Origin of the sequence: Flavobacterium cauense R2A-7, from assembly GCF_000498475.1 — a bacterium.
Taxonomy (GTDB): Bacteria; Bacteroidota; Bacteroidia; order Flavobacteriales; family Flavobacteriaceae; genus Flavobacterium; species Flavobacterium cauense.
In genome coordinates, this window is the sequence record NZ_AVBI01000001.1 from 519,042 (window position 1) to 576,712 (window position 57,671).

At 40.2% G+C, this 57,671-nt stretch carries 51 protein-coding genes and 1 tRNA gene (1 of these 52 only partly in view); 30 read left to right on the forward strand and 22 right to left on the reverse strand.

Annotation, left to right across the window (positions count from 1 at the left end):
- Window positions 1–192, forward strand: partial view of a DUF1294 domain-containing protein gene (locus tag FCR2A7T_RS02380; protein WP_023569669.1) — the 3' portion only. It extends 72 nt beyond the left edge of the window; 192 of the gene's 264 nt are visible here — the last part of the coding sequence; its start codon lies off the left edge, out of view; the stop codon is at window positions 190–192.
- Between the two features lie 3 nt (window positions 193–195).
- Here FCR2A7T_RS02380 and FCR2A7T_RS02385 read toward each other — a convergent pair whose 3' ends face one another.
- The 5 genes from FCR2A7T_RS02385 to FCR2A7T_RS02405 form a co-directional block, all read right to left on the reverse strand.
- Entirely contained in the window at window positions 196–1,248 is a 1,053-nt protein-coding gene (locus FCR2A7T_RS02385) for a hypothetical protein (RefSeq protein ID WP_023569670.1), read from the reverse strand.
- A 36-nt stretch (window positions 1,249–1,284) separates the two neighbouring features.
- Window positions 1,285–4,728 carry a pyruvate carboxylase gene (locus FCR2A7T_RS02390; RefSeq protein ID WP_023569671.1) on the reverse strand — a complete coding sequence of 1,148 codons (3,444 nt, stop codon included), beginning with the start codon at window positions 4,726–4,728 and terminating at the stop codon, window positions 1,285–1,287.
- Window positions 4,729–5,085: 357 nt separating this feature from the next.
- A complete protein-coding gene (locus tag FCR2A7T_RS02395) occupies window positions 5,086–5,997 on the reverse strand; it encodes a cation diffusion facilitator family transporter (RefSeq protein ID WP_023569672.1) in 912 nt (303 codons plus the stop codon).
- A 64-nt stretch (window positions 5,998–6,061) separates the two neighbouring features.
- The gene (gene rpiB / locus FCR2A7T_RS02400; RefSeq protein ID WP_023569673.1) at window positions 6,062–6,493 is read right to left on the reverse strand and encodes a ribose 5-phosphate isomerase B; all 432 of its coding nucleotides are present in this window, start codon (window positions 6,491–6,493) and stop codon (window positions 6,062–6,064) included.
- Window positions 6,494–6,533: 40 nt separating this feature from the next.
- Complete coding sequence (locus tag FCR2A7T_RS02405) at window positions 6,534–6,773, reverse strand: putative signal transducing protein (protein ID WP_023569674.1); 240 nt, start codon at window positions 6,771–6,773, stop codon at window positions 6,534–6,536.
- 112 nt (window positions 6,774–6,885) lie between these two features.
- Between FCR2A7T_RS02405 and rnr the strand changes: the two genes are divergently transcribed.
- The 3 genes from rnr to FCR2A7T_RS02420 all read left to right on the forward strand — a co-directional run bounded on the left by rnr (window position 6,886) and on the right by FCR2A7T_RS02420 (window position 10,538).
- The gene (rnr, locus tag FCR2A7T_RS02410; protein WP_023569675.1) at window positions 6,886–9,063 is read left to right on the forward strand and encodes a ribonuclease R; all 2,178 of its coding nucleotides are present in this window, start codon (window positions 6,886–6,888) and stop codon (window positions 9,061–9,063) included.
- A gap of 10 nt (window positions 9,064–9,073) precedes the next feature.
- Window positions 9,074–9,766, forward strand: a complete 693-nt coding sequence (locus FCR2A7T_RS02415; RefSeq protein ID WP_023569676.1) for a head GIN domain-containing protein — start codon at window positions 9,074–9,076, stop codon at window positions 9,764–9,766.
- A gap of 85 nt (window positions 9,767–9,851) precedes the next feature.
- Window positions 9,852–10,538, forward strand: a complete 687-nt coding sequence (locus FCR2A7T_RS02420) for a LysE family translocator (RefSeq protein WP_023569677.1) — start codon at window positions 9,852–9,854, stop codon at window positions 10,536–10,538.
- A 336-nt stretch (window positions 10,539–10,874) separates the two neighbouring features.
- On the opposite strand, the gene FCR2A7T_RS02425 is transcribed toward FCR2A7T_RS02420, so the two are convergent.
- Both FCR2A7T_RS02425 and folB read right to left on the reverse strand, forming a co-directional pair.
- Window positions 10,875–10,945: transfer RNA gene (locus tag FCR2A7T_RS02425), tRNA-Cys, on the reverse strand.
- Between the two features lie 82 nt (window positions 10,946–11,027).
- A complete protein-coding gene (gene folB, locus FCR2A7T_RS02430; RefSeq protein ID WP_023569678.1) occupies window positions 11,028–11,387 on the reverse strand; it encodes a dihydroneopterin aldolase in 360 nt (119 codons plus the stop codon).
- Between the two features lie 150 nt (window positions 11,388–11,537).
- Between folB and FCR2A7T_RS02435 the strand changes: the two genes are divergently transcribed.
- The 4 genes from FCR2A7T_RS02435 (at window position 11,538) to FCR2A7T_RS02450 (ending at window position 14,863) form a co-directional block, all read left to right on the forward strand.
- Window positions 11,538–13,637, forward strand: a complete 2,100-nt coding sequence (locus tag FCR2A7T_RS02435; RefSeq protein WP_023569679.1) for a glutamine--tRNA ligase/YqeY domain fusion protein — start codon at window positions 11,538–11,540, stop codon at window positions 13,635–13,637.
- 299 nt (window positions 13,638–13,936) lie between these two features.
- On the forward strand, window positions 13,937–14,266 hold the full coding sequence (locus FCR2A7T_RS02440) for a YtxH domain-containing protein (protein ID WP_023569680.1): 330 nt from the start codon (window positions 13,937–13,939) through the stop codon (window positions 14,264–14,266).
- A gap of 2 nt (window positions 14,267–14,268) precedes the next feature.
- Window positions 14,269–14,619 (forward strand): hypothetical protein, encoded by a 351-nt coding sequence (locus FCR2A7T_RS02445; RefSeq protein ID WP_023569681.1) that lies wholly within the window; start codon window positions 14,269–14,271, stop codon window positions 14,617–14,619.
- A 7-nt stretch (window positions 14,620–14,626) separates the two neighbouring features.
- Window positions 14,627–14,863: a DUF6327 family protein gene (locus tag FCR2A7T_RS02450; protein ID WP_023569682.1), complete on the forward strand. Its 237-nt coding sequence runs from the start codon at window positions 14,627–14,629 to the stop codon at window positions 14,861–14,863.
- Window positions 14,864–14,910: 47 nt separating this feature from the next.
- Here the strand turns inward: FCR2A7T_RS02450 and FCR2A7T_RS02455 are convergent, their stop codons facing one another.
- Entirely contained in the window at window positions 14,911–15,873 is a 963-nt protein-coding gene (locus FCR2A7T_RS02455; protein ID WP_023569683.1) for an SPFH domain-containing protein, read from the reverse strand.
- 106 nt (window positions 15,874–15,979) lie between these two features.
- On the opposite strand from FCR2A7T_RS02455, the gene FCR2A7T_RS02460 reads away from it, so the two are divergent.
- Window positions 15,980–16,636 carry a hypothetical protein gene (locus tag FCR2A7T_RS02460; RefSeq protein ID WP_023569684.1) on the forward strand — a complete coding sequence of 219 codons (657 nt, stop codon included), beginning with the start codon at window positions 15,980–15,982 and terminating at the stop codon, window positions 16,634–16,636.
- Between the two features lie 56 nt (window positions 16,637–16,692).
- Here FCR2A7T_RS02460 and gltX read toward each other — a convergent pair whose 3' ends face one another.
- Complete coding sequence (gene gltX, locus FCR2A7T_RS02465) at window positions 16,693–18,204, reverse strand: glutamate--tRNA ligase (RefSeq protein ID WP_023569685.1); 1,512 nt, start codon at window positions 18,202–18,204, stop codon at window positions 16,693–16,695.
- An 844-nt stretch (window positions 18,205–19,048) separates the two neighbouring features.
- Between gltX and FCR2A7T_RS02470 the strand changes: the two genes are divergently transcribed.
- The 6 genes from FCR2A7T_RS02470 to FCR2A7T_RS02495 all read left to right on the forward strand — a co-directional run bounded on the left by FCR2A7T_RS02470 (window position 19,049) and on the right by FCR2A7T_RS02495 (window position 28,877).
- A complete protein-coding gene (locus FCR2A7T_RS02470; protein WP_035117036.1) occupies window positions 19,049–22,357 on the forward strand; it encodes a DUF4175 family protein in 3,309 nt (1,102 codons plus the stop codon).
- Window positions 22,350–22,769, forward strand: coding sequence for an rRNA maturation RNase YbeY (gene ybeY, locus FCR2A7T_RS02475; protein WP_023569687.1), 420 nt, complete (start codon window positions 22,350–22,352; stop codon window positions 22,767–22,769). Before FCR2A7T_RS02470 ends, ybeY begins: the two co-directional genes overlap by 8 nt.
- 49 nt (window positions 22,770–22,818) lie before the next feature.
- The gene (gene mnmG / locus FCR2A7T_RS02480) at window positions 22,819–24,696 is read left to right on the forward strand and encodes a tRNA uridine-5-carboxymethylaminomethyl(34) synthesis enzyme MnmG (protein ID WP_023569688.1); all 1,878 of its coding nucleotides are present in this window, start codon (window positions 22,819–22,821) and stop codon (window positions 24,694–24,696) included.
- A gap of 146 nt (window positions 24,697–24,842) precedes the next feature.
- Window positions 24,843–25,697: a class I SAM-dependent methyltransferase gene (locus FCR2A7T_RS02485; protein WP_023569689.1), complete on the forward strand. Its 855-nt coding sequence runs from the start codon at window positions 24,843–24,845 to the stop codon at window positions 25,695–25,697.
- Window positions 25,698–25,945: 248 nt separating this feature from the next.
- Window positions 25,946–26,518, forward strand: a complete 573-nt coding sequence (locus tag FCR2A7T_RS02490) for an OmpH family outer membrane protein (protein WP_035117038.1) — start codon at window positions 25,946–25,948, stop codon at window positions 26,516–26,518.
- Window positions 26,519–26,603: 85 nt separating this feature from the next.
- Window positions 26,604–28,877: a helix-turn-helix domain-containing protein gene (locus FCR2A7T_RS02495; protein WP_023569691.1), complete on the forward strand. Its 2,274-nt coding sequence runs from the start codon at window positions 26,604–26,606 to the stop codon at window positions 28,875–28,877.
- 54 nt (window positions 28,878–28,931) lie between these two features.
- Here the strand turns inward: FCR2A7T_RS02495 and FCR2A7T_RS02500 are convergent, their stop codons facing one another.
- Both FCR2A7T_RS02500 and FCR2A7T_RS02505 read right to left on the reverse strand, forming a co-directional pair.
- On the reverse strand, window positions 28,932–29,318 hold the full coding sequence (locus FCR2A7T_RS02500; protein ID WP_023569692.1) for a hypothetical protein: 387 nt from the start codon (window positions 29,316–29,318) through the stop codon (window positions 28,932–28,934).
- A gap of 7 nt (window positions 29,319–29,325) precedes the next feature.
- Entirely contained in the window at window positions 29,326–30,474 is a 1,149-nt protein-coding gene (locus FCR2A7T_RS02505) for a DNA polymerase III subunit (RefSeq protein WP_023569693.1), read from the reverse strand.
- Window positions 30,475–30,618: 144 nt separating this feature from the next.
- Here FCR2A7T_RS02505 and FCR2A7T_RS02510 point away from each other — a divergent pair, with 144 nt between their 5' ends.
- The 4 genes from FCR2A7T_RS02510 (at window position 30,619) to FCR2A7T_RS02525 (ending at window position 35,261) form a co-directional block, all read left to right on the forward strand.
- A complete protein-coding gene (locus FCR2A7T_RS02510) occupies window positions 30,619–31,806 on the forward strand; it encodes a phosphoglycerate kinase (protein WP_023569694.1) in 1,188 nt (395 codons plus the stop codon).
- A gap of 104 nt (window positions 31,807–31,910) precedes the next feature.
- Entirely contained in the window at window positions 31,911–33,791 is a 1,881-nt protein-coding gene (locus tag FCR2A7T_RS02515; RefSeq protein ID WP_023569695.1) for a LysM peptidoglycan-binding domain-containing protein, read from the forward strand.
- A 31-nt stretch (window positions 33,792–33,822) separates the two neighbouring features.
- Window positions 33,823–34,818 (forward strand): DUF4837 family protein, encoded by a 996-nt coding sequence (locus tag FCR2A7T_RS02520; protein ID WP_035116897.1) that lies wholly within the window; start codon window positions 33,823–33,825, stop codon window positions 34,816–34,818.
- The gene (locus FCR2A7T_RS02525; protein WP_023569696.1) at window positions 34,815–35,261 is read left to right on the forward strand and encodes a GNAT family N-acetyltransferase; all 447 of its coding nucleotides are present in this window, start codon (window positions 34,815–34,817) and stop codon (window positions 35,259–35,261) included. The genes FCR2A7T_RS02520 and FCR2A7T_RS02525 overlap by 4 nt, the downstream gene beginning before the upstream one ends.
- Here the strand turns inward: FCR2A7T_RS02525 and FCR2A7T_RS14630 are convergent.
- From FCR2A7T_RS14630 to rnpA, 6 genes are all read right to left on the reverse strand, one after another.
- A complete protein-coding gene (locus FCR2A7T_RS14630) occupies window positions 35,258–36,151 on the reverse strand; it encodes an OmpA family protein (protein WP_023569697.1) in 894 nt (297 codons plus the stop codon). The genes FCR2A7T_RS02525 and FCR2A7T_RS14630 overlap by 4 nt on opposite strands.
- A gap of 6 nt (window positions 36,152–36,157) precedes the next feature.
- Entirely contained in the window at window positions 36,158–36,970 is an 813-nt protein-coding gene (locus tag FCR2A7T_RS02535) for an OmpA family protein (RefSeq protein ID WP_023569698.1), read from the reverse strand.
- Between the two features lies 1 nt (window position 36,971).
- On the reverse strand, window positions 36,972–38,960 hold the full coding sequence (locus FCR2A7T_RS02540) for a KUP/HAK/KT family potassium transporter (RefSeq protein WP_023569699.1): 1,989 nt from the start codon (window positions 38,958–38,960) through the stop codon (window positions 36,972–36,974).
- Window positions 38,961–39,029: 69 nt separating this feature from the next.
- Window positions 39,030–40,670, reverse strand: coding sequence for a S41 family peptidase (locus FCR2A7T_RS02545; protein WP_023569700.1), 1,641 nt, complete (start codon window positions 40,668–40,670; stop codon window positions 39,030–39,032).
- 2 nt (window positions 40,671–40,672) lie between these two features.
- Window positions 40,673–41,551, reverse strand: coding sequence for a DUF4349 domain-containing protein (locus FCR2A7T_RS02550; RefSeq protein ID WP_023569701.1), 879 nt, complete (start codon window positions 41,549–41,551; stop codon window positions 40,673–40,675).
- 62 nt (window positions 41,552–41,613) lie between these two features.
- Window positions 41,614–41,997: a ribonuclease P protein component gene (rnpA, locus tag FCR2A7T_RS02555; RefSeq protein ID WP_035116899.1), complete on the reverse strand. Its 384-nt coding sequence runs from the start codon at window positions 41,995–41,997 to the stop codon at window positions 41,614–41,616.
- Between the two features lie 249 nt (window positions 41,998–42,246).
- Between rnpA and FCR2A7T_RS02560 the strand changes: the two genes are divergently transcribed.
- Window positions 42,247–42,663, forward strand: coding sequence for a hypothetical protein (locus FCR2A7T_RS02560; RefSeq protein ID WP_023569703.1), 417 nt, complete (start codon window positions 42,247–42,249; stop codon window positions 42,661–42,663).
- A 51-nt stretch (window positions 42,664–42,714) separates the two neighbouring features.
- Here FCR2A7T_RS02560 and FCR2A7T_RS02565 read toward each other — a convergent pair whose 3' ends face one another.
- The 4 genes from FCR2A7T_RS02565 to FCR2A7T_RS02580 form a co-directional block, all read right to left on the reverse strand.
- A complete protein-coding gene (locus tag FCR2A7T_RS02565; protein ID WP_023569704.1) occupies window positions 42,715–44,589 on the reverse strand; it encodes a M1 family metallopeptidase in 1,875 nt (624 codons plus the stop codon).
- A 60-nt stretch (window positions 44,590–44,649) separates the two neighbouring features.
- A complete protein-coding gene (locus FCR2A7T_RS02570) occupies window positions 44,650–46,251 on the reverse strand; it encodes a S8 family peptidase (protein WP_035116900.1) in 1,602 nt (533 codons plus the stop codon).
- A 247-nt stretch (window positions 46,252–46,498) separates the two neighbouring features.
- Window positions 46,499–46,927 (reverse strand): MarR family winged helix-turn-helix transcriptional regulator, encoded by a 429-nt coding sequence (locus tag FCR2A7T_RS02575; RefSeq protein ID WP_023569706.1) that lies wholly within the window; start codon window positions 46,925–46,927, stop codon window positions 46,499–46,501.
- A 114-nt stretch (window positions 46,928–47,041) separates the two neighbouring features.
- Window positions 47,042–47,902 carry an MBL fold metallo-hydrolase gene (locus tag FCR2A7T_RS02580; protein WP_023569707.1) on the reverse strand — a complete coding sequence of 287 codons (861 nt, stop codon included), beginning with the start codon at window positions 47,900–47,902 and terminating at the stop codon, window positions 47,042–47,044.
- Between the two features lie 175 nt (window positions 47,903–48,077).
- Between FCR2A7T_RS02580 and FCR2A7T_RS02585 the strand changes: the two genes are divergently transcribed.
- The 6 genes from FCR2A7T_RS02585 (at window position 48,078) to FCR2A7T_RS02610 (ending at window position 54,341) form a co-directional block, all read left to right on the forward strand.
- On the forward strand, window positions 48,078–48,407 hold the full coding sequence (locus FCR2A7T_RS02585; protein WP_023569708.1) for a HesB/IscA family protein: 330 nt from the start codon (window positions 48,078–48,080) through the stop codon (window positions 48,405–48,407).
- A 51-nt stretch (window positions 48,408–48,458) separates the two neighbouring features.
- A complete protein-coding gene (sufB, locus tag FCR2A7T_RS02590; protein WP_023569709.1) occupies window positions 48,459–49,907 on the forward strand; it encodes a Fe-S cluster assembly protein SufB in 1,449 nt (482 codons plus the stop codon).
- A 47-nt stretch (window positions 49,908–49,954) separates the two neighbouring features.
- Window positions 49,955–50,707: a Fe-S cluster assembly ATPase SufC gene (gene sufC / locus FCR2A7T_RS02595; protein WP_023569710.1), complete on the forward strand. Its 753-nt coding sequence runs from the start codon at window positions 49,955–49,957 to the stop codon at window positions 50,705–50,707.
- Between the two features lie 72 nt (window positions 50,708–50,779).
- Window positions 50,780–52,096: a Fe-S cluster assembly protein SufD gene (gene sufD / locus FCR2A7T_RS02600; protein ID WP_023569711.1), complete on the forward strand. Its 1,317-nt coding sequence runs from the start codon at window positions 50,780–50,782 to the stop codon at window positions 52,094–52,096.
- Between the two features lie 108 nt (window positions 52,097–52,204).
- A complete protein-coding gene (locus FCR2A7T_RS02605; protein WP_035116901.1) occupies window positions 52,205–53,200 on the forward strand; it encodes a DUF2157 domain-containing protein in 996 nt (331 codons plus the stop codon).
- 52 nt (window positions 53,201–53,252) lie between these two features.
- Entirely contained in the window at window positions 53,253–54,341 is a 1,089-nt protein-coding gene (locus FCR2A7T_RS02610; RefSeq protein ID WP_131473124.1) for a hypothetical protein, read from the forward strand.
- 2 nt (window positions 54,342–54,343) lie between these two features.
- On the opposite strand, the gene FCR2A7T_RS02615 is transcribed toward FCR2A7T_RS02610, so the two are convergent.
- Window positions 54,344–54,970 (reverse strand): carbonic anhydrase, encoded by a 627-nt coding sequence (locus FCR2A7T_RS02615; RefSeq protein WP_023569714.1) that lies wholly within the window; start codon window positions 54,968–54,970, stop codon window positions 54,344–54,346.
- Between the two features lie 201 nt (window positions 54,971–55,171).
- Here FCR2A7T_RS02615 and FCR2A7T_RS02620 point away from each other — a divergent pair, with 201 nt between their 5' ends.
- Genes FCR2A7T_RS02620 through FCR2A7T_RS02635 form a run of 4 tightly spaced genes read left to right on the forward strand, consistent with a single transcriptional unit; the run spans window position 55,172 to window position 57,647 of the window.
- Window positions 55,172–56,386 carry an aminotransferase class V-fold PLP-dependent enzyme gene (locus tag FCR2A7T_RS02620; RefSeq protein WP_023569715.1) on the forward strand — a complete coding sequence of 405 codons (1,215 nt, stop codon included), beginning with the start codon at window positions 55,172–55,174 and terminating at the stop codon, window positions 56,384–56,386.
- Window positions 56,387–56,399: 13 nt separating this feature from the next.
- Window positions 56,400–56,888, forward strand: a complete 489-nt coding sequence (locus tag FCR2A7T_RS02625) for a hypothetical protein (protein ID WP_131473123.1) — start codon at window positions 56,400–56,402, stop codon at window positions 56,886–56,888.
- 4 nt (window positions 56,889–56,892) lie between these two features.
- The gene (locus FCR2A7T_RS02630) at window positions 56,893–57,312 is read left to right on the forward strand and encodes a SufE family protein (RefSeq protein ID WP_023569717.1); all 420 of its coding nucleotides are present in this window, start codon (window positions 56,893–56,895) and stop codon (window positions 57,310–57,312) included.
- 11 nt (window positions 57,313–57,323) lie between these two features.
- Window positions 57,324–57,647 carry an SUF system Fe-S cluster assembly protein gene (locus FCR2A7T_RS02635; RefSeq protein WP_023569718.1) on the forward strand — a complete coding sequence of 108 codons (324 nt, stop codon included), beginning with the start codon at window positions 57,324–57,326 and terminating at the stop codon, window positions 57,645–57,647.
- Window positions 57,648–57,671: the final 24 nt, after the last annotated feature.

Genomic DNA, 57,671 nt, shown 5'->3' on the forward strand with positions numbered 1-57,671 from the left:
CTTGCCGTGCGTCAAAAATCGAGAATTTCAGAAAAAATGCTGTTGGGTTTGGCACTAACGGGCGGTTCCATCGGTAGTTTGACGGGAATGCTGCTTTTCCGGCACAAGATTTCCAAAGCTTCTTTTCTGTGGAAGTTTTTCGGTATCGTTATGCTACAACTTTTGTTCGTCTATTTCATTTGGAAAAGCTAAATACTATTCCATCGAATGGTGACTGTTGTAATTCCGTTTCATGAAATTAAGAGCGGCTTCCATAATTTCGCCCATGGATTTTGCATTTTTAAAATTCTTGTCCATGGTGACTTTATACGTTTCTTTTTTTAACCGTTCCAGATTTATCGTTGGGGAAAGTTCGTTGGCTTTCATCGCCTCGAGCAGCTCACTCAGCCGTTCTTCAAAACCGGCCAATCGTTTTACCAATATGGAACGTTCTTCGTTTTGATATTGTTCGATGGAACTCTTTTTCAGCTTGTCATTGACCAGTTTTGTAAAAAGAAAATTCTCTTTGAACAGATGCGGTTTGTACAACTTGAAATTGCCTTCGTAACACTGCTGATCAAAATCGATGGCTCGGATTTTAAACACAATATGGTCGTAATCATAAATGGGAATTACCACGAAATTATAAGAACGCATGTCGCCTAAAAGTCCTATCATACAGCGCTCGTTGAATTTGACGAACTCTTTGGCGATTTGCGCTTTCTCGGCTTCGGTACATTTGTCCAAATGATGTTTCAGGAAAACATCACCGGGAATCCCTACAATATGTTCTTCAATCAGTGTTTCCTTATAGACCAAAAAGTTAATACTGTTGGGTGACAGGATGTGTTCCAGTTCGAGTCCGAATATCCTTGACGCATCGGCAATTTTGACATAAAAATGCGTGTAATTGTCGTTTAAAAGATTACGGATTTTCACCCGAAACGGCTTCGAATTTCCGAAGGTGCAAAAATCAATATAATCGACCGTAAGGTTTTTGATGTTGCGCTCATCGCCATCGGAATGGAGCAACGTGTAAATCTTTTTCAGACTCAGATCGATTTCCTTTTTTTCGAATTCGTTGTAAAAAACCCTGACCCAAAGTGTGTCCTCATTGTTCTGGTCATACACCACCACCGAACCCTGAAAACGCAACAGATCCTGATAAAAAACCGTAGTTTTCACCACCCGTTTGTATTTTTCCAGATAATTGTACAACGGAGCACTGACGGGATAATATTGTTTCTTTAAAAGCTTTTCAGAGCTCATGGTGTCTGTATTAATTCGAAAATAAGTTCTTCAAAATTACTGAATCTGCATCACACAATCATTCTGCTCGATCATGGAATTCTGTTTCAGAATGATGGTGGTTACTTTTCCGTTTTTGGGAGCGCAAATCGTGGTTTCCATTTTCATCGCTTCAATCACGAAAAGCGGCGTGTCTTTTTCCACTTCCTCATTTTCTTTCACCAGAATTTTAACCAAACGACCCTGTAACGGCGCACCGATATCATCCGCTCCCGAAACTTTCGCATTCGCCTGTTTGACGGATTGAATCGAATTGTCTTTGATGACAATGTTTCGCGTCTGGCCGTTAATCTGAAAATACACTTCGCGGAAACCGTCTTCGTTGGGTTCGCTCATGTACCGGAAATTGATCAGCATGTTTTTACCCAAATCGAGATTCACAATCAGTTCTTCATTCGCCTTTAACGGATAATAAAAATAAGGCGTCGGAAGTTTTTCCACTTTTCCGAAATACTTCCGGAAGGTATAAAAATCTTCAAAAACCTTCGGGAACATGATGTACGACAATAAATCTTCCATGGTAAGTTTATCGTCGAATTTTTGATGCAGCAATTGCAATTCCAAATCGAAATCAATCGGTTTTAAATGCGCATTGGGTCTTTCGGTATAAGCGATTTCTTTTTTCAGAATCATTTGCTGTAACGCTTTCGGGAATCCACCATACGGCTGACCCAAATCGCCCCGGAACAACTGTTTGACCGATTCGGGAAACGCCAGCGTATCTCCTTTTTCCATCACATCAGCAGCGGTTAAATTATTGGACGTCATGAACAACGCCATATCACCCACCACTTTAGACGACGGCGTTACTTTTACGATATCGCCAAACAATTCGTTCACCACCACATAATTTTGTTTGATGATTTCAAATTTATCTTCCAATCCCAACGAACGAGCCTGAGGCAATAAATTGGAATATTGTCCGCCTGGAATTTCATGGTCGTACACCTCCGCGGTCCCGGCCTTTAACTCGCTTTCAAACGGATAATAATATTCGCGAACAACTTCAAAATAATTGGAGTATTCGTTCAGTTTTTTGAGGTTGATTGGATTTTCCCTTTCTGTCCCGTGCAAAATCGCTACCAATGAGTTGAAATTGGGTTGCGAGGTTAGTCCGCTCATCGAAGCCAAGGCTACATCCACAATGTCCACGCCCGCTTCAATCGCTTTTGCATACGTTGTGGATTGCACCGAAGACGTATCGTGCGTGTGCAGATGAATAGGAATGGAAATATTTTTCTTTAGTTCTTTGATTAAGATTTCGGCCGCATACGGTTTGAGCAATCCGGCCATGTCTTTAATGGCCAGCATGTGCGCTCCGGCGGCTTCCAATGCTTTCGCTAAATCAATGTAATACTGAAGATTGAACTTTTGTCGGTCCGGATTCATAAAATCGCCGGTATAACAGATGCAGGCTTCTGCAATGGCATTGGTTTTTTCGCGAACCGTTTTGATGCTGTGTGTCATGCCTTCCAACCAGTTGAGCGAATCGAAAATTCGGAAGACATCAATACCGTTTTCGGCACTTTTAATGATGAATTGCTCCAGTACATTGTCCGGATAGGCCGCATAGCCCACCGCATTACTGCCCCGAATAAGCATTTGGAGTAAAATATTCGGAACCGATTTCCGGATTAGGCGCAAACGTTCCCACGGGTCTTCGTGCAGAAACCGCATCGTTACGTCAAAAGTAGCGCCGCCCCAGACTTCCATCGAAAACAGTTGCGGAAAGTTTTTGGCAATGCCTTCGGTGACTTTCAGTATGTCGTAATTGCGCAAACGAGTGGCAAACAACGACTGATGCGCATCACGCAAAGTGGTATCGGTATAGAAAATTTTCTTTTCGTTTTTGATGTAATCGATAAAGGCTTCCCTTCCCATTTCGTTCAGTAAATCCTTGGTGCCTCGCGGGAATTCCTTTTGGGTAACTTCCGGAATAATCGGTGTTCTGAAAACCTTTTTAGGGTCGTATTTCGTCACATCCGGATGCCCGTTGACTTTCAGTTCGGCCAAATATTTCAGCATTTTGGTACCGCGGTCGTTAAAATATTCCGGATCGGGAATCGTCAGTTGCGGATTTTCCTGAATGAAATTTACGGTAGCTTCTCCGTTACGGAAAGTATCGTTCGTCAATACGTTCAATAAAAAAGGCATATTGGTTTTCACGCCTCGGATTCTGAACTCTTCCAACGTTCTTCGCAAACGGTCGGAAGCGCCTTTCAACGTTCGACCACTTGAAGACACTTTTACCAACATCGAATCGAAAAAAGGAGAAACCGTAACTCCCGAATAGCAATTTCCTTCATCCAGACGAATACCGTAACCTCCTGCATTGCGATAGGCGATGATGGTACCGTAATCGGGTTTGAAATCATGCTCGGTGTCTTCGGTGGTAATGCGGCATTGAATCGCCCAACCCTTGCACTGGATGGCTTCCTGACTCTGAATGAAAATCTGACGATGCGTCAACAGATATCCGGCAGCAATGATGATTTGGGAACGTACAATGTCGATTCCCGTAATTTCTTCGGTGATGGTATGTTCAACCTGAATGCGCGGATTGACCTCAATGAAATAAACGTTTTCGTCTTTATCGACTAAAAATTCCACCGTTCCGGCATTGTTATAATTGACGTATTTCGCAATTTTTAAAGCGTAATCGTATAACTTCTGTTTGGTTTCGTTTTTAAGAATAGAAGGCGCGATTTCAATCACTTTTTGAAATCTTCGTTGCACGGAACAGTCGCGCTCGTACAAATGGACAATGTTCCCGAAATTATCCCCCAGAATCTGAACCTCAACGTGTTTTGGGTTGTCGATGAATTTTTCTAAAAATACCGTGTCGTCGCCAAAGGCTTTTAACGCTTCACTTTTGGCGTTGTTAAAGGCCGTTTGCATTTCTTCCGCATTGCGCACCACACGCATGCCTCTTCCACCGCCGCCGGCTGCCGCTTTTAACATGACCGGGTAACCAATCGTTTGGGCTTCAGACAAGGCGTCTTCGACAGTATTTAAATCCTTTTTGGAATCGGTAATCACCGGAACACCAATGGTTGTGGCTACTTTTTTGGCCGCTACTTTGTCGCCCAACTGCAGCATCGCTTCTTTGCGCGGACCGACAAAAATGATGCCTTCCTCCTCGCATCGTCTGACAAAATCTACGTTTTCCGATAAAAATCCATAACCGGGATGAATCGCATCCACTCCATTTTCTTTCGCCACTTTTAGGATTGCCTCAATATCCAAATAGGGTTTCAGCGGTTCGGTTTCATCGCCAATCTGGAAACTCTGATCGGCTTTAAAACGGTGCAGGGAATAACGGTCTTCATACGTGAAAACCGCCACGGTATCGATTTTTAATTCGGAAGCGGCTCTTAACACCCGGATAGCAATTTCTCCGCGATTGGCCACTAATAGCTTGGTAATTGTAAATTTAGTCATTTTTTATTGTTGTGTTGTTTACGTTTTAACAAAAATGGTGAATTTTATTTTATTATGCATGCATAATAAAATAGTTTAACATAAAAAATTAAATCTCCGGGTTTTAAAACGCCATCCGAAGAACCTGAGTTCTGGAAATGAAAATAAAAAGTCTGAATCCTATGTAAAATAAGATTTGCCTTTATTTTCGTTTTTCGGTAAAGTGTGGTAGTTGTTAGTGGAAATTTTGAATCATTAGAAGCAATGCAAATCCTTCGAATTCAAAACTTTGGTTAAATTACTAAAAAAAAGTGTGCCTTCAAAAAATAATTGTTTTTTTTAAAGCACAGATTAAAAGTCGGAACAGGTAAAACTCTTTTAATCCTGAACAATAAAATTTTTAGAATCTTCTTTATAAAATTCGGGTTGGATGTTAACATGATTGATGCCGAACTTTTCGTGAAGCACTTCTTCCAGCTGATGCAAAATCACATTGAATTCGCTCATTTTAATATCTTCGGAACAATCCAGATGGGCTTCCAGATGCAATTCTTCTTCGTTTAGGTGCCACACATGGATATGGTGTAATTTTCGAACACCCGGAATTTTGTGCACTTCGCGAACCATCTCTTTGATATCAATATGTTCCGGGGTGAAAAGCATCAGCATTTTGGTGGATTTTTGCAATAAATCGGCACCCACGACAATCAAATAAATGGCGATGAGTAACGTCATTACACTGTCAATCCAGTAAATTTGGTAGTATTTCATCAGTAAACCGCCTACTAACACCGCTACAGAAGCCATCATGTCGGTCAGCAAATGCAGGTAAGCCGATTTCATGTTCAGATTGTGGTCGGCGTCTTTTTTAAGCAATAAAACCGAAGCACCGTTTACCACTATGCCCAGCAACGCGAGCCAGATTACCGTATCGGAAGCGATTTCGTGCGGATGAAAAAAACGGCTTATTGCTTCGTAAACCAGATACAACGCGACAAGAACCAAAGTAAATGCGTTAACAAATGCCGCGATTAATTCGGCCCGTTTTAAGCCAAACGTTTGGTTAATCGATGCTTTTCTTCGGGATAATTTGTGGGCTACATAACTGAATAAAAGCGAAAGTACATCGCTGAAATTGTGCAGCGCATCCGAAATCAGTGCCAAACTCCCTGAAAGAATTCCGCCCACCACTTGAGCCACGGTAATCACCACATTCAGTAAAATGGAATACACCAAGTTTTTACCTTCTACGTTGTGTTTGTGGATTTTATGGTTATGCTCGTGTTCCATTGTTTTTGATTGCTATCTAAAAAAAATCCGATTCTGTTCAAGAATCGGATTTTCATTATTTTAGTTACTGACAGGCAATTTTATTTACGCGTGTCGCGTGTCTTCCGCCTTCAAAATCGGTAGTTAAAAACGTTTCCACCATTTCCACGGCTTGTTGTACAGAAGTGTAACGCGCCGGAATGCTTATAATGTTCGCATCGTTGTGCTGACGGGCCAAAGCCGCAATCTCTTTCATCCAGCAAAGTGCCGCGCGAACGCCCTGGTGTTTGTTGGCTGTGATGGCAATCCCGTTACCGCTTCCGCAGATTACGATTCCGAAATCGGCATTCCCGTTTTGTACATCGTTGGCTACCGCATGACCGAAATCCGGATAATCCACACTGTCGAACGTATCGGTTCCGTGATTGATAACGGTGTGTCCTTTGGCTTCCAAATGTTGTACAATCGCTTTTTTGTAATCCGGTCCGGCGTGGTCGTTTCCGATAGAAATTTTCATTGTTGTGTTGTGTTTTGCAGTTATCTTGTACAAAGGTAAATCAAACAATTCTCAAATTCGAATCGTCTTCCAACTTTTTTAAAATGTCCCGAACCGCTTCCACATCATCGGGATGCACCTTCAGCCGGATACCGCCCAGCGCCTGCGAATACATTGGTACGATATTCATCATCGTTTCATTTTCAAAGAAATACTGAATTTCAAATTGCTCCAAAAGATGTTTCAGCACGGTAATTTCGTGCGGATACTCAAAAACGGCTACGGTTACAAAATCATTCATAAAAAAGCTTTCCCTAAAGATACAAAAGTTATATTTAGTATAAATATTGCGCTTTAACCTTAAAAATCTTAATAGTTATTCGTAATTTTCAGCATTATTAAGAAATGACACTATGAGTAAGAGACCTAAAAAATTAGGAAAAAAACAACAGGATTTTACGGCGCAGATATTCAAAATATTATCGAAAGAGCCGAGCAAATCCTTCAACTACAAACAAATTGCCGCTGCGTTAGAACTAACCGATACCAAAAGCCGAAATGAAATCATCCGGGATTTAAAAGTATTGAAAGCCCAGGATAAGATTCACGAAACCGAAATTGGGAAATACCAGATTATTTCCAAAGCCGAATATTACGAAGGAGTAGTCGATATGACCAGCCGAAAAACCGGTTATTTCGTGTGTCCGGAACTGGAACACGACGTCTTTATACCGGCCATCAACCTGAACCACGCGTTAGATGGTGATAAGGTGAGAGCCTACATTTACAACCGCAGAAGTTCCCGAAAACCCGAAGCGGAAATTCTGGAAATTCTGGAGCGTAAAAAAGAAGAATTTGTTGGGGTAATCGACATTCAGAAGAATTTTGCTTTTGTGACTACGGCCAATGCCAAAATGTACACCGATATTTTCATTCCGAAGAACAAAATAGGCGAGGCCCAACATGGCGACGTTGTTTTGGTGAAAATGGAAGACTGGCCCAAAAAAGCCGATTCTCCGTTTGGTTCGGTAATTAAAGTACTCGGAAAACCAGGCGAACACGACACGGAAATCCATGCGATTTTAGCCGAATACGGTTTGCCGTACGATTTCCCGCTGGAAGTGGAGGCTTATGCTAAACGCATCGATACGTCGATTACCGCCGAGGAAATAGCCAAACGCCGTGACATGCGTGACACCTTAACCTTCACCATCGACCCGAAAGACGCGAAAGATTTTGACGACGCGCTTTCGTTCAAGGTGTTGGACAACGGAAATTACGAAATCGGGATTCACATTGCCGATGTGTCGCATTACCTGCAGGAAGGAACGATTTTGGATGATGAAGCCTACAGCCGCGCCACCTCGGTGTATTTAGTAGATCGTGTGGTACCAATGCTTCCCGAAGTGTTGAGTAACTTCGCGTGTTCGTTGCGTCCGCACGAAGAAAAATACACGTTCTCGGCCGTTTTCGAACTGAACAACAAAGCCGAATTGGTCAACCAATGGTTTGGACGCACCGTGATTTATTCCGATCAGCGTTTTGCCTACGAAGAAGCCCAACACATTATTGAAACCAAAGGCGATAGCATTCCGAGCGAAATTTCCATCACCGGAAGCAGCTATAAAGTAGACGCTCCGATTGTGGAAGCTACTTTAAAAATGGACGAACTGGCTAAAATCTTACGTCGAAAACGTATGGCGGCCGGAGCAATTTCCTTTGACAAAGTGGAAGTGAAATTCAAATTGGATGAAAATGATGAACCGGTAGGCGTGTACTTCAAAGAAGCCAAAGATTCCAATCATCTGATTGAAGAATTCATGTTGCTGGCCAACCGAAAAGTGGCAGAATTCATCGGGAAACAAAAGAAAACGTTTGTGTATCGTGTACATGATGAACCGAATGAAGACAAGCTGATTAACATGCAAACCGTGATTTCTAAATTCGGTTATACGCTGGATTTGAAATCGAAACAAGGCATTTCCAAATCACTAAACAGCTTGCTGGAAAATGTTCAGGGAAAAAAAGAACAGAATTTAATCGACACCTTAGCCATCCGAAGCATGAGCAAGGCAAGTTATTCTACGGAAAATATCGGGCATTACGGACTGGCGTTTGATTATTATTCGCATTTTACGTCACCCATCCGTCGTTATCCCGATGTAATGGCACACCGTTTGTTACAGCATTATCTGGATGGCGGAAAAAGTGTAAACGAAGACGATTATGAAGAAAAATGCGTGCACTCGTCACAAATGGAAAGTCTGGCCGCCAATGCCGAACGCGACTCCGTGAAATACATGCAGGTGAAATATATGCAGGATCATAAAGATCAGGAATTTCTGGGCGTCATTTCCGGTGTGACCGAATGGGGTATCTATGTGGAAATCATCGAAAACAAATGCGAAGGTATGGTACGCATCCGTGAAATCCGTGACGATTATTACACGTTTGACGAAAAACAATATGCCTTGGTAGGCGAAGTTTCCAACAAGTTATTACAATTGGGCGACGAAATTTACGTTAAGGTAAAGAACGCCGATTTAGTTAAAAAACAATTGGATTTTCATTATATCAGAAAACAGGAATAAATTTTTAGTTATGAAAAAAATAGTTTTAGTGGCTTTGCTTTTTACAGCACAGTTGAGTTTTTCACAGGAAAAAATTACTAAAAATGTAGGTGATTTTTCTACCGTGAAAGTATTCGATAAAATATCCGTACAACTTGTGGAAGGTACAGAAACCAAAGTAGAACTTTCCGGAGAACGCAAGGAAGACGTGGAACTCATCAATAAAAACGGGGAGTTGAAAATTCGAATGTCATTAAAAAAATTGCTGAAAGGCGAAGAAATTACCGCCATCGTATACTTTAAAAAACTGGAAAGTGTGGAAGCCAGCGAAGGCGCTTATGTTTCGAGTCCTGCTACGTTCAGCGGTATTGATTTTAATATCAACGCCAAAGAAGGTGCCGAAATCAAACTGACACTGGATGTAAAAAGAGTGACGGTAAAATCCGGTTCGGGTGCGATGGTGCGTTTAACCGGAAAAGCACACAATCAGGATATTGTGGTTATGGGAGGCGGAACGGTTAAAGCAAGTGCGCTGGAAGGCGAACAAACCGTAGTGGTGGTAAATGCTGGTGGAGAAGCCGATGTAACCGCAACAGAATTGGTGGATGCCAAAACCCGAGCCGGCGGAAACATTACGATTTATGGAAATCCGCGCCAAATCAACCAAAAAACCGTTGCCGGCGGAACTATTCGTCAGCACAACCTGAATAAAATAAAGCAATAATAATTTTTTGAATTCCTACACTTGAGTGCTGAATTCTGAATTCTAAATTCTAAATTTATATCTTTGTAAGTATAACAGTTTTTGAATGATTGACGACATCCTAACCGGAATTCCTTTAGGGTTCTTTCTTAGTTTTATGATTGGACCCGTTTTTTTTGTGCTACTCGAAACCAGTATTACCAAAGGTTTTCGGGCAGCCATGTCGTTTGATTTCGGAGTGGTTTTGGCCGATATTTTCTTCATCGCCGTAGCGTATTTCAGTAGTTACCGACTGATTCAGAGCATTAAAGACGATCCGGCCTTGTTTATTTTTGGAGGCATCATCATGTTTACTTACGGACTGATTACCTTTTTAAAACTCCGCAAAGCACACAAGCTGATGGATCCCGATGAAGAAGTGATTGAAATCATCAAAAAAGACTACTTGAGCCTGTTCATCAAGGGATTTTTACTGAATTTCATCAACATTGGCGTTTTGGGATTTTGGCTGGCGATTATCATTACGTTCGGACCGAAATTTGACATGGAAGCCTCCCGAATGGGGATTTTCTTCTCGGCCGTCATCGGTTCCTATTTAATCACTGATATCGGAAAAGTCCTTTTAGCCAAACAGTTGCGCAGTAAATTAACCCCCACCAACATTATCAAAGTTAAAAAGGCGAGCAGTGTTTTACTGATAATTTTCGGATTGGTCCTGATGCTTCAGGGCTGGTTCCCAAAAGAAAAGGAATTCGTGAAAGATCAGCTGGAGAAAATGGAGCAGACGCATTAATCTTTTTTAAAGTTTAATAGTATAAAAGTCCTCGTTGTGAGGACTTTCTTTTTTAAAAACTCACATTAAACCTTTGGTGCAATTAGTTTTTATAATATTTATTTACAATAAAAATTTAATTCTATTTGTCATTCCGACGGAGGAGGAATCTCAAAAATTACCTTTTTAAGAATTTACACAGTAGATTATTAAACTTTGTTTTCCAACTCCTTGTTCCTTAAAAGTCTATTAAAGAACAAACCATCAAAAAGCTATCAGGAAAACCGCCACTTCTTTACCTAATTTTTCTTAAAATTTAAACACAAAAAAACCTCCAAGTTTCCTTGAAGGTTTTTGAGGCATCGAGCGGATTCGAACCGCTGTAGACGGTTTTGCAGACCGCTTCCTAGCCACTCGGACACGATGCCGTTGCTATTGGTGGGCAAATATAGAATATTTTTTTATTGTGACAAAGCCACAACACGGTAGAGTGTAAACTTTTTGAAAAAATTAACTGCGGTATTCCTCTATCTGTACAGTAACTGCTTCAACATCACCACCAATAGGCGGATTCAGTTTAGAAACCGCTACGATGATTCGGGAAACGGCAGGAATTTCATGGAAAACCCTGGCAATGATGCGTTGTGCCACGTGCTCCAGCAATTTGGAACGGATGGCCATTTCTTCGACCACAATTGTATTCAAATGGACATAATCCACAGTATCAGCAAGTTCATCCGAAAAAGACGATTTGCGTAAATCGGTTTTAATTTCCAGATCCACCGAATAATCGGAACCGATTTTACCTTCCTCCACCAAACAACCGTGGTACGAAAATGTTCGGATATTTTTTAATTTAATTACTCCCATTTTTAGTGTATTCGATAATTGGGTTATTCGTTTATTGGATAAAAGTACGAATTTTTGGAACTATTGCTGCATAAAACGACAAATATCCAAAAGAACGATGGGCCAAATAACCAACATTTTTTGATAACTTTGTTCTCTTAATACAACCTTATGTCAACGAAAGAAAAATCATTGAATTTTATAGAACAAATCATTGAAGACGATTTAAAAAATGGTTTGTCTCCCGATAAATTACGTTTCCGTTTTCCGCCGGAACCCAACGGCTATTTGCATTTGGGTCACGCGAGTGCCATTTGTCTGAATTTCGGTTTGGGTATCGATTATAAAGCACCCGTAAACCTTCGTTTTGACGATACCAATCCGGCCAAAGAAGAACAGGAATATGTAGATGCCATCAAACGTGATGTGCAGTGGCTGGGTTATGAATGGGCTGAGGAATGTTACGCGTCCGACTATTTCCAACAATTGTACGACTGGGCAGTGGAACTGATTAAAAAAGGAAAGGCGTATGTGGACAGCCAATCCTCGGAAGACATGGCCAAACAAAAAGGAACCCCTACACAACCGGGTGTTGACGGACCGTTCCGTAACCGTTCGGTAGCAGAAAACCTGGATTTATTCGAAAGAATGAAAAATGGTGAATTCGAGGAAGGAACGCATATTTTAAGAGCAAAAATCGACATGACATCCACCAACATGCTGATGCGCGATCCGATTATTTATAGAATATTACACAAACACCATCACCGAACCGGTGACAAATGGTGCGTTTACCCAATGTACGACTGGGCGCACGGCGAAAGTGATTATCTGGAACAAATTTCGCATTCGTTCTGTACACTGGAATTTTTACCGCACCGCGAATTGTACGATTGGTTCCTGGATCAGATTTATGATGCTACGAAAGTACGTCCGAAACAACGCGAATTTGCCCGAAGAAACCTGTCGCATACTGTGGTTTCCAAACGAAAATTACTGCAATTAGTTCAGGAAAATTTTGTGACCGGTTGGGACGATCCGAGAATGAGTACCATTTCTGGAATGCGCCGAAGAGGCTATACGCCGGCTTCAATCCGGAATTTTGCCGAAACCATCGGAATTGCTAAACGTGACAACTTAATCGATGTTTCGTTGTTAGAATTCTGCGTTCGCGAAGATCTGAACAAAATCGCACCGCGAGTAATGGCGGTAATCGATCCGGTAAAATTAATCATTACCAACTATCCGGAAGGAAAAGTGGAATGGCTGGAGGCAGAAAACAATCCGGAAGAAGCCGTGATGACGTACAGAAAAGTGCCGTTTTCCGGAGAAATTTACATCGAAAGAGAAGATTTTCAGGAAGAAGCCAGCGGTAAGTTTTTCCGTCTGACCTTAGGAAAAGAAGTGCGTTTAAAAAATGCCTATATCATTAAAGGCGAGCGCGTTGTAAAAGACGCGAACGGAACTATCACCGAAATTCATGCCACTTACGACGACGACAGCCGAAGCGGAAGTGGGAGTGAAGCCAGCAACCGTAAAGTTTCGGGAACCATTCACTGGGTTTCTGTGGAACATGCCGTGCCGGCGGAAATTCGTTTGTACGACCGTTTGTTTCTTGACGAATCACCGGACACGCACAAAGACAAAAATTTCCTTGATTTCGTGAATCCGAATTCCTTAAAAACCGTTACCGGTTATGTAGAACCGAGTTTGGCTACCGCTCAGGAAGGGGAGAGTTTCCAATTCCAGCGTATGGGATATTTCTGTGTAGACAGAGACAGTACCGCTGAAGCGTTGGTATTCAATAAAACCGTGGATCTGAAAGATTCCTGGGAAGAAAAAGGGAAAAAAGAAGAAAATACCATCAACAATTCGCTGAAGGAAATCAACCGTTATTTCAAAGTGGAAACCGTTGAAGAAAGAGCAGCCATTGAAAATGCGATTGGTGAAAATATCAAAACAGTTTCGAATTACAGTCTGCTGCAAAATACCTTGAAGAAAAACATCAACAACAATAAGAGTTCGTTATTGTTTTCCAATTTTGTGTTGAAATATTCCGAAAACCTAAAAGCTTCGGATGTTGATACCGAACTGTTACACAAATTGTATACGATGTCACTCAAAAGTGAATCACCGTTTGTACGTTACGAAAGTATCCAAAATCTGAAAAAAGACTGGGACGCATTTGAAAATTTCAAACCACAACTTTCCGAATTAAAATCGGCAGAGAAAAGTGAAATTGTTTTGCACCTGCTTTCCGAAATCGTATAAAAATTAATTATAGATTTTATAAATCAAAAACCCACTAATTTAGTGGGTTTTTTTATTATTATTAATATTTATGATTTTTATAAAAACGATTGAAAATATTTATTAAAAATAGCTTTCATAAATTTAACAGAATCCATTTAAAAAAAACAGCAAGGTGTTTCCCTTACAATATTCCGTTTATCCTCTCAAAAGCGCTTTAAATCGATTTTTGATTTTTTTACCTTACAATTAACGACCAATTAACAAAATATCTGTTTTCAATTGCTTAAATTTATAAGACTAACTAAAAAAACAGAATCATGTCTGACAACACAGGAAAAACAGTATTGGCTCTTTTAGCAGGAGCTGCTATCGGAGCAGGATTGGGAATTTTGTTTGCACCCGACAAAGGTTCCAATACCCGAAGAAAAATAAAAGACGGTTTTGAAGAAGGGAAAGAAAATTTGAAACATCGTTTTGAAGAAGTTACTGAAAATCTCAAATCAAAATTTTCAAAAGCCAAAGTAGATCTGGAAGCAGAGTTCGATCATCTGATTGCCGACAGTCATCATAAAAAAGAAGAAGTGATTGAAACCATGGAACGAAAATTGGCCGAATTAAAAAAACAGGCTGCAACTGCTAAAAATTAACTATGCCGTTTCAACATCTGAAAGAAAACGCCGAAGACATCCAGGAAAAATTAAAAAACCTGGTCGACAGCAATGTTGCTTATTACAAACTTTGGTTGTTCAAAGTCCTAATGAAATCAACAACATTGTTGCTCAAAGTGGTTTTAATGCTGCTGCTCTTTACGTTATTTCTCCTTTTCGCTTCCGTGGCTTTGGCACTATACTTGGGTGAATTATTGAATAGCAACGTTTTAGGGTTTCTGTCGGTTGGCGGAATATACATCGTCTTACTGTTGATTGTCTTTTTTATGAAAGACAAAATTGTGGAAGGCCGAGTTTTGGAAAAATTTTCAAAAGTGTTTTTTAACGAATAAAATCCGTATGGCTACCAAAGTATATTCTTCTTATCAGGAAATTGACCGCGATTTGGAAATTCTGAAACTCCAAAAGGAAATCGACACCCAGAAACTTTCACTGTCGGTAGAAAAAACGATTGATGAATTCACGCCGAGTGGAATGGTTCAAAATATCTTAGGCAATGCCGGTTCCTTTTTAACGAAATCCGGATTACTTAAAAACGTACTGCTTCCGTATCTGATTAACAGGTTTTTAAAATAAAAAAGAGGTCAAATGACCTCTTTTTTATTGCTGTTCGTTTCAGAAATTTACGCAGGATCGGAAGGATTAAAATCCAACGAGGTGTGATCGTCTTTTTTCTTGATACGCTTTGGTTGGTTTTTCATCGTTTCCCCAATTTGATTGCTGGCCGTGAACGACGCCACCATATTGTTTAACATATCGCTTCCGGCTTGCGGTGAATTCGGCAACAAAATTAAGTTTGAATTTGTATCCGCTCCGATGGCTTGCAACGTATCATAATGCTGGGTTACCACAATTAATGCCGAAGCTTCTTGTGAATTGATGCCCACATTGTTCAGCACTTCCACACTTTCCACCAAACCACGGGCGATTTCTCTACGCTGATCGGCAATACCCTGACCTTGTAAACGCTTGCTTTCCGCTTCCGCTTTGGCTTTGGCTACAATTCGGATACGTTGTGCTTCCGCTTCATATTCGGCAGCCGTTTTTTCACGATCGGCCGCGTTGATACGGTTCATCGCATTTTTTACCTGAATGTCCGGATCGATATCGGTTACTAATGTATTGATGATTTCATACCCATAGGTAGTCATCGCTTCGTTCAATTCGCGTTTTACGGCAATAGCGATATCGTCTTTTCTTTCAAAAACGTCATCCAAAATTAACTTCGGTACTTCGGCACGCACCACATCAAATACATACGAAGTAATCTGATCGTGCGGGTATTCCAATTTGTAAAAAGCATCGTATACTTTCTCTTGCAATACCTTAAACTGTACCGAAACTTTCATTTTTACGAATACGTTGTCTTTCGTTTTGGTTTCAATAATAACGTCCAACTGCTGGATTCTTAAATTAACGCGTCCCGCAATACGGTCGAAAACCGGAATTTTGATTTGCAAACCCGATTGACGGATGCTGTTGAATTTACCGAAACGCTCCACGATTACTGCTGATTGTTGCTTAACCGTAAAGAAAGAGGCCAACAACAAAAAGAAGCCAACAACTAAAAAAGGAATAATGACCATAATAAATAGTTTAGTGATTTTATAAGATTATACGGTCATACCTAATAAATGTTACAGTAATTACATAAATAAGTTTACATTTGCCAAAATTTTTTAATTTTCAACAATGAAAAAACTATACATACTTCTATTACTAACGGTAACTTTCACCGCTTTTGCGCAACACGGATACCGTGACGGAAACCGTATTGGTATTTACGGTGGCGTGAACCAAACCACTATGATTACGTCCGATTTCAATACCAAACCCGAATTGGGATGGGCTGCCGGAATGCAGGTACGCGGAAACTATTACAATAATTTCAGTATGATTTTCGGGATGCAGTTTTCTGAAAATAATTTTTCTGTGGAAACACTTTCTCCGTTACTTCAAAAACAAGATGTAAAATATAAAATAATGGGGGCTCAAATCCGACTTTTATTGAGCTATAACATCGTTAAAGATCACGTTTCTTTAGACTTCGGACCGGTTCTACAGGTAAATGACAAACTGAAAAGCGATAAGAAATACGAGGAAAACATTATTTCCGGAACTGCTTTGAATGCTAAAGACATTGCCGATATCACCAAAATAAACGGAAACCTCTATGTAGGTCTATCAGCCGGAAACCGAAGAGTGCGTTTTATTGCAAATTATCAGTTTGGTGCCAACAACATTCTGAACAATCTGAATAAAAAAGACGAAATAAAGGTTAAAAACAACAATCATTCTTTTAGTGGACACTTGGGGATTTTAAGTGGCCAGCTGTTGTTTAATTTATAAAAAAAAAGCCCCAACGATTTAAAATTCGTTGGGGCTTTTTTAGTAACGTAACTTTTTTATAATGTAGCAATTGCTTTCTGTAAACGAAGGATTGTTTCTTCTTTACCAATCATTTCCACAATATCAAACAGATGTGGACCTTTTAAAGCACCAACAAGACTCAAACGGAACGGCTGCATCACTTTGCCCATCCCAATTTCATTTTTCGTCATCCAGTCTTTTACAATCGTTTCAATGTTTACTGAGGTAAAATCGCCTATATTTTCTAAAACGGAAATCAATTCCTGCATCAAATGCGGGGTTTCTTCTTTCCAATTTTTCGACGCTTTTTCATCATACGATGTTGGCGCCACGAAGAAGAAATCGGATAACTCATATAAATCCGTAACAAACGTAGCGCGTTCTTTTACCGAAGCTACCACTTTAGTTACAAAATCAATGTTAGTTGCAATCCCTTTTTCGGTTAAAATCGGCAGGAACTTTTCCGCTAACGAAACATCCGATTGTAATTTCAAATAGTGTTGGTTGAACCATTTGTTTTTTTCCGGATCGAATTTTGCGCCCGCTTTGTGTACGCGATTCAAATCGAATTTCTGTACCAATTCCTCTAAAGAAAACAATTCCTGATCAGTTCCATCGTTCCAGCCCAACAAGGCTAAGAAGTTTACCACCGCTTCCGGGAAGAATCCTTTTTCTCGGTAACCGGATGATTTTTCTCCTGAAATTGGGTCGTTCCAATCCAACGGGAAAACCGGGAATCCTAATTTATCACCGTCACGTTTGGATAATTTTCCGTTGCCCACCGGTTTTAAAATTAATGGTAAATGCGCAAACTGTGGCGCTTCCCATCCGAAAGCCTTGTATAATAATTCGTGTAACGGCATCGATGGCAACCATTCTTCCCCACGAATTACATGGGACGTTTCCATTAAATGGTCGTCTACAATATTTGCCAGGTGATAGGTTGGCATCCCGTCGCTTTTGAACAGCACTTTATCGTCTAATAAATTCGTATCAAATTTAATATCGCCACGAATGATGTCTTTTAAATGAAGCGTTTCACCCACCGGCGTTTTGAATCGGATGACATATTCTTCACCATTGGCGATACGTTCCGCTACTTTATCCGCAGAATTCGTAATGGAATTGTCCAAATGTTCACGAACGGTATGATTGTAGATAAACGTATTTCCGGCTTCTTCGGCATTTTTACGCAACTGATCCAAATCGGCTGCCGAATCAAACGCATAATACGCCCAACCGCTGTTGATTAACTGATTGGCATATTGTTTGTACAACAGTTTACGTTCGCTCTGACGGTACGGTCCGAATTTTTCATTTTTACCCACGGTTTCATCCGGTGCAATACCTAACCATTCCAAAGCTTCCATAATGTATTGTTCGGCTCCGGGAACAAATCGGTTTTGGTCGGTATCTTCCACACGCAGGTAAAACGTTCCGCCGTGTTTTTTGGCAAATAAATAATTGAACAAGGCAGTTCGAACACCACCTATATGTAAAGGCCCAGTAGGGCTGGGTGCAAAACGCACTCTAACCGGTTTTGACATTTCAGTAAAATTTTAACGTTGTTTCGTTCGACTTTTTAGCCTCGCGTGTGCAAAGATACTTTATTAGTTTACAGTTTCCGATTTGCTGTTTAGAGTTTTTTCGGCTTACGTTTGAAATATCCACAATTGTTAATAACGCTAACTTTTCTACAACTCCTTTATTTTAAGGAATTTATAGAACTATTAGCAAAATTTACGATACCGAATTGTGAATAAAACCAATCAAAAAATAAGCAGCTTGTAATAATTTAACATCAAAATTTTACATTGTTAATGAATTTAGCCGAATCGTTGAATAACAAGGTTTTACCGATTAACAACTTATGTTGATAACTTTGAATAGAATCTGACAACAGTTTTTTGTTTGCATCGGAAATTTTTATAATCAAAAACCGGAATGAAAAATCCTAATGAAGTTTTTACTTTTTACTTTTTAGTTATCAAGATAGAAAGCAGAGTTATTAACAGAAATCAACACGGTTAATTATTAAGATTATCGGTAAAAAAATACATTTCAACGATTGTTAATAACCTAATACTTACAATTGATTTACAATATTTTAACACAAAAATACATTGTTGATAACCCGGTATAAAAAAGAATAACCCTTAAAAAAACCTTTTACAACTAAAGTTATTGCCACTATTAACAAGCTATAATAACAATCATTAATTTAAATTTTTAAAAAATATTTTTTTGTTGTTTTTAATGAATGTTCACAACTTCTGAAGTTTCAAATTGAATTTTTTAAAGTTGCTTTTCCCTTTTTCGGTTTAACGTATTTATTTGATTTTCGTTTGGATTAAAATTGTAATTTTATCGGTTATAAAGAAAGTGTTTACTTTGGAAAACAAGAATCTGATATTTCAAAAACTCGAAGCCTTCATTAAAAAGTTCTATACCAATGAGTTACTCAAAGGAAGCTTACTTTTTATTGGATTGGGACTGCTGTATTTTATGTTTACCCTTTTGGTGGAATATTTTTTATGGCTGTCTTCAACAGGAAGAACCTTTCTTTTCTGGTTGTTCATAAGTGTTGAACTTTTTCTTTTATTTCGCTTTATACTGTTTCCGGTGTTTAAATTGTTCAAACTGCAAAAAGGAATTGATTATACCGAAGCTTCAAAAATTATCGGAAATCATTTTTCGGAAGTCAGTGATAAATTAACCAATTTTCTTCAGTTGCATGATCAGTCCAATCCTTCCGAATTAGTATTGGCTTCGATTGATCAAAAAGCAAAGAATTTACATCCGATTCCTTTTGGTAACGCGATTAATTTTAAAAAGAACCTAAAATTTCTTCCGTATGCCATTGTTCCGTTATTGGTTTTACTTTTGTTTTTCATAAGTGGCAATTCGGCGATGATTACCCAAAGTCTGGATAGGGTAGTGCATTTTCAGAAACAATATGCACCGCCGGCACCTTTTGAATTTCAAATTCTCAATCCGACTTTGGTGTCGGAGCAAGGAAAAGATTTCTTACTTCAGGTGAAAACCAACGGAAAAGTCGTTCCTGAAAATGCGATGATTCTTATTGGTACTGAAAGTTATTATCTGGAAACCGTAAAACCCGGTGTTTTTCAATACAAATTTGAGAAACCTTTGGCTAACATTTCTTTTCAGCTGAAAGCCAATGCCGTAGCCTCGAATCCTTATGAACTGAATGTGGTTGCGGTTCCAACGATTGCAAACTTTGAAATGGAAGTACATTTTCCTTCCTATCTGAACAGAAAACCGGAAGTCATTCAAGGTACCGGAAATGCTTTGGTACCGGAAGGATCAAAAATTACCTGGAAGGTTAATGCATTAGCCACCAATGACGTGCAATGGAAGAGTGACGGACAAATTTTTTCTTTGCATCGCGATGCAACACATTTTAGTTTAGTTAAAAATATCAATCAAAATACTGAATATCAAATTTTTACATCTAATGCTAATGTAAAAAATCATGAAAAATTACAGTATCAGATTACGACAATCAAAGATCAGTTTCCAACCATTAATGTCCAGCAGGCTCCGGACAGTTTAAAACTGAAAAACGCGATGATTTTGGGTCAGGTTTCGGATGATTACGGACTCACAAAACTTCAGGTAGTGTTCTATCCTAAAGAAAAACCCAATGCGATTCGTCGTGGTAATCTTTCTGTTACCAAAAACACGTTTGATCAGTTTGTATATAATTTTCCTGCGGGATTAACTATTGATAAAGGCGTGGAGTATGATTATTATTTTGAAATTTTTGATAACGATGCCCTTCATAATTTTAAAAGTACGAAGTCGGCAGTCTTCAGTCATCGTGAGTTAACCGAATCGGAACAACAGGAAGAAATGTTGCAGAATCAGAATTCCAATATTAACAGTTTGGAAAAGTCGATTAAAAACCAGGACAAGCAATTATCGGAATTGGATAAATTGCAAAAGTTGGGTAAAGAAAAAACGAATCTTGATTTTAAAGACCAAAAAAAAATGAAGGATTTCATTAACCGTCAGCAACAACAAGACGAAATGATGAAAGAATTTTCGAAGAAACTGGAAGAAAATCTAGAGCAATTTCAACCCGAAAAAAAGGATGAATTCAAAGAAGAGTTGCTCAAACGTTTGGATAAAAACGAAAAGGAAATTGAGAAAAATGAAAAGCTTTTGAAAGAATTGGAAGAGTTGACCAATAAATTAAAAGAAGAAGAGCTTTTTGAAAAAGTAGATAAGTTAAAGCAGAACACGAAGGATCAGACTAAAAGTTTGGAGCAATTGGTGGAATTAACCAAACGCTTTTATGTGGAAAAAAAGGCTGAACAGATTGCCAACAAGTTGGAAGAATTATCTAAAAAAGAAGATAAATTATCGGACAGCAAAGAAAACGACGCGAAAGAACAGAATGATATCAATAAAGAATTTGATAAGATTCAGGAACAACTTAATGATTTAGAAAAAGAAAATAAGGAACTAAAAGCTCCGATGGATATTCCTAATGATAAAAAGGAACAACAAAATATTGAAGAAGATTTAAAGAAAGCATCGGAAGAACTGCAAAAGCAAAACCAGTCGAAAGCCAAACCAAAGCAAAAATCGGCGGCCAAAAAAATGCAGGAGATGAGTCAGAAAATGATGCAGTCGATGGATTTGGGCGGTATGGATCAATTGGAAGAAGATGTGAAAGTCTTGCGCCAGATATTGGACAATTTATTGGCTTTTTCTTTTTCTCAGGAAGACTTGATGCGTGATTTTAAATCCAATTCCACCCGTACACTTGGTTTTAATAAACTTTTAAAAAAGCAACAGGATTTAAAGAATCAGTTCAAACATGTAGACGACAGTTTGTTTTCACTTTCGTTACGCAATCCAAAAATTACCGAAATCATCACCAAAGAAGTGGGTAACGTACAGTACAATGTTGACAAGTCGATTGATAATTTAGTAGAAAACAATATTGGAAAAGGCGTTTCACACCAACAGTATACGGTGGCAGCAGCTAACAAACTTGCTGATTTTCTTAGTGATGCTATGAACCAAATGCAAATGCAGATGCAAATGGAAATGCAAGGTCAAGGTCATGGAAAAGGTAAACCCAAACCCGGTCAAGGTCAAGGTGGCATGCAATTAAAAGACATCATTCAAAAACAGGAAGGTTTGGCGCAGAAGATGCAGAAAGGGATGCAAAAAGGTCAAAAACCGGGAGAAGGAAAGCCGGATAAAAACGGTCAAAAAGGTGGATCTGAAGGTGAAGGAGGTCAGGATGGTGAAGGAAATGCCGGTGAAGTTTTAGAAATTTATAAAGAACAACAGCGTCTTCGCGAAGCATTGCAAAAAGCAATGGATAAAGAAGGTGTTGGTGGTATGGGTCAGAATGCGGCCAAAGAGATGCAGGATATTGAAAAGCAGTTATTAAACAAAGGCTTTAAAAATGAAACCATGCAAAAAATGCTGAATCTGAAACATGAGTTATTGAAATTAGACAAAGCGATTCAGCAGCAAGGAGAGGAAAACAAGCGACAATCGCAAACCAATACTAAAGCGTTTAATACTCAGGCTGCTCCGTTACCGGCTGCTTTAAAAGAATATTTAAACAGTATTGAAATTTTAAACCGACAAAGCTTACCTTTGCGCCCTAATTTTAATCAAAAGGTGCAAACCTATTTCAAGAGCCATGATTAGTTTTAATTACGAAAACGATTTTCAACTTGAAAATGAATCTTTATACGAAGATTGGATTTCCCGTGTTATTGCCTCAGAGAACAAAGAAGAAGGAGAGCTAAGTTATATCTTTTGTGATGATGAATATCTTCATAAAATCAACGTAGAATACCTTAATCACGATGATTTGACTGATATTATCAGTTTTGATTATTCTGAAGGAAATGTATTACATGGTGATATTTTTATTTCTATTGAACGAGTTCAGGATAATGCCAATGATTTTAAGGTTCCCTTTGAAGAAGAGCTGAAGAGAGTCATTATTCATGGGATATTGCACTACTGCGGATATAAAGATAAATCCGATTCAGATGCCGCCATCATGCGCGCTAAAGAAGAAGAAAAAATTTTATTGTTCCACGTGGAACAATAAATACATTATAAAATTAATTTCGAAACAGTAAAATGTTTCACGTGGAACAATGAGTTTATTTCAAGAGGTATATGATGTAATTGTGGTGGGTGCCGGTCATGCCGGTTCTGAAGCTGCGGCTGCAGCTGCAAACATGGGTTCCAAAACCCTGTTGGTTACGATGAGTTTGCAGAACATTGCACAAATGTCGTGCAATCCTGCCATGGGTGGAATTGCAAAAGGACAAATCGTTCGTGAGATTGATGCGTTGGGTGGGTATTCCGGAATTGTATCGGATAAAACGGCCATCCAATTCAAGATGTTGAACAAATCGAAGGGCCCAGCCATGTGGTCGCCACGTGTGCAATCGGATCGTATGCGTTTTGCCGAAGAATGGCGCTTGATGTTGGAACAAACTCCAAATCTTGATTTTTACCAGGAAATGGTAGCCGGAATTTTAACAGAGAATGGAAAAATCACCGGAATCCGTACTTCGCTTGGAATTGAAATCAAAGCCAAAACAGTAGTATTGACCAATGGAACTTTTTTAAACGGATTGATTCATATTGGGGATAAACAATTTGGTGGGGGTAGAGCAGGTGAGAGTGCTGCCTACGGAATTACCGAAGATTTGGTGAAATTAGGTTTCGAAGCCGGTCGAATGAAAACCGGAACACCGCCACGTGTGGATGGTCGTTCGTTGGATTATTCCAAAATGATTCCGCAACCGGGTGATGTCAACCCTGATAAATTTTCGTATTTAGAAAGGATTAAACCTTTAACTGTACAGAAGGATTGTCATATGACTTATACTTCGGAATTGGTACATGATTTATTACGCGAAGGTTTCGATCGTTCGCCGATGTTTAACGGAAGAATCAAAAGTTTGGGTCCGCGGTATTGCCCATCCATTGAAGATAAAATCAATCGCTTTGCCGATAAAGACCGTCATCAATTATTTGTAGAACCGGAAGGTTGGAATACGGTGGAAGTGTATGTGAATGGTTTTTCAACTTCTTTACCGGAGGAGGTACAGTTTAAAGCGTTGCGTTCGGTAGCCGGTTTCGAAAATGTGAAATTCTTCCGTGCGGGTTATGCCATCGAATACGATTATTTTCCACCAACGCAATTGAAACATACTTTAGAAACAAAATTAGTTGAAGGGTTGTATTTTGCCGGACAGATTAACGGAACCACCGGTTATGAAGAAGCGGCTTCCCAAGGATTGATGGCCGGAATCAATGCGGCGTTAAAAGCACAAGAACGCGATCCGTTTATTTTAAAACGCAATGAAGCTTATATTGGAGTGTTGATTGACGACTTAATTACGAAAGGCACCGAAGAACCGTACCGTATGTTTACGTCCCGTGCCGAATACCGAACGTTATTGCGTCAGGATAATGCCGACGATCGTTTAACGCCAATGTCACACGCGATAGGTTTGGCCAGCGACGAACGTTTGCGAAGAATGGAAAAGAAACGGGAGCAATCGGATGCGTTTGTAAACTTCTTTAAAGAAACGAGTTTAAAACCGGAAGAAGCGAATCCTATTTTAGAAAGCAAAGGATCCGCTCCGATGAGTCAGCCCGATAAAATGTTTAAAGTTTTTTCCCGACCACAAGTGGATTTGGAAGATTTTGTGAAATTTCAAAAAGTAGCCGATTATATAGCGGAACACGATTTGGATCGGGAAGTGGTCGAACAAGCTGAAATTTTAGTAAAATATTCGGGCTATATTGAAAAAGAAAAAAACAATGCCGATAAATTAAACCGCCTGGAAGATTTAAAAATTCACGCCGATTTTGATTACGATACCGTTAAATCGATTTCGCATGAAGCCCGCGAGAAACTAAAAAAAATTCGTCCGGCAACCATTTCGCAAGCGTCGCGAATCAGTGGCGTTTCTCCAGCGGACATTTCCATTCTTTTGATTCACATGGGAAGATAATAACAGTAGACAGTATTCAGTGATCAGTTAAAGTATGTTAACTAATTACTGAACACTGATTACTGAACACTAAATTTGTTCCACGTGAAACTACTTCGGGAACGCTCGTCAATAAAGAAAAGCTTAAAAATATTTTAAAATAAAAAATGAATTTTTCAGAACAAAACGTTTTTATTACCGTTACCGATCATTCCGTTTCCGGAGAAACATTCAAGCTGCTTTTGGATTCGGAGTTGCAATTGTTGAAAACGCATCCGCAACCTTCGTTGGAAAATCTTCCGAAGTATTATGAAAGCGACGATTATATTTCGCATACCGATGGCAAACGTTCGTTGTTCGAAAAAGTGTATCATTTTATCAAACGAAAAGCAATCCGCGAAAAAGTAAGTCTGATTACAAAACTTCAACCGCAAAAAGGAATGCTTTTGGATATTGGTGCCGGAACGGGTGATTTTCTTCAGGAAGCCAACAATCAAAATTGGAACTGTACCGGAATTGAACCGAGTGAAAAAGCAAAAAGCATTGCGATTACCAAAGGAGTTTCGTTTGCTGCCGATTTAGCTTCGTTGGAAAGTTATTCTTTTGATGTGATTACCATGTGGCATGTATTGGAACACGTACCGGATTTGGAACAACAAATTCTGGAATTAAAACGTTTATTGAAACCTAGTGGAGCTATTGTAATTGCGGTTCCAAATTATAAATCGTTCGACGCGCAACATTATGGAAAATTTTGGGCGGCGTATGATGTTCCCAGACACCTTTGGCATTTTTCAAAAATTGCGATCGAAAAATTATTTGCAAGAGAAAATATGAAACTGATAAAAATCCTTCCGATGGTTTTTGACAGTTTTTACGTTTCCCTTTTATCCGAAAAATACAAAACCGGAAAAATGAATTTTATCAATGGTTTTTTTATCGGATTGCAATCCAATATAAAAGCAAAGCAAAATTTTGAGTATTCTTCGCATATTTATGTCATAAAAAACAATAAAAACTAAAATAAAGCTCAATTTTAAACGTTCTAAAGCTTTAAAGTCCGAATTATTGCTAAATTTTTTAAAGTGTCTTAAATCGCTTTTAATGAATTTATTTTTAATAAAGGTGAGTTATGTATAATTTTAAAACGATAAATTAAATTTATAACAGAGATTTTTCCGAATAATAACGATTTTAAATACGAAATTTGTCATCTTTGGTACTTTCAAACGAATTGTTACTTTTACAAAAAATTAAACGCATACAAAAAATGAAAAAACTGATGTTACTTTCGATTGCCGCCTTGGCAATTATTTCTTGTAATAAAGAAACTTCCGCTCCGGAAAAAATGAAAACCGCTTATGTAGATACTTCTAAATTATTGGAAGAAAATACCGAAGCCAAAGATATTGAAGACAAATACAAAGTAAAATCAGAAGAAATGGGCCGCGAATTGCGTGGGGAAGCCAGCCGTTTTCAAAGTGAAGCAGCAGCTTTCCAGCAAAATGCGCAGTTAAAAGGACAGGCTTGGGCACAAGCAAAAGGAGCAGAATTGCAAAAAAGAGAGCAGGAGTTAAGTATGAAGCAACAAGCTATGTTACAAACCTTGCAGCAGCAAAGTGGTAAAGAAATGGACAGTTTGATCAAAAGAATCAAAACCCACATCAAAGACTACGGTAAGAAAAACGGTTACGATTATATTTATGGGACCGGAGATGCGGCGACCGTATTATATGCTAAAGATGCTTATGATATCACTGCTGAAATCGCCAAAGAAATCAACGAACAGTACAAAGGCACCGCTAAGAAAGAAGAGGAGCCTAAAACCGAAGAAAAAAAATAATCTGAAAGCCTTCCAAAACGGGAGGCTTTTTTATTTGTACCCGTTTGTCTTTTTTAGTATTTTCACGTTTTAAAATATACGCCATATGGAACAATTATCCGCCGCCGCAACCTATACCTTGCGGTTTATCAATCAAACCAACCGCTCCATTTTTCTTACCGGTAAAGCCGGTACCGGAAAAACCACTTTATTACGAGAAATCATTGCGACCACTCATAAAAACACTGTGGTGGTGGCACCTACCGGAATTGCAGCCCTTAACGCCGGTGGTGTAACGATTCATTCGATGTTTCAGTTGCCTTTTGCCGCCTTTATCCCTGATAATAAAGAACTTCCGTACTTTTCAGAAAGCGTGAAATTCGAAAATCAGGATTCTTTGCGCCGTCATTTTCAGATGAACGCTACCAAACGGGCCGTCATCCGTAATATGGAATTACTGGTGATTGACGAAGTGAGTATGCTGCGCGCCGATGTATTGGATGCGATGGATTTCATGATGCGGAAAGTACGCCGTAACGAACGTGCTTTCGGTGGGGTACAGGTTTTATATATAGGAGATTTATTACAATTACCACCTGTTGTTAAAAACGAAGAATGGCAAATGCTTCAGAAATACTACCGCGGCATGTTCTTTTTCCATTCGCATGTCATCCAGCAGTATCCGCCCTTGTATATTGAATTGGATAAAATTTTCCGTCAGACTGACAATCAGTTTATTTCGGTGTTGAACAATTTGCGAAATAACCGAATTACAACGGAAGATTTACAGGTTTTAAATCAATTTGTCAAACCCGATTTTGATGTTAAAGCCAACAAAGGGTACATCATTTTAACCACACATAATGCCAAAGCCGATACGATTAACTCGGATGCTTTGCGGGAACTTAGCGGAAAACAATACACGTACCAACCCGAAATTGTCGATGATTTTCCGGAGAAGATTTATCCGGTAGATCCAAGTCTTCAGCTGAAAGTCGGCGCCCAAATCATGTTCATCAAAAACGATCTGTCGTTTGAAAAGCAGTTTTTCAACGGAAAAATGGGGATTATCAAATCGCTTTCCGACAATGAAATTCTCGTTCACTTTCCCGAAGAAAACAAAACCATCGAAGTGGAACGCTATGAATGGCAGAACATTAGGTATAAATTAAACGAAAATACCAAGGAAATCGAAGAGGAGCTTTTGGGTACGTTTACGCATTTTCCAATCAAACTGGCTTGGGCGATAACGGTTCATAAGAGTCAAGGACTTACGTTCGACCGCGCTATTTTGGATGTATCACGTGTTTTTGCGCCGGGGCAAGCCTATGTGGCTCTTTCGCGTTTGCGTTCGTTAAACGGGCTTATTTTACTTTCGCCGCTGCAAATGAATGGCATTTCGTCCGACGAAGACGTGTTGCAATACGCTTCCAACAAAGCCAGTGAAGAAATTCTTCAGGATTCGTTAACCATAGAAACCAAAAATTATCTCTATAATTGCCTGATTTCCAGTTTCGATTTTAAAACACTCATTCAGGAATGGCGCAATCACAGTTTCAGTTACAACCAGGAAGCACCGAAATCACCGAAAATGAAACACCGGGATTGGGCCAAAACCAATGCGGAAAGTATAGCCGAATTGGGCGACGCTTCGGTAAAATTCCAAAGTCAGTTGTACAAACTGTTTTCGGAAAATCCTATGAATATTGAGTTTATCCAACAGCGTTGTGATGCGGCGTACTACTATTTTTTCAAAACCCTCGACCACAGCGTTGAAGAATTGCTGCTGAAAATTGAAGAAGTGAAACGGACAAAGAAAGTCAAAGCGTTTTACGACGAACTGTTGTTTTTGGAAGAACTGCAGGTTAAAACCGTTTTGCAACTGAAAAAAGTACGTTTGTTGCTGAAAATCATTTCCGAAGGCAAAGAAATATCGAAACAGAATTTACTTTCTGATGAAGCCCAACACTATAAAATCAATAAGTTGGTAATTGTGTCCCAACGTTTTAAAGAACAACATGCCGCTTTGGTGGAAGAAGACGGCGACGCTTCGTATTATGAACCGAAAATGAAAAAGAAAAAAGAACCCAAAAAAGCCACGATAGAAGAAACGCTGGAATTGTGGAAACAAAACCTGTCCATTCACGAAATCGCGAAACAACGCAAACTCACACCGGGTACGATTTTCAGTCATTTCACCAAACTGATCCAAATGGAAATCATCACACTTTCGGATATTTTACCCGACGACAAAATCGCTGCATTGCGCGAAGCGTTCTATGATTTCAAAGGCGAAAGTCTGGGTGAATTAAAAGAAATTCACGGCGATAAATTTTCGTGGGATGAATTGAAGTTGTTTAAAGCCAGTCAACAAAAATAAAAAAAGCCGTAACGGTTGAAAATGACGACTTTTTAAGTTTTATCGGTTGAATTCTTATAGCCAATACACCGCCAAGATCGCCGGTATAAAATAAATTACGATTGTTCTTGCTCCGTCGTAATCTTTCGCGATACGTTGTCCGAAAAGTAAAAACAGCAACGTAATGCAAGACATCACTGCGCCGTAATGACCGATAACCGTGCTTCCGTTGGCAAAAAGCTGAATCGCTCCGGCCACACATAAAGCTCCGGCAATCACTTCGGTAATTAAAACTACGCCCAATGCGGCTGGGACATTGTTTTTGATAAAGGTTTGGGAAAAATGCCCTTTCAGCCATTCCACGTTGCCTTTCCAGTCGGCGATTTTATCGTATCCGGATTGTAAAAAAGTGATGGCTAAAAAAGCTAAGATTAAGATGCCGAAGATTTCTGTATTTGTCATAGTCGTGTTATTTTTTATGAATTAATCGGGTTAGTTTTATGGAGAGATCGGTTAAAATAATTTTGGCATTTCCGTTGCGTTCAATGTGATAAATCGCATCGGAAAGTTCGTTGAAAATTTCATTGATGTTGTTGCCGTTCACAAAAGGTGCAAAATTTTCCAGTTTGAATTTGTCCACCGTTGGTTCGATGTACACCAGCGATGGCGATTGGTAATTCAACAACAACGCCTGACGAAACATTTCCACGCAAAAATGCAGAAACTGTTTTTGTGCTTCCCGACCGATACCCGCAATTTCATCGCTCCAAGAGGTCAGCTCCAAAATGGCGGCAGCATTTCCTTTGGCACGGAAGGCGGCGCGGACCCATTGTACAAACCATTCTTCAAACGGGAATTCGGTTTCGTCTTTGTGCAGAAGATGTAATGCTTTGTTGAAATTTCCCTGCGATTGGTGTGCGATGCGCAACGCCAGTTTTTCATCAATATTTTCACGTGAAACCAAGGCATCGGCAATGACACTTTCGGGTAAACCCTGAAAATCCAAGACCTGACAGCGCGATAAGATTGTCTGCATGATATCGTCCTGATTTTCGGTAATTAAAAGAAAAACGGTTTTTTGCGGCGGTTCTTCCAGTAATTTCAACAATTTATTGGCGGTGGCGGTATTCATTTTATCGGCCATCCAGATAATCATCACTTTGTAACCGCCTTCGTAGGCTTTCAGCGAAAGCGATTTCATAATTTCCTGTGCTTCGTCTACCCCAATCTGTCCCTGTTTGTTTTGGATTCCGAGTGATTTCAGCCATTCGAACAAACTGCCGTAGGGATTTTCGACAACAAACTCGCGCCATTGCTTCATGAAATTGGCACTGACCGGATGGCTTTTTACCTGATCGTTCGTGGCCACCGGAAATACAAAATGTAAATCGGGATGCGAAAAATGTTCGAATTTTAGGTTGCAGGCTTCGTTGCCGTTGGTGTTTTCACCGGAAACATTGCCACACAAAATGTATTGCGCATAGGCAATTGCCATAGGTAAAGTTCCGGATCCTTCGGGGCCCACAAACAATTGTGCGTGTGGAATCCTGCCGGAATCGGCACTTTTGGTTAAATGACTTTTGATGTGGTGTTGTCCTAAAATTTCCCTGAATAGCATGAAGCAAAGATAACAGAAAGTTCCAAAGTTTGAAATTTTGAAGACATTGAGAAATTCTTAAAAATTTATAAGAAAAAAGGCTGAAAAAAGAAAAATTGTATATTTGCTGATTAAAGAATAAACAATCAACAAAATAACACCCTGATGAAAACCCTTAACAATTTTAATTTTTCTGGTAAAAAAGCCCTAATTCGTGTCGATTTCAATGTGCCGTTAGACGATCATTTCAAGGTAACCGACGCCAACCGAATCGAAGCGGCAAAACCAACGATTGATAAAATTTTGAAAGACGGGGGTAGTGTTATTTTGATGTCGCACTTGGGAAGACCCAAAGGCGTTGAAGAAAAATATTCTTTAAAGCATATTGTTTCAAAAACGGCTGAAGTTTTGGGTGTTCCGGTAAAATTTGCTTCCGACTGTATTGGTGAGGTAGCGGAAAAAGCTGCTGAGGATTTACAACCCGGAGAAGTTTTACTATTGGAAAACCTTCGTTTTTATGCCGAAGAAGAAAAAGGCGATGTGGCCTTTGCCGAAAAATTAGCAAAATTGGGCGACATTTATGTGAATGACGCTTTCGGAACGGCGCACCGAGCCCATGCCTCAACTACGATTATCGCACAGTTTTTCCCGAATAACAAATGTTTCGGAATGCTTTTGGCGAAAGAAATCGAAAGTTTAAACAAAGTGTTGAACAATTCTGAAAAACCGGTTACTGCTGTGCTTGGCGGATCAAAAGTATCTTCCAAAATTACAGTGATTGAGAATGTGTTGGATAAAATCGACCACATGATTATCGGAGGTGGAATGACCTTTACCTTCATCAAAGCCTTGGGCGGGAACATTGGAAATTCGATTTGTGAAGATGATAAAATGGCGTTGGCACTGGAAATCATGGAAAAAGCCAAAGCGAAAAACGTTCAGATTCATTTACCGGTGGATGTGGTAGCGGCTGATGCGTTTTCCAATGAAGCAAACACCCAAATCGTTGACGTTTACAATATTCCGGAGGGTTGGCAAGGATTAGACGTAGGTCCGAAATCATTGGAAGCCCTGAAAGAGGTGATCAAAAATTCAAAAACCATTCTTTGGAACGGTCCGTTAGGGGTGTTTGAACTGGAAAAATTTGCGGAAGGCACCATCACTTTGGGGAACTTTATTGCCGAAGCAACCAAAAACGGCGCCTTTTCATTGGTAGGCGGCGGTGATTCGGTTGCGGCCGTAAAACAGTTCGGATTGGAACCCAAAATGAGCTATGTTTCTACGGGTGGCGGGGCGATGCTGGAGATGCTGGAAGGTAAAACCTTACCCGGAATCGCGGCCATTTTAAGTTAAAATTTTAATTTTTAACAATATTTAAACAATTTATAAGTTATAAGCTATTATGTTTGTAATTATTGATAAGAGATTGAATGATAATGAGTTATAAAATAACGCGTATGAACAAAATAAAAGCATTTTCCTTGGTATTCGGAATTTTCTCTCTCGCCGCAATGGCTCAGGAGTCTGCCGAAAAAGAGGTGCAACTTACTCAGCTCCCAAAGCTATCGTATCTTGATTCTATTAAATCAACCTTTGTGTACCACGAGACCAGCAACTGCATTGATGAAATGTGGATGAAGGAATTGAACAATCAGGAACTTTTTGACGAAATGCAATCGGAAATCGCTAAAGTGAACAGTAGTGAAGCGGTTTCGTATGATTTGTCAACCGATCTTTTAAAAGAACGTCTGAAAAAACTCGACGAAAAATCACCGTTCAATGTCGAATACAACCCAACCGTTGAAAACGTAATCAAATCGTTTCTGAAAAACCGTCCGCGTGCTTTCGAACGCTTGATGGCGGTATCCGAATATTATTTTCCAATGTTCGAATCCAAATTGTCCAAATACGATCTTCCCTTGGAAATCAAATATTTAGCGATTGTGGAATCCGCATTGAACCCGTTGGCAAAATCCCGAGTAGGGGCGAGCGGTTTATGGCAGTTCATGTATGAAACCGGAAAACAGTACAATCTGGAAGTCAATTCGTATGTAGACGAACGTTACGACCCGTTGAAAGCTACAGAAGCCGCTTGCCAGTATTTCACCAACATGTTTAAAATTTTTGGCGACTGGGATTTGGTTTTAGCGTCTTACAATACCGGACCGGGAAACATTTCCAAAGCAATTCGTCGTTCGGGTGGGCACACCAATTACTGGAACATCCGCAAATACATGCATCCGGAAACGCAAGGCTATTTGCCGGCATTTTACGCGACGATGTATGTGTACGAATACAAAAAAGAGCACGGAATTGTTCCAAAAAAAGCGTCAACCACGTATTTCGAAACGGATACGGTAATGGTTAAAAAGCAAATGTCTTTCAAACAGATTGCTGATTTATTGGACATGCCGGAAGAACAGTTGCGTTTTTTAAACCCGATTTACAAGCGTAACGTGGTCCCTTTTGTTTCCGATAAAGCGCATTATATCCGTTTACCGAAAAACAAACTGGCGATTTTTACCTCGAATGAAGATAAAGTGTATGCTTATATCGATTATGAAGAGAGCAAACGCGAAAAACAGGAATTCAAAGTTAAAAAACCACGAATTTTTACCAGAGATTCTATTCAAACGGCTGTAGCGTCATCGGAGAATAACCAGAATTCTGCTGAAGAGGAGGAAGTGGTTACCAAAGCGGTTAAAAAACTGAAAACCAAATTCTACACCGTGAAACGCGGGGACAATTTATCGGAGATTTCAGAGAAAAATAATGTTTCCATAGCCGAATTGAAGAAATGGAATAAAATTAAAGGTACTTCCGTTAATGCGGGTCAGAAACTGAAAATTCAATACGAAACTTCGGTTGTAGTTGCCGAGAAAACGGCACGAAAGAAAAAAATCGATACGCTTAAAGTTTCGGAACCGGTTGTGAAAAGCACCGAGCCAAAAACAGAAGTTGCGGTTAACGAAAAAATGTATGTGGTACAAAAAGGGGAGAACCTAACACAGATAGCTGCCAAAAATAACATTACGATTGCTCAGTTGAAAGAATGGAACAGTCTAGAAGACGAAGGAATCAAAGCCGGTCAGGAACTAAAAATCCAATCGTCTGAAGAAACGGTTGCAGCGGTTGAGAAAGAAGATAAAAAAGAAGTTAAGAAAACCTCAATCAAAACCAGAAGTTTCGAAAAAGAACGTATGTATGTGGTGCAGAAAGGCGATTCTTTAATCAGCATTTCCAAAAAGCAAGGCACTACAGTGGCTGAGATCAAAAAACTCAACAACATCAAAGGAGACAACATTCAACCCGGAATGAAACTCAAAATCAACGGATAATTTAGTAAATTCGCTTTTCAAACCATCAACCGTGAGAAAAGCGAATTTTTTTTTCTGCCTCTTTTTAATTTCACTTTTGTTTTCCTGTAGCAAAGAAGCCAAGCAGGACGATTTGGTTTTGCCTGCTTCCACCGGAAAAATCAACACGATTTCGGTCATTATCGATGATGTTTTGTGGAATGGCGATGTGGGCGATTCGCTTCGGAAAAAACTCGCCGCTCCGGTAGACGGTCTTCAGGAAGAAGAACCACTGTTTACCATCAACCAGTATTCTCCTAAAATTTTTGACAGTTCTGTACGGTTGGGCAGAAACATTCTTGTGGTAAGCAAGGCTCCGGATGCCGAATTCAAACATGTGATGGACAAGCACGCGGCACCGCAAAACGTGTTTTACATTACCGGACACAATCTGAAAGAAATTATTGAAACGATTGATCTTCATGCCGCAACATTAATCAGCAGCATTAAGTTTTATGAAATAATCGAAAACCAGAAAACCACCGCGGCATCGCTTTTCAACGATAAGAGAATCAATCAGAAATTTAATATTGCGCTTCAGATTCCAAGCAGTTTTTCCTATGCGCTGATCAAAGACCGATTCGTATGGTTAAAGAAAGATATTCCGTCCGGGAATTCGAGTCTGTTGGTATACCAGGTACCGTATTCGGCTTTCAAGAACGGAAAAATTGTTCAAAACGCGGTACGACTTCGGGATTCTGTCGGAAGAAAATACATTCACGGGATGTTGGACAAATCGAGTATGGTTACCGAAGAGAGTTACTATCCCTACGTATCGGAAACTAAAATCGATGAACATCAGGCTTTTGAAATCCGCGGTACCTGGGAATTGGCCAACAATTTTATGAACGGTCCGTTTATCAATTACGCCATCAGCGACCCGAAAAACAAGCGGTATATTATCGTGGAGGGTTTTGTTTATAATCCGTCCAGCACCAAACGCGACATGATTTTTGAACTGGAATCCATCATTAAATCCATCCAATTTTTAAAACCCAAGAAAAAATGAAACCAAAATTCGAAATAAAGCCATTTAAGGCACTTTCTTTATCTGAACTATACCAAATACTGCAATTGCGTTCAGAAGTGTTTGTGGTGGAGCAAAAATGCGTTTATCAGGACATTGATGGAAAGGACGAGAAAGCGTTACACCTTTTAGGAGTTTATGACGGTGTGCTGGTAGCTTACGCGCGATTGTTTCAGCCCGGAGATTATTTTGAGTTTGCCTCTATTGGACGCGTGATTGTCAAGCAGGAGTATCGCGATAAAAAGTGGGGACACGATTTGATACGTGAAGCCATTAAAGGAATTTCGGAACAGTTTGGTACTTCGGAAATTACTATTTCCGCACAGTTGTACCTGCAGCGATTTTACGAAAATCACGGTTTCATACAAACCAGCGAAATGTATCTGGAAGACGATATTCCGCACATCGAAATGAAAAAAGCTTAATCGATACTGGTAATACTGATTTCCACGCGCTTGTTGTTGCGTTCTTTTTCGCCTTCCAAAGGATAATCACGCCCGAAACCTTTGTAGGTCATGCGTTCTTCGGGAATACCGTTGGCTTTTAAGTAGGCAAAAATGGCTTTCGCCCGAGCTTCAGACAGGTTACTGATGCCGGTATCTTCATCGACAGCATCACGGAAATAATCGGTATCAATACAGCAAACGTGCCCCTGAATCTGAAATTTAAAGTTCGGATTGTTGCGCAGTTCTGTCAGCAATTTTTCAAGTTGTTTTTCCGATTTTCGTAGCAAAACAGCGCGGCCACCTTCAAAATACAAGTCTTTCAGTTTAATGATATCGCCTACTTTCAGCGGTTTGTCTTCGAAGGTTTTTAAACGCAACTGACGGTTTTCAACCTGTATTTTCGTGGGTAAGGAATCTTTCGGTTTACTTAAATCGATAAAATCATTGTGAAAATATTCGAGATAGATATCCACTCTTCGGTTCAATTGACGGGTGGCATCCAATTCGTCTTCACTCAATTGCAATTCGGTAATCCGTAAATCGATTTTTCCTTTCCCTTCCACGTTTTTTTGTTTGGAAGCGATTTCCTGAAGGATGTCGGAAACGGTTTTGGCACGTCGTTGTGAAAGTGCTCTGTTGTATTCGATACTTCCCCTGTCGTCACAGAATCCTTCCAGTCCGATGGAAAGAATTACAATGTCGCCCAGACTTTTTACATAATCATTAAGCCTTTTGTCTTCTTCGTCGGTAAGTTTGTGTTTGTCGAATTCAAAATAGACGGAATACTTGTCGGTTTTTACCTGTGTCAGCTCTTGCGAATAACAAAACGTCAGGCCGAATAAAAAAAATAAAGTAGCGAATTTCTTCATAAGCCGTTATATTTTTGTAATAACCAATTCCACGCGTCGGTCTTGATCGGGACCATTTCCTAAAGGACGGGTATTGCCGTAGCCTTTATACGTCATTCTTTTTTTATCGATTCTTTTAAAAATCAGGTATTTGTATACTGCTTCTGCGCGATTGATCGACAACATTCGTTTTCGGGTGTCTTTGTCGATGGCTTCGCGTTGAAAAGTGGGTGTACAGCAAATGTGTCCTTGAATTTCGAATTCGATGTTTTTGTATTTGTGAAGAATGCGCGCTACGCGTTCCAATTCCAATTTGGATTTTGACGTCAGTTTACTGCTTCCGTTGTCAAACAAAATCTTTTCCAGGTAAATACGGTCGCCTACAACCAAATCTTTTTTCAGGTCTTTGTAAACGCCCGGAATCGGTTTTGGCGGTACCCGTTTAAAATTCATCACTACATCGACACGACGGTTTTTCTGGCGCACTTCCGGAAGATTGTCCACGATATCGTCGTCAATCAAGATACGGCCTTTGCCTTCAATAGTTACGATAATGATATTCCTGATGCCTTTTTCAATCAACTTTGCCTTGATGGTATTGGCGCGTTTCATGGAAAGTTTGTAATTGTAGGCGTCTTTTCCTCTGTCGTCACAATACCCGTAAATCTGTACACTTTCGATTCTGGAGGTGTCAATTGCTTTTACGAAAGCCACCACATCAGTAGCTTGTTTTTCATCGAGATTGAATTTATCAAACTCAAAATAAACGGAATGTACCACCTCTTCCTGAGCAGAAACAAGATTGGTAATAAACAGCAATAGGAAAAGGATTTTCTTCATTTTAATGATGATGACTACGGTCTTTTATACGATGTAAATTAATTTCTGCCGGCGGATGAATCAAAATCGGGTACTGTTCCACCTTTACGGAACTACTGTCCAATCCAAATGCCTGTTCTTCTGATAAACTAATTTTTTTCAGAAGGAAGTAAATATCTAAAATAATTCGTTCATACCAAGGAAAATCGTTGTCGTATGAAATAAATTTTTCTATCAGTACAAATTTAAAATCGCCAATTACGTTATTGCGCTGTAACGATTCGTAACGGCTGGTGATGTCCACTTCGCCGTTTTTCACCAAATCCTGCACTACTTTTTTGAACAGCAGGTTGATGCGTGGCGCTACCCTGAAACCAAGGTAAAAATCCACACGGATGATGTCGTCTTTTTCGATTTCGCGCACACGGTATTCCATTTCATACGGTTCATCGGTTACATTTACGTGAACAAACCAATAAATATCAGCGCGTTTCGGGCGTTTTTGTATAATCGAATATACAATTTTTGATTCAATTTCATCACTCATCCCTGCATTGGTTAAATACACCAGATGCGTAGCATATTTTGGGATCGAAAGATCGTTGCTCAAATCGGAAATCACTTTTTTGAAGTTATCAATTTTAACAAATTCGGTATACTCTTTTCGGATCTTTTTCGCCGTAAACCAAACCACCATTACAAAGGCCAGCAATCCGGCGATGAACACCGAAACATAACCGCCGTGAGGGAATTTGTCGATATTGGCAATGAAGAACGAAATTTCAATGGAAAGGTATGTGGCCAAAACTAAAACGATGAAAAACGGATTGTAACGTTTTAGGACCATGAAGAACCCTAACAAAATAGTGGTCATGATCATACACAAAACAATGGCCAAACCATAAGCAGCTTCCATGTTTCCGGATTCTTCGAAATGCACTACGATGAAGACACAGCCGATGAACAACAACCAGTTGATGGACGGAATGTACAATTGTCCTTTCAGTTCGGTTGGGTATTTCACTTTTACTTTTGGCCATAAATTCAAGCGCATCGCTTCGGAAATCAGGGTGAATGAACCGCTGATTAAGGCTTGAGACGCAATAACCGCAGCCGAAGTCGCAATGGCGATTCCGAACGGTAAGAACCAATCCGGCATTACCAGATAAAACGGGTTCCCGGGATTGCTTGCGTTTCCGCTTAATTCGGTAAGTGTTTTTCCGCTGTTGGCAATCAGATAAGCACCTTGTCCGAAATAGTTGATGACCAACATGGTTTTTACGAAAATCCAGCTGATGCGGATGTTTTTAATCCCGCAATGTCCCAAGTCACTGTACAATGCTTCGGCACCGGTGGTACAAAGGAACACATACCCCAACACATAAAAACCTTCGTGGTGTACTTTGAGTAAATGAATGGCATAGTAAGGATTCAGCGCTTTTAGAACGGAAATGTTTCCGAAAAGATGAATTGCGCCCAAAACGCCCAACATTCCAAACCAAAGCAGCATCATCGGACCGAAAAACTTCCCGACAAATTTGGTTCCGAAACGCTGTATGAAAAAGAGAATGAACAGGATAGCGATAACAATCGGAATCGTGTTTAAATCGTGGTTATAGGTTTTCAGTCCTTCAATAGCCGAAGAAACCGAGATAGGCGGTGTGATGATTCCATCCGCCAAAAGCGCACTTCCTCCGATAATGGCAGGAACAATAAGCCATTTTTTCTTGAGTTTTTTGACTAAAGTATACAGTGAAAAAATCCCACCTTCCCCTTTGTTGTCAGCTCTAAGGGTTAGGATAACATATTTGAAAGTAGTTTGTAGGGTTAAAGTCCAGAAAATACAGGAAATAGCACCCAAAACAACATCGGGATTAATCGCCTGTTTGCCAACAATGGCTTTCATTACGTAAAGCGGCGACGTACCGATGTCGCCGTAAATAATCCCTAAGGTTACAATTAAACCGCCTAAAGTTAATTTGTTCAGATGGTTACTGCTGTGTGAACTCACTTTTTGAAAATTTAAATATGCACAAAATTATCATAAAAAAGATAGCGGAAACGAAAAACCGCATTAAATTTAATTTTTCAGAATTTTATTATATTCTGCCGTATTGTTTAATACGGTTACCGCTTTGCTGATTTCAGGATTGCTTTTGGTGTAATACTGGTACAATCCTTCACGGTATTGGTATCTTTTTATGATTTCGTCCAACAGTAAATCTTTAATTTCCGCTTTGTTTTTCTCCAGTTCTTTTTCTTCACTGCGTTGGAGCGCAGTAAGCAATTGTTGGTATTCCGCTTTAATCGATTCGTCGATTTTTTCTTTTTTGGCAATTTCCAATGTGTTTTTCAGTGCGATTTCGGTTTCGGTATCCAATTGGAAGTTGTCCTTTTTCAGGAAGGCTTTAAAGGCTTCGAAATCAGCATCGGTTAACGTCGGGATTGTGGTTCCCAGATTTGGATGTTTGTAGAAATAATCGGTGGCGAAATTGAAAATCCCGTCGCTTTTTAATAAGGCAGCAGCAATGGTACTTTGTTTGGCTTCGGCCAGTTCCACATCGGGTTGGATGCCACCGCCGTCGTAAACGGTTCTTCCTTTTCGGGTTTTAAAAGCGTTGTAATTTTTAGATTCGGTACGAATGGCTTTTCCGTCCTTGTCTTTGTGTGCATAATCCAAAGCCTGTATGCAACGTCCGGAAGGCGTATAATATCTTGAAATGGTTACTTTTACCTGCGTGCCGTAGGTTAGATCCAGTGGGCGTTGCACCAACCCTTTTCCGAAACTTCTCGTTCCTACAATCACCGCTCTGTCCAAATCCTGTAATGCACCGGCTACAATTTCGGAAGCCGAAGCACTTTTACCATCCACTAAAACGACCAACGGAATTTCCAGATCGATTGGGTTTTTCTGCGTTTTGTAGGTATTGTTGTGTTTGTCGGTTTTGGATTTTGTAGTTACAATTACCTCATTTTGCGGTACGAAAAGATTGCAGATGTTCACCGCTTCGTGCAACAAACCACCTGGATTTCCGCGTAAATCAAGGATAATTTTGGTAGCGCCTTCCCCTTTTAACTTGGTTAATGCGTCTTTCACTTCGGTTGAAGCTTTGGCATTGAATTGCGACAATACGATGTACCCCGTAGTTTTATCCGAAAGCAAGGAATAAAAAGGAACCGCTTTTACATCCACTTCATCCAGAATGATTTGAGTGGTAAGGAGTTTTCCCTGACGTTTGTATTTGATGTCGACTTTGGTATTTTTTGCCCCGCGTAAAAGCGTTCCGGCATCTTCTTTGAAATCCACCAGGTTCACATCGCCAATCTGAATGATTTCATCTCCGGCTTTCAATCCGGCTTTGTCGGCCGGGAAATTTTTATAGGGCTCCACTACAATCAAACGACCATCTTTGCGGTTAATCATGGCGCCAATTCCTGTGTATTCTCCGGTGGAATTGATTTTAAAACGCGCCACATCCTGCTCGTTGAAGTAGTTCGTGTACGGATCCAAATCGGCCAACATGCTTTTGATGGCTTTGTCCATCAGTTCGCCCGGATTCACTTCGTCTACGTAATTCTGATTCACGGTTTTAAAAAGCGTGGTGAAGATTTCAATTTGTTTGGCGATTTCAAAAAAGTCCTGTTTGAAACTTACGCCCACAAACAAAAATCCGCTGGCCAATACCGGGATAACGTATCTTTTTTTCAGTAATGATGTCATTTTCAAGTTGTTTTTCGTCGGAAGCGTCTTCGAAGGAAGAGGAACCCTGCTACGAAAATAAGTATAAAAGGCCAAACGTGTAACATTCCGAGAAAGAAAGTTGCGATGTTGTTGAAACCGCCTTTTACCGCATTGCCCATTTTTCCGAAATAGGAAACTGTGGCACCGCTTTGAAAAGGGTTAGAAGTGTACATTTCCAAATTGACCGTGCTCATCGAAACCTGATTTTTCAGGTATTTTAAGCGACCTTCTTTGGCTTCGATTTCTTCGCGGATCGCAGAAAGTTCTTTTTCGATTTCCAGCATTTCCGATATTTTGGAGGCTTTGGCGAGCAATTCGAAATAGCGTTTTTCCAGTATGCGTTTGGTTTTCAAACGGGCTTCCACATCAATGTATTCTTCGGTCACGTCCTCTGCTGAGATTTCTTTACGGTCAAAATGTTTCACGCCTTGACTGATTTCGGCAATAAAAGCATCGAACGATGCACTGGGCACCCGAAGGGTAATGTTTCGGTATACGGATTCATAATTTTTTCCGGATTCGTCATTTTGAACGGTCGCTTTGTATTTGACGAGGGCTTCTTTTACGTGAGCAAATGATTCGTCAAGGTTGCCGGTTTCAAAGCGTAGGTTTGCGGTTTTGATGATTTTGGGTTGCAGCGGTTTTTCTGCAGACATATCTTCCGAAACATCCCTGTCGGCATCCATTATGGCCTCTTCTTTTGGCGGTGGCGGAAGGCTTGCTTCCATGGTAACTTCTTCGACGGCAGCTTCTACCGCTTCCTCATTTTTGGAAACTGTTATCATTCGGTCTTCCGAAACGGCATCTTTGCAGGCCATCGGAATCAGTAATAAGGCTAAGTAAAGGAATAACGTTCTCATAAGCTTTTGGTTTTAAGGTAGTAACGCAAAAGCAGCTGAAAAAAGTACGCTTTATTCAGAAATTATTTACTCTCAGATTTGGTGGCTTCCACAAACTTCTGAAACAACTGAATCGTTTTTTCGTTGATTTCGGAATAGGTGAGCTTGTCTTTGGTTTGGTAGAAAAACATGAAAGCATACGGTTGTACCATGTTTTCCAAAAGCAATTCTTTGTTCAGACGATAGGTTTCACGCAGTACCCGTTTGAAATAATTGCGGTCTACCGCTTTTTTGAAGTATTTTTTGGAAACCGAAACGCCAAATTTAATGCGTTCTTCATTTTCCAAAACAGCAGGAACATACACCAACCGCAACGGATATTTCGATACCGATTTCCCTTCGGAAAACAGTAAATCGATGGTGGTTTTGCTTTTGAGCTTTTCGTGCTTCGGGTAGGTGTTCTTCATTTCGGGCAAAGATACGAAGTTCAACTCCGAAATGAAAATGCTATTCCGGATTGCCTTTTTTTCTTTTTATCGGGATGTTGTGCCGCTTGGCGATATTAACTTTTGAAATTTAGGTGCGTTTCACTTTTTTTGTAAATTTAGAGGTAAGATATTGATATATAATGTTTTATAATTTCAATAAATGTAATTGGTTTCCGTTTTTTTTACAGAAAACAAGTATGGAAAATGTTCAAAATAACTCGACAAATTATGAAAACAGCAAGACAAACCGGTATCTGGATTGACTCATCGAGAGCGATTTTGGTTACCCTTCAGGACGGAAAAGAAAAAGTTACCGAAGTAGATTCCTCTATGGAAAACCGCATTTATCACGATCACGGCGGAAATAAAGGCGCCTTTATGGGGCGACAGCATGTAAACGATGAGCGCAAATTTGAAGCCCGACGCAAGCATCAGCTGCATGATTTTTTGGAAGATGTGGTCAATCATACCAAATATGCGGATGAATTGTATGTTTTTGGCCCGGCCGAAACCAAAACCGAACTCAGCAAAATGATTAATGAATCCAAATCGAATATTTCAGCCAAATTGAAAGCGGTGGAAAGCGCGGATAAAATGAGCCTGAATGAGATTGTGGCCAAGGTTAAGAAATTCTACCTGCATTAAAATAAAAAACCGCAACTCATTAAGTTGCGGTTTTTTTATGGTTTTCGGTATTTATTTCGAATAACTGTTATTGGTTTTGTTGATATCTGCCATCAGTTCTTTCGGATCGATGACGATGGATTTGATGTTTCCTTTTTCCTTGTTGATAGTAAACTCAAATGTTGGATAGGCCCAATCCCAGCCCTCGGTAACCGTTCGGTTAACATTCGGGAACGGGTTGTCTTTGGTCCAGCGCATTAAGGTTTGCGGGATATATACACTTTCCTGAGTACCGTCTTCATAAGTGACCATAATGTCTAACGGCATGGGCATTCTCCCGATTCTTTCCAAAGTAACTTTGGTGGTTTTTCCGTTTTCGTCTACCGCTTTAATGCCGTAATCGATGGTGTTGGTGGTTTTCGTCCATTCCATTAAATACCAGTCTAAATTGGCTCCCGAAACTTTTTCCGCCGTATGCTTGATGTCGTTTGGCGTTGGATGTGTCATTTTGAAATCGGCATAATATCTTTTGATGGTTTTCATCATATTGTCTTTTCCGATGAGGTATTCCAATTGCGACAGGAAAATATTCCCTTTGCTGTACGCCTGAATGCTGTACGGACGGTTTTCGTCGTAACGGTCGGAATGCGTGGTTTGCGGTTGTTCTTTCCCTGATTTTACCAACATAAAATAACCTTTATAGGAATCGGCATGTGGGTTTTCCACTTTTTTATCGGCGATTTCATTTAAGCCGTAGTTTTCCAGCCAGGTGGTGAAACCTTCATCCATCCAGCCGTTTTTTGCTTCGTTGGATGCCAATACGTGTTGGAACCAGGAATGCGCCATTTCGTGTGCGGTAACCCCTAATAATCCATCGAAAGTACCTTCGCCCAGAATCAGCGTACACATGGCATACTCCATACCGCCATCGCCTCCCTGAATAACCGAATATTGGTCGTACGGATATTTTCCAACCGTTGTGTTGTAAATTTCCATTAAGCGTACCGTTGCCGGTTGCAGTTTTTTCCAGTTGTCGATAATTTTCGGATTGTTTTTGTACAGAAAATGGATGGTTGCACCACCCGGAACCTGAGCTATGTCGTGCAGATACTCTTTATCGGCCGCCCAAGTAAAATCATGTACGTTTGGCGCGATAAAATGCCAGGTTAAAGTTTTTGGTTTTTTAGGATGATTTACAATTACACCAGAATCCTGATAGCCATAACCGATTTCATTTTTATTTTGAAGATAGCCGGTTCCGCCCAAAATATAGTCTTTCGCGATGGTAATTTTTACGTCGAAATTCCCCCAAACGCCATGAAATTCACGGGCAATGTAAGGATCGGCCTGCCAGCCTTCGAAATCGTATTCGGCCATCTTTGGGTACCATTGCGACATGGAAAGTTCCACACCTTCTTTGTTGTTGCGTCCGGAACGTCGGATTTGTACCGGCACTTGTCCGTTAAAATCCATGGTGAATGTAGCGGAACTGTTTGGTACAATTGGTTTTGCTAAGTCGACTTCCAGAATGGTTCCGACCACTTTATTGGCAGCGTTTAAACCATCCTGTTTCAGGTTGGCAATTTTTAAATAACCGATTTCATTCGGTTTTAAGGCACTGATGCGGCTTTCTTTCACTTCTTTGTCGCCAACTTTTACTTTGGTAACCATACGACCGTCGGGATCTTTAATCGATTTTAATCGGGCGTCCATCGCGCTGTTGGGCTGGAAAGCATTGTTGAACAAATGGAAATAAACACGACGCAAGGTGTCGGGTGAATTGTTGGTATACACCAGCGTTTGTTTTCCTTTGTACTGATACGTTTTCACGTCCATGGAAACCTCCATTTTGTAATCAGCGTGTTGTTGCCAGTAGCCCGGATTAGGGTTTTTCTGCGCCAACATTCCGCAGGAAACAAACAGCGAAAATAAAAGATAGTTTTTCATTTTTTTTTAAATAAAAAGGAAGGGAATAATCCCTTCCGATTGTACAATGTTCAAATATAATTATTTTTTTGCCATCTTGCCGGCCATTAACAAAGCGTTATAAGCGTTCACAATTTTTCCGGATTTGGAAACTTCGTTAAAAGGTTTTACTTCTTTGGCTTCTCCAACTGTAATTTTTTGGGTTAGCGTTGTTCCGGATTCCATAATAATCTGTTTAACCTGTGCAGCGGTCAGACTAGGATAGTACGAGCGGATCAAAGCAGCTACTCCGGCAACGTTTGGCGATGCCATAGACGTTCCCTGTAGGTATTGGTATGTATTGCTAGGTGTGGTAGCGTAAATTTTTTCACCCGGAGCGAAAATATCCACACTGTTTTTTCCGTAATTCGAAAAACCGGCTACCATTTCCGAACCATAACTTGGCGCTGTTGCTCCAATGATTAAAACGTTGTTGGAGATTTCCGGTTGTCCGTCATAGGAATCGGTTGGGTATTTGTTCATCGTATCCAAATCGTACGATTCGTTTCCGGCTGCAAAGATTACCAATACATCTTTTGAAGCGGCATATTTAATGGCATCGTGTACCCAATCTCTGTGTACCGAATAGTATTTACCGAAGCTTCCGTTGATGACTTTCGCTCCGTTGTCTACCGCATAACGGATTCCTAAAGCGATGTCTTTATCATATTCGTCGCCATCCGGTACCGCGCGAACGGCCATGATGTATACGTTATTGCTTGCCACACCGTCACCACCTTTGTTGTTGTTACGGGTTTGTGCAATGATTCCGGCTACGTGAGTACCGTGTTTAGCGCCTTTTTTCTCAGGACCGATTACGTTATTGTTGCCGTATTTTTTGTCGTTGAGGTTGTCTGGGTTGTCGCCAACCACTTTTCTTCCATCAAATTGAAGGTTCAAGTGATAATTGATTTGTCCGTACACATAGTCTTTGAATTCCTCAATTTCCTTGTCGAATTCTTCTTTGGACGTTTGTGCCAAAATCTGCATCATCATTCCTTTGTATTGCATTAACGCAGGATCGGTAGTTTCGATTTTTTTTACATCATCCAAGGTATAGTTTTTCTTTTTCAGATGATCGGCAATGGCTTTGTCACCGGCCAAGATGAAATCCACCTGCTGTTTGCCTTGCATGGCTTCCTGCATGTCTTTTTCGTGTTCGGCTTTTGCTCTTCGGTACGTTTCGGAACCATCATCGCCTTTCTTTAAAATACGGACGTATTCCATGTTTTCGTGTTCGGCATCCCCAAGGAAATTCCACCCGTGAATGTCGTCGATGTAGCCGTTATTATCATCATCTTTTCCGTTTCCGGCGATTTCTTTCGGATTGGTCCAGATGGCCGGTTTTAAATCTTCGTGATCGATATCAATTCCCGAATCTACAACACCCACAATCACTTTTGTCCCTTTTTTGCCTTTTAGCAGTTGGGTATACGCCTTGTCTACGCTCATTCCCGGAATAGTGTCTTTGCCTAAATCCAGATGACTCCATCGTTTTAAATCGTTTTCAGCAATTTTGCCTACCTTCATCGGCATTTTGTCAATGTTTTCGGCTGGTGTAGTAACCATATTCTGCGTACTTCCGCAGCTTGCCAATGCCAAAGCAAGTCCGGCAAACAGGTAATAAGATTTTAATATTGTCATAGTCATTTTCAGTTTTGAAATAAGTCTAAAGAATTTTAATTTGTTACAAAAGCATTAAAGATTAACCATTAATTTGAACTAATGGCAAGTTACAGTTTTATTAACTGATTTAAATGGGAAAAATAAAAAAATGAGCTTCTTTAGATAAAAAGATAGCTCATTGCTGTGATAACTACAGTGATTAGATATAGAACAAGCTTAATCATAACGGTTCGTTTTTTGATTGATGATCTTCTGACTGATGGTATTATTTACAATTTGTAATTATTTTTCTTAGCACGGCATCGGCGATTTCCAATTCTTTGGCGTCGATTCCTTTCAGTGCTTTATTGCGATTCTGCAATATGATTTCCTGAACATTTTTGATAATTTCTTCCCCCGATTTGGTCACCTGAAGGATAAATTTTCGCCGGTCGTCCGGATTGATTTCTTTCTCCAGATAATTGGCTTTTATCAGCAAGTCGATAATTCTTGTAACCGACGCGTTGTCTTTAAAAACCAATTCGCTCAATTCATGCTGCGTAATCGTTGGATTTTCCAGAATACATTTGATAACCAGCCATTGATCGATGGTGATTTTAAAACCGTGTTCGCGCAATTTTTTCTGTGCATACATTCGGTACAATCGGATACTATGATCAATGTTGTAAAAAATAATATTGTTTAATTTTTCCACGAACGATTTCTTTATTCAAAGTTAGGAATGATTTTAAAATAATTGATATATCAATTAAGTTTTAATATAAAATTAACAGCTTTCTAATGTGTTGAAAAGAAAGCTGTTCAAAATTTATCCAAGAATATCTTCACAGGTGAAAACGTCTTTCAAGCGTACGCCTTTTTCGGTTTTTTCCACGGTGATGATTTGGTTGTGCGCATCATGCTCCAAAAACAAATAGTAATTGTTGTCGGCCGCAGCGTTCATGAATTTTGTTCTTTCATTCATCGTTAACAAGGGGCGCGTGTCGTATCCCATCACATACGGAATCGGAATATGTCCGGCGGTGGCTAATAAATCGGCACAGAAAACGATGGTTTTTCCGTTATAATTGATGTGCGGCAGCATTTGTTTTTCGGTATGACCGTCGGCAAAGAAAATCCCGAAGCCCAATTCCGATTGTTCCAAAAAATCGCCTTCCGGTCGGTTGATGAATTTCAGCTGGCCGCTTTCCTGCATCGGAATAATGTTTTCATGTAAAAACGATGCTTTTTCACGCGCGTTGGGTTTGGTGGCCCATTCCCAATGGTTGTCGTTGCTCCAGAAGGTGGCATTTTTGAAGGCGACTTCGTAACCGGTGCGGTCTTTGTTCCAGTTCACGCTACCGCCGCAGTGGTCGAAATGCAGGTGCGTCATGAATACATCGGTAACATCGTCGCGGTGAAAACCTTTGGCCGCCAAGGATTTGTCTAGAGAATGGTCGCCCCAAAGCGAATAATAACCAAAAAATTTCTCCGATTGTTTGTTGCCCATGCCGGTATCAATCAGAATAAGACGGTTTCCATCTTCGATTAAGAGGCAACGTGCGGCGATATCGATTAAATTATTTTCGTCGGCCGGATTGGTTTTGTTCCAGATGGTTTTGGGCACGACTCCAAACATGGCGCCACCGTCCAATTTGAAATTTCCGGCTTCTATAGGGTAAAGTTTCATTTTTCAGTAGTTTAAATATGCCTGCAAATTAGCAATTATTACGCGAATGGGCAATCTAAAAAGCAGCATAAGAAACGACTATATCGTAATAAGTTATAAAAATGTTAGCTAGTATGGTAAAAAGCTTTAATTGTAATATCTTTGCCCTAAATTAGAATTAATCTGTATAAACATTATGATTAAAGTATCTGAAACAGCAAAAAAAAGAATCGCACTTTTAATGGAAGATGACGGTTTCAGCACCGCGACCGATTATGTTCGTGTGGGTGTGAAAAGTGGCGGATGTTCTGGACTTTCGTATGATTTAAAGTTTGACAAAGCTTTAGGGGAAGATGATAAAGTGTTTGAAGACAACGATATAAAAATTGCGGTAGACAAAAAGAGCTTCCTGTATTTGGTGGGAACAACCTTAGAATATTCGGGCGGACTGAACGGAAAAGGATTCGTGTTTAACAATCCGAATGCAAACAGAACCTGCGGGTGCGGAGAGAGTTTTTCGCTTTAATCCGATATAAAGCCGGATGCGAATCGGGCTTTTAAAATTTAAGACAAAATAATGAGCAAGTATACTGAAGACGACTTAAAGGTCGAATTAGAAAATAAAGAATACGAATACGGGTTTTATACCGAACTGGAATCGGAGACGTTTCCGGTTGGGTTAAACGAAGACATCGTTCGTGCCATTTCCCTGAAAAAAGAAGAGCCGGAATGGATGACCGAATGGCGTTTGGAAGCGTTTCGTGCCTGGCAGGAAATGATTGAGCCGGAGTGGGCCAACGTGCATTATGACAAACCCGATTTTCAGGCGATTTCGTATTATTCGGCACCCAAAAAAGCCGATCCTAATAAGACGTTAGACGATGTGGATCCGGAACTTTTGGCGATGTACAAAAAGTTAGGGATTTCGGTAGACGAACAGAAACGAATGAATAACGTGGCGATTGATATCGTGGTGGATTCGGTTTCTGTGGCAACTACCTTCAAGAAAACCCTGAATGAAAAAGGCATCATTTTCTGTTCGATTTCCGAAGCAATTAAAGAACATCCGGAATTGGTGCGCAAACATTTAGGCACCGTGGTTCCGCAGAAAGATAATTTTTATGCCGCTTTAAACTCTGCTGTTTTTTCAGATGGTTCGTTCTGTTACATTCCCAAAGGCGTTCGTTGCCCGATGGAATTGTCCACTTATTTCCGAATCAATCAAGGGGGAACGGGTCAGTTCGAAAGAACGTTGTTAATTGCTGATGAAGGCAGTTATGTTTCCTACTTAGAAGGTTGTACCGCACCAAGTCGTGATGAAAATCAGTTGCACGCTGCTGTTGTTGAGCTGATTGCGATGGACAATGCCGAAATCAAATATTCTACCGTTCAAAACTGGTATCCGGGAAATAAAGAAGGAAAAGGCGGGGTTTTCAATTTTGTGACCAAAAGAGGTTTGTGTGAAAAAGGCGCAAAAATCTCGTGGACGCAGGTGGAAACCGGTTCTGCTGTAACCTGGAAATATCCTTCGTGTATCCTGAAAGGCGATAACTCCATCGGAGAATTTTATTCGATTGCCGTTACCAATAACTTCCAACAGGCCGATACCGGAACCAAAATGGTGCACTTGGGTAAAAACACCAAGTCGACAATCATTTCCAAAGGTATTTCTGCCGGTAAATCACAAAACAGCTACCGCGGATTGGTGCAAATCGGATCCAGAGCCGATAACGCGCGTAACTTCTCGCAATGTGACTCGTTACTGATGGGAAATAACTGTGGTGCACACACGTTCCCGTACATCGAATCGAAAAATACTTCGGCGAAAATCGAGCACGAGGCAACGACTTCGAAAATCGGAGAAGATCAGGTATTCTATTGCAACCAACGCGGAATCCCAACCGAAAAAGCCATCGCGCTTATCGTAAACGGTTTCAGTCGCGAAGTCTTGAACAAGTTACCAATGGAATTCGCCGTGGAAGCTCAGAAATTATTGGAAATTTCTCTTGAAGGAAGTGTTGGATAAATCATATGAATCTTAATACCTTAAATGGTTTAAAATAAAAGAATAAAATGTTAAAAATCAGCAATCTACACGCAAGTGTTGAAGACAAAGAAATATTAAAAGGAATCAATCTTGAAATAAAAGCCGGTGAAGTACACGCCATCATGGGACCTAACGGTGCCGGAAAAAGTACACTTTCATCTATCATTGCCGGAAACGAAACCTACGAAGTAACCGACGGGGAAATCGTTTTGGATGGGGAAGATTTATCCGAATTAGCGCCGGAAGAAAGAGCGCACAAAGGCGTATTCTTATCGTTTCAGTATCCGGTGGAAATCCCGGGGGTTTCGGTAACGAATTTCATCAAAACCGCGATTAACGAAAAACGCAAAGCCAACGGTCAGACCGAAATGCCGGCCAATGAAATGCTGAAAATGATCCGCGAGAAATCGGAATTATTGGAAATGGACCGTAAGTTTTTATCGCGTTCGTTAAACGAAGGTTTCTCGGGTGGTGAAAAGAAACGTAACGAAATTTTCCAAATGGCGATGTTGGAGCCAAAAATCGCCATTCTGGACGAAACGGATTCCGGTTTGGATATTGATGCGTTGCGTATCGTAGCCAACGGGGTGAACAAACTGAAAAACGAAAACAACGCGGTGTTGGTAATCACGCACTACCAACGTTTGCTGGATTATATCATTCCTGATTTCGTTCATGTTTTAATGGACGGTAAAATCGTGAAAACCGGTGGTGCTGATTTGGCATTGGAACTGGAAGAAAAAGGATACGACTGGATTAAACAAGAACAAGAAGCATAAAATTAGTTGGCAGTCGCAGTTTACAGTGTTCAGATACTGATAACCGACAACCCGACAACCGACAACTAAAATATGGATTTAAAAGAAAAATTAGTTTCATCATTTATGGCCTTCGAAGGAAAAATCGAAGCTGATGATGAACTTCATGCAATACGAAGTCAGGCGATTAAAAACTTCGAAAACAAAGGCTTTCCAACCAAAAAAGAGGAAGCCTGGAAATACACTTCGCTGAATGCAGTACTGAAAAACGATTTCAGCGTATTTCCGAAAAAAGAGAACTCCATCGAATTCAAAGACGTAAAAAAATATTTTTTACACGAAATCGATACCTATAAAGTGGTTTTTATTGACGGGGTTTTCAGTTCGTTTTTGTCTTCTACGACCCACGACGGACTGGACGTTTGTTTAATGGCTTCGGCGTTGACCAAACCCAAATATAAAATGGTGATTGACACGTATTTCAATCAGATTGCCAGCAAAGAAGAAAGTTTAACGACTTTGAATACGGCATTTGCTTTGGAAGGTGCCTACATCAATATCCCGAAAAGTAAAGTGGTTGAAAAACCGATTGAAATCATCTATTTCTCTACCGGAAACGAAGCGGCTTTAATGGTGCAACCGAGAAACTTGGTGATTGTTGGGGAAAACGCTCATGTACAAATCGTGGAACGTCACCAAAGTCTGAATGAAAATCCGGTATTAACGAATTCGGTAACCGAAATTTTTGCTCAAAAACGCGCTATTGTGGATTACTACAAAGTACAAAACGACGTGCAAACCGCGAATCTGATTGACAATACCTATATTGCCCAAAAACAGGAAAGCCGTGTTGCGGTACACACATTCTCGTTTGGTGGAAACATCACACGAAACAACCTGAATTTCTACCATCAGGGCGAGCGTATCGATTCGACTTTGAAAGGCATTACAATTATCGGCGACAAGCAGCACGTAGACCATTACACCTTGGTGCAACATGCGACACCAAATTGCGAAAGCCATCAGAATTATAAAACGATTCTGGACGGACAGTCGAATGGCGTTTTCAACGGAAAAATTTTCGTGGAAAAAGAAGCCCAGAAAACCGATGCGTTCCAACAGAACAACAATATTTTATTAAGTGATAAAGCTACTATCAACGCCAAACCGCAATTGGAAATTTTTGCCGATGACGTAAAATGTTCCCACGGTTGTACGATTGGACAATTGGACGAGGATGCGATGTTTTACATGCAACAGCGCGGTATTCCGAAAAAAGAAGCGAAAGCGTTGCTGATGTACGCGTTTACCAGCGAAGTGACCTCCAGTATCAAAATACCGGAATTGAAGGCTAAAATCGCTAAAATCATCGCGACAAAGCTAAATGTGAACATGGGATTTGATTTGTAATTGAAACTCTCCTGAAAAAAACAGAAAACCGTCGTTATGGCGGTTTTTTTTATGCCGTGAAACGGTAAGACTTTTTTGTATATTTGAAATACATCAAATTCAAACCGAATGGAACAACATTCCGAAGAAAGCGTAGAAAAGCTCGTGAAGCTTGGTTTTGTTACCGAAGCACAGCAAAAAGAAATAAAAGAATATAAGCAGTTGGGCCTTTTTTCGCTCCATACCGAATTGCTTTTTCTGTTGTATTTGTCGGTTTTGTTGTTTACCGGCGGTGTAGGAACCTTAATCTACAAAAACATCGACAGTATCGGGCACATGGCGATTCTGGCGGTAAATTTCGCGTTGATGGTGGTTTGTTTGTACTTCAGCTTTAAAAAAGCTAAGGGATTTTCAAGGGATGAAGTGCTTTTCGAAAACCCAATCTACGATTATGTGGTGTTGACCGGAAGTATTTTGGGGTGTATTTTCATCGGCTATCTTCAATATCAGTACAGTATTTTCGGTAGCGATTTCAGTTTGGTTTCGCTTTTCTCGGCTATATTTTGCTTCGGAATCGCGTATTATTTCGACAGCCGGATGGTGCTTTCGATGGCGATTACAGCTTTGGCGGCTTTTGTCGGCATCACCCTTACGCCGAAAACCGTTTTCCAAAATGAAATTTATTCCAATCCGACTTTAAGCTATTACGGTTTGGCACTCGGTATTTTAATCGTGCTTTGGACCGTGTATTCCATGCGGGAAAACCTGAAAAAGCATTTTCATTTTGTCTATTTCACCTTTGCGCAGCATTTGTTGGGCGTCAGTATTGTTGCTGGTTTGTTGGAGATGAATTGGTGGCTTTTCATTCCTTTTCTGGTGGGATTCTGCTATTATTTTTATACCGTAAGCCATAAACTCAAGGCGACTTCTCTTTTTGTTTTTGCTTTGATTTACGGTTACATTGGTTTTAATATCCTGTTGTTCAAATGCGTTGATTTTCTCGATCCGTTTAATATATTCGATTTTATCATTATCCTTTCCCCGGTGTATGTCATCGGATCTATAGTGTTGTTCATCAAATTGGTACGTGATTTTAATAAAGAGAAAAATGCTGGCTTACAATAAAGAACTTTTAGCGAACAGTTTTTTGGTTTCAGAAGCCAAGAACTTGTACAAAATGAAATTTATCTCCAAATCGCAATTGGCTGATATTGCCACGCAACTTCCTTTGTTGCAGTCCAATCGGAATATATTGGTGCGAATAGGTTTTTTTCTGTTGGGTTGCTTTTTATTTTCCTCTGTGATGGGCTCGGTAATCATGCTGTTTATGCCGCTTTTGGAAAACAATTATAAAGTGATGGTCTATTTTTATGCGCTTATCGGACTGGTGGGCACCGAATTCTTAGCCGCCAAAAAGTACCATAAACACGGATTGGACGATGCGTTTATTTTGTCGATGCAAGGTGCTTTTTATGCCGCTATCGGAATTAGTTTCGAAGATTCCCTGCTGGTTTTTATGGCGATGGTTGTACTTGGATTGGTGTGTTGCATCCGTTACGTACATACGCTTTCGGCTTTAATAAGTTGTATCGGATTGGTCGGATTGTTGTTCAATTTGATTACCGAACAGCATCTTATGGCTACGCTGTTTTTGCCTTTCGTAGGATTCCTTTTGGCGATTGGAATTTATTTTGTTTACCGAAAACTGCATTTGAATCCGAAAAACTACCTTTATACGAATGCGCTGCTTGTCACAAAAGTGTTTGGCTTGGTGTTGGGTTATTTTTCACTGAATTATATGGTTGTTCGGGAATTGTCACAAAGCCTGATGAATATCACGGTGGAAGAAGGAGCCGACATTCCGCTCGCGTTCCTGTTTTACGGCTTAACATTCCTTGTTCCGTTGTTTTATATCGGTTATTCCATTTACACAAAAGACCGGATGATGCTGATTGTGGGCATCTTAACACTTGGGTATTCCTTTTTCACCATCCGGTATTATTATCAGTTGATGCCCTTGGAAATCGCTTTACTGCTTGGCGGAATCGTGCTTTTTGCCATTGTTTTCGCAGCGATACGCCTTTTGAAGGATAAGGAAACCGGCGTTACTTTTAAACCCGACCGAAGTGCCGACACCAACCTTATTTTAAACGCACAGGCACTGCTTGTCAATGCACAAGTTGATGTCAAACCAGTTGCCGGGCAGGAGAATATGCCTTTTGGTGGCGGTGGTTTTAGTGGCGGTGGGGCAGGGGAAACGTATTAGGGTTATCCCAAATCGTAAATTTCCATGATGCCTTTCAACACTTCTTCAAGGTTGATGTTCAGGTCGATTAATTTTCCTGAGTGGATGTCAAATACCCAACCGTGCACCTGTAAATTTCGTTCTTTATAGGCTTTTTGAACGTCGGCCGTTTTGAGCAGGTTGACGCATTGTTCCTGAACGTTGAGTTCTACCAGTCGGTTGTAACGGTCGTTTTCATCGGGAATGGCGTTCAGTTCTTTTTTATGCAATCGATACACGTCGCGTATGTTTCGCAACCACGGATTCAAAATTCCCAAATCTTCCGCTTTCATGGCTGCTTTTACGCCGCCGCAGAAATAATGGCCACACACTACTACATGGTTTACTTTCAGATGGTTCACGGCATAATTCAGTACTGACATCACATTCATATCGATACTGATAACCATGTTGGCAATATTCCGGTGTACGAAGACTTCTCCGGGTTGTACGCCCATTAATTCTTCCGCGGTTACTCTGCTGTCCGAACATCCGATATAGAGAATTTCCGGATTTTGTCCTTTCGATAAATTTTTGAAATAATTGGAATCTAGCGCCAGTTTTTCACCAATCCACTTTTCGTTGTTTTTGAAGACTTTTTGTATGTCCATAGCTGTGTTTTTAGATTCAAACGATAGCCGAAAGCAAAAGAATTCCGAATTTTATACGACCAATTCCGAAGCCTTATGTCGCGACAACGCTAAAGTAAGGATAAATCATTTTTCAGAATACTTTTTTTAGCTGATTTTAACCTTTATTTATTCCAATTTTAAATAAACAAGCCGTAAATTTGCGACAAATTATAAGGTATTATGTTTGATGTTCAAAAAGTAAGAGCACAATTTCCCATATTGTCCCAAACCGTAAACGGCAAGCCGTTAGTATATTTTGATAATGGTGCTACGGCGCAGAAACCGCAAGTAGTTATCGATGCAATCTCTAAATATTACAGCGAAATCAACGCGAATATTCATCGCGGTGTGCATACGTTGAGTCAGTTGGCTACCGATGCGTATGAAGTTTCCAGAAACACGATTCAGGCGCACTTGAATGCCAAGTACAATCATGAAATTGTCTTTACTTCGGGAACCACGCAGGGAATCAACCTGGTGGCGAGTGGCTTTGCAGCTTTCGTAAAAGAAGGCGATGAGGTAATGGTTTCTGCTCTGGAGCACCACAGCAATATTGTGCCGTGGCAGTTTTTGTGTGAGAAAACCGGAGCGAAACTAGTCGTGATTCCGATGAATGAAAAGGGAGAGTTGATCATTTCCGAATTCGATAAATTACTTTCCGATAAAACAAAAATAGTTGCGGTAAACCATATTTCCAATGCTTTGGGAACGGTAAACCCTGTAAAATATATTGTTGCAAAAGCACATGAAGTGGGCGCAGCGGTTTTAATTGATGGGGCTCAGGCCACGCCACATTTACGGCCGGATGTGCAGGATTTGGATTGCGATTTTTATGTGTTCTCGGGTCATAAAGTCTGCGGACCAACCGGCACCGGAATTTTATACGGGAAGGAGAGCTGGTTAAATCAGTTGCCGCCGTATATGGGTGGTGGTGAAATGATCAAAGAAGTAACCTTCGAAAAAACCACTTATGCTGATCTTCCGCATAAATTCGAAGCCGGAACGCCCAATATCGCTGGAGGCATCGTGCTTGGTACGGCAATCAATTATATGAACGGAATCGGTTTTGACAACATTGCCAGATACGAACAGGAATTATTGGACTACGGTACAAAACGTTTGCTTGAAATTGAAGGCTTGAAAATCTACGGAACCAGTGAACACAAGGCTTCGGTAATTTCATTCAATATTGAAGGCATTCATCCGTACGACATTGGCACAATTATCGATAAGTTAGGAGTAGCGGTGCGAACCGGTCATCATTGCGCACAACCTATTATGAATTATTTCAATATTCCGGGTACGATAAGAGCCAGTTTTGCCTTTTACAATACCAAAGAAGAAATTGATATCTTTGTAGAAGCGGTAAAAAAAGCGCAGATGATGTTATCCTAAAAAATAAGAAATTATGAAGGCAATCACTCTTTTAGCAGCCATGACAATTACACTTGCCAGTTGCAACTGTCAAAAAAAGGCCACTGAACAAACTAATTTAACAGCTGTGGAACCCAACAATTCTCAAATCGCCATGAATCAGGAAAGTGCTTTGCCGGTATTGGAATATGAAGCCAATACACGAGGGTTTTTCAGAAAAATTACGGTTGACAACAAAACGATTGCTGTAATCAATGTTCGCGATGGGAAGCCAACTACAACCCATATTTCGGATGCCGACTGGAACGAACTCGTAACATTGTACAAATCCGTAAACAAAGACGGCTTGGCAACGTTGAAAGCACCAAGTGAAAAACGTTTTTATGACGGCGCGCCAATTGCCAATTTCAGAGTGGTTACTAAAGAAAAAACCTTTGAATCTGCCGCTTTTGACGGTGGAAATCCTCCGGCAGAAATAGAAAAAATAGTAAATAAACTTATCGCGATAGCCGATAAACAGTAATAGCATGAGCATTAAAGAAATACAGGACGAAATTGTAGACGAGTTTTCGATGTTTGACGACTGGATGCAACGTTATGAATACATCATCGAGTTGGGAAAAAGTTTACCGTTAATCGACGAACAATACAAAACGGAAGACAATATTATCAAAGGTTGTCAGTCCAAAGTGTGGGTACATGCGGAAGAAAAAGACGGGAAAGTGGTCTTTACGGCCGACAGTGATGCGATTTTAACCAAAGGCATCATTGCGATTCTGGTACGCGCCTTTTCCAACCAGTCGCCCAAAGCGATTTTGGATGCCAACACGGATTTCATTGACGAAATCGGACTAAAAGAGCATTTGTCGCCTACCAGAGCCAACGGACTGGTGTCGATGATTAAAGGAATAAAAATGTACGCTTTAGCTTTTCAGGCTAAGGGTTAATTACTATAAAAATGGAAGAATTTAACGATACAATCAATTTAGGCGAAGACGTTGTAAAAGTGTTGAAAGGCATTTACGATCCGGAGATTCCGGTAGACATTTATGAATTGGGTTTGATTTACGACGTGATGATCAACGAAGACAACGAAGTGAAAATCCTGATGACCTTAACTTCCCCAAACTGTCCGGTAGCCGAAACGCTGCCAATGGAAGTGGAAGAAAAAATTAAATCCATTGATGCAGTGAAATCCTGTGAGGTGGAAATCACGTTCGATCCGCCATGGAGCAAGGATTTGATGAGCGAAGAAGCCAAATTGGAATTAGGAATGCTTTAATAAAGTAAACAGTATTCAGTGAGC

Bases quoted from the DNA above. Each gene is read 5' to 3' on its own strand.
- FCR2A7T_RS02510 (WP_023569694.1), top strand. From the start codon at position 30,619: ATGAAAACCCTTAACAATTTTAATTTTTCTGGTAAAAAAGCCCTAATT.
- FCR2A7T_RS02500 (WP_023569692.1), bottom strand. From the start codon at position 29,318: ATGACAAATACAGAAATCTTCGGCATCTTAATCTTAGCTTTTTTAGCC.
- folB (WP_023569678.1), bottom strand. From the start codon at position 11,387: ATGGGAGTAATTAAATTAAAAAATATCCGAACATTTTCGTACCACGGT.
- FCR2A7T_RS02440 (WP_023569680.1), top strand. From the start codon at position 13,937: ATGTCTGACAACACAGGAAAAACAGTATTGGCTCTTTTAGCAGGAGCT.
- sufC (WP_023569710.1), top strand. From the start codon at position 49,955: ATGTTAAAAATCAGCAATCTACACGCAAGTGTTGAAGACAAAGAAATA.
- FCR2A7T_RS02610 (WP_131473124.1), top strand. From the start codon at position 53,253: ATGAAATTTATCTCCAAATCGCAATTGGCTGATATTGCCACGCAACTT.
- FCR2A7T_RS02550 (WP_023569701.1), bottom strand. From the start codon at position 41,551: ATGAGAACGTTATTCCTTTACTTAGCCTTATTACTGATTCCGATGGCC.
- FCR2A7T_RS02605 (WP_035116901.1), top strand. From the start codon at position 52,205: ATGGAACAACATTCCGAAGAAAGCGTAGAAAAGCTCGTGAAGCTTGGT.
- sufD (WP_023569711.1), top strand. From the start codon at position 50,780: ATGGATTTAAAAGAAAAATTAGTTTCATCATTTATGGCCTTCGAAGGA.
- FCR2A7T_RS02485 (WP_023569689.1), top strand. From the start codon at position 24,843: ATGAATTTTTCAGAACAAAACGTTTTTATTACCGTTACCGATCATTCC.
- mnmG (WP_023569688.1), top strand. From the start codon at position 22,819: ATGAGTTTATTTCAAGAGGTATATGATGTAATTGTGGTGGGTGCCGGT.
- FCR2A7T_RS02435 (WP_023569679.1), top strand. From the start codon at position 11,538: ATGTCAACGAAAGAAAAATCATTGAATTTTATAGAACAAATCATTGAA.
- FCR2A7T_RS02460 (WP_023569684.1), top strand. From the start codon at position 15,980: ATGAAAAAACTATACATACTTCTATTACTAACGGTAACTTTCACCGCT.
- FCR2A7T_RS02495 (WP_023569691.1), top strand. From the start codon at position 26,604: ATGGAACAATTATCCGCCGCCGCAACCTATACCTTGCGGTTTATCAAT.
- ybeY (WP_023569687.1), top strand. From the start codon at position 22,350: ATGATTAGTTTTAATTACGAAAACGATTTTCAACTTGAAAATGAATCT.
- FCR2A7T_RS02630 (WP_023569717.1), top strand. From the start codon at position 56,893: ATGAGCATTAAAGAAATACAGGACGAAATTGTAGACGAGTTTTCGATG.
- FCR2A7T_RS02570 (WP_035116900.1), bottom strand. From the start codon at position 46,251: ATGACAATATTAAAATCTTATTACCTGTTTGCCGGACTTGCTTTGGCA.
- FCR2A7T_RS02515 (WP_023569695.1), top strand. From the start codon at position 31,911: ATGAACAAAATAAAAGCATTTTCCTTGGTATTCGGAATTTTCTCTCTC.
- rnpA (WP_035116899.1), bottom strand. From the start codon at position 41,997: ATGAAGAACACCTACCCGAAGCACGAAAAGCTCAAAAGCAAAACCACC.
- FCR2A7T_RS02420 (WP_023569677.1), top strand. From the start codon at position 9,852: ATGATTGACGACATCCTAACCGGAATTCCTTTAGGGTTCTTTCTTAGT.
- FCR2A7T_RS02525 (WP_023569696.1), top strand. From the start codon at position 34,815: ATGAAACCAAAATTCGAAATAAAGCCATTTAAGGCACTTTCTTTATCT.
- rpiB (WP_023569673.1), bottom strand. From the start codon at position 6,493: ATGAAAATTTCTATCGGAAACGACCACGCCGGACCGGATTACAAAAAA.
- FCR2A7T_RS02455 (WP_023569683.1), bottom strand. From the start codon at position 15,873: ATGGTCATTATTCCTTTTTTAGTTGTTGGCTTCTTTTTGTTGTTGGCC.
- gltX (WP_023569685.1), bottom strand. From the start codon at position 18,204: ATGTCAAAACCGGTTAGAGTGCGTTTTGCACCCAGCCCTACTGGGCCT.
- FCR2A7T_RS02535 (WP_023569698.1), bottom strand. From the start codon at position 36,970: ATGAAGAAAATCCTTTTCCTATTGCTGTTTATTACCAATCTTGTTTCT.
- FCR2A7T_RS02620 (WP_023569715.1), top strand. From the start codon at position 55,172: ATGTTTGATGTTCAAAAAGTAAGAGCACAATTTCCCATATTGTCCCAA.
- FCR2A7T_RS02450 (WP_023569682.1), top strand. From the start codon at position 14,627: ATGGCTACCAAAGTATATTCTTCTTATCAGGAAATTGACCGCGATTTG.
- FCR2A7T_RS02445 (WP_023569681.1), top strand. From the start codon at position 14,269: ATGCCGTTTCAACATCTGAAAGAAAACGCCGAAGACATCCAGGAAAAA.
- rnr (WP_023569675.1), top strand. From the start codon at position 6,886: ATGAGTAAGAGACCTAAAAAATTAGGAAAAAAACAACAGGATTTTACG.
- FCR2A7T_RS02580 (WP_023569707.1), bottom strand. From the start codon at position 47,902: ATGAAACTTTACCCTATAGAAGCCGGAAATTTCAAATTGGACGGTGGC.
- FCR2A7T_RS02390 (WP_023569671.1), bottom strand. From the start codon at position 4,728: ATGACTAAATTTACAATTACCAAGCTATTAGTGGCCAATCGCGGAGAA.
- FCR2A7T_RS02505 (WP_023569693.1), bottom strand. From the start codon at position 30,474: ATGCTATTCAGGGAAATTTTAGGACAACACCACATCAAAAGTCATTTA.
- FCR2A7T_RS02635 (WP_023569718.1), top strand. From the start codon at position 57,324: ATGGAAGAATTTAACGATACAATCAATTTAGGCGAAGACGTTGTAAAA.
- FCR2A7T_RS02415 (WP_023569676.1), top strand. From the start codon at position 9,074: ATGAAAAAAATAGTTTTAGTGGCTTTGCTTTTTACAGCACAGTTGAGT.
- FCR2A7T_RS02490 (WP_035117038.1), top strand. From the start codon at position 25,946: ATGAAAAAACTGATGTTACTTTCGATTGCCGCCTTGGCAATTATTTCT.
- FCR2A7T_RS02395 (WP_023569672.1), bottom strand. From the start codon at position 5,997: ATGGAACACGAGCATAACCATAAAATCCACAAACACAACGTAGAAGGT.
- FCR2A7T_RS02615 (WP_023569714.1), bottom strand. From the start codon at position 54,970: ATGGACATACAAAAAGTCTTCAAAAACAACGAAAAGTGGATTGGTGAA.
- FCR2A7T_RS14630 (WP_023569697.1), bottom strand. From the start codon at position 36,151: ATGAAGAAATTCGCTACTTTATTTTTTTTATTCGGCCTGACGTTTTGT.
- FCR2A7T_RS02405 (WP_023569674.1), bottom strand. From the start codon at position 6,773: ATGAATGATTTTGTAACCGTAGCCGTTTTTGAGTATCCGCACGAAATT.
- FCR2A7T_RS02585 (WP_023569708.1), top strand. From the start codon at position 48,078: ATGATTAAAGTATCTGAAACAGCAAAAAAAAGAATCGCACTTTTAATG.
- FCR2A7T_RS02545 (WP_023569700.1), bottom strand. From the start codon at position 40,670: ATGACATCATTACTGAAAAAAAGATACGTTATCCCGGTATTGGCCAGC.
- FCR2A7T_RS02625 (WP_131473123.1), top strand. From the start codon at position 56,400: ATGAAGGCAATCACTCTTTTAGCAGCCATGACAATTACACTTGCCAGT.
- FCR2A7T_RS02560 (WP_023569703.1), top strand. From the start codon at position 42,247: ATGAAAACAGCAAGACAAACCGGTATCTGGATTGACTCATCGAGAGCG.
- FCR2A7T_RS02565 (WP_023569704.1), bottom strand. From the start codon at position 44,589: ATGAAAAACTATCTTTTATTTTCGCTGTTTGTTTCCTGCGGAATGTTG.
- sufB (WP_023569709.1), top strand. From the start codon at position 48,459: ATGAGCAAGTATACTGAAGACGACTTAAAGGTCGAATTAGAAAATAAA.
- FCR2A7T_RS02385 (WP_023569670.1), bottom strand. From the start codon at position 1,248: ATGAGCTCTGAAAAGCTTTTAAAGAAACAATATTATCCCGTCAGTGCT.